At 53.6% G+C, this 42,796-nt stretch carries 37 protein-coding genes; 27 read left to right on the forward strand and 10 right to left on the reverse strand.

Translation table 11 applies throughout. From position 1 onward, the window contains the following. The first annotated feature begins 255 nt into the window (after window positions 1-255). Genes OEL57_RS00800 through OEL57_RS00815 form a run of 4 tightly spaced genes read left to right on the forward strand, consistent with a single transcriptional unit; the run spans window position 256 to window position 6,439 of the window. Window positions 256-3,648: an alpha-amylase family glycosyl hydrolase gene (locus OEL57_RS00800; RefSeq protein WP_300735816.1), complete on the forward strand. Its 3,393-nt coding sequence runs from the start codon at window positions 256-258 to the stop codon at window positions 3,646-3,648. Next, window positions 3,648-4,628, forward strand: coding sequence for a hypothetical protein (locus OEL57_RS00805; RefSeq protein WP_300735818.1), 981 nt, complete (start codon window positions 3,648-3,650; stop codon window positions 4,626-4,628). The genes OEL57_RS00800 and OEL57_RS00805 overlap by 1 nt, the downstream gene beginning before the upstream one ends. Window positions 4,629-4,631: 3 nt before the next feature. After that, window positions 4,632-5,696, forward strand: coding sequence for a tRNA 2-thiouridine(34) synthase MnmA (gene mnmA, locus OEL57_RS00810; RefSeq protein ID WP_300735820.1), 1,065 nt, complete (start codon window positions 4,632-4,634; stop codon window positions 5,694-5,696). Beyond that, entirely contained in the window at window positions 5,690-6,439 is a 750-nt protein-coding gene (locus OEL57_RS00815; protein WP_300735822.1) for a HesA/MoeB/ThiF family protein, read from the forward strand. Before mnmA ends, OEL57_RS00815 begins: the two co-directional genes overlap by 7 nt. Here OEL57_RS00815 and OEL57_RS00820 read toward each other — a convergent pair whose 3' ends face one another. Then, on the reverse strand, window positions 6,440-7,717 hold the full coding sequence (locus OEL57_RS00820) for a sensor domain-containing diguanylate cyclase (RefSeq protein WP_300735824.1): 1,278 nt from the start codon (window positions 7,715-7,717) through the stop codon (window positions 6,440-6,442). 83 nt (window positions 7,718-7,800) lie between these two features. On the opposite strand from OEL57_RS00820, the gene OEL57_RS00825 reads away from it, so the two are divergent. Further along, complete coding sequence (locus tag OEL57_RS00825; RefSeq protein WP_300735826.1) at window positions 7,801-8,928, forward strand: DUF362 domain-containing protein; 1,128 nt, start codon at window positions 7,801-7,803, stop codon at window positions 8,926-8,928. 10 nt (window positions 8,929-8,938) lie between these two features. Here the strand turns inward: OEL57_RS00825 and OEL57_RS00830 are convergent, their stop codons facing one another. Next, window positions 8,939-9,331, reverse strand: a complete 393-nt coding sequence (locus tag OEL57_RS00830; RefSeq protein WP_331489745.1) for a TraR/DksA family transcriptional regulator — start codon at window positions 9,329-9,331, stop codon at window positions 8,939-8,941. A 52-nt stretch (window positions 9,332-9,383) separates the two neighbouring features. Between OEL57_RS00830 and OEL57_RS00835 the strand changes: the two genes are divergently transcribed. The 17 genes from OEL57_RS00835 to aqpZ all read left to right on the forward strand — a co-directional run bounded on the left by OEL57_RS00835 (window position 9,384) and on the right by aqpZ (window position 30,414). Then, window positions 9,384-9,629, forward strand: coding sequence for a hypothetical protein (locus OEL57_RS00835; RefSeq protein ID WP_300735830.1), 246 nt, complete (start codon window positions 9,384-9,386; stop codon window positions 9,627-9,629). A gap of 170 nt (window positions 9,630-9,799) precedes the next feature. Continuing rightward, window positions 9,800-12,550 (forward strand): bifunctional glycoside hydrolase 114/ polysaccharide deacetylase family protein, encoded by a 2,751-nt coding sequence (locus OEL57_RS00840; protein ID WP_300735832.1) that lies wholly within the window; start codon window positions 9,800-9,802, stop codon window positions 12,548-12,550. Next, entirely contained in the window at window positions 12,537-13,415 is an 879-nt protein-coding gene (locus OEL57_RS00845; protein WP_300735834.1) for a hypothetical protein, read from the forward strand. Before OEL57_RS00840 ends, OEL57_RS00845 begins: the two co-directional genes overlap by 14 nt. After that, window positions 13,412-16,240, forward strand: coding sequence for a tetratricopeptide repeat protein (locus tag OEL57_RS00850; RefSeq protein ID WP_300735836.1), 2,829 nt, complete (start codon window positions 13,412-13,414; stop codon window positions 16,238-16,240). The genes OEL57_RS00845 and OEL57_RS00850 overlap by 4 nt, the downstream gene beginning before the upstream one ends. A 26-nt stretch (window positions 16,241-16,266) precedes the next feature. Continuing rightward, window positions 16,267-16,788, forward strand: coding sequence for a penicillin-binding protein activator LpoB (locus tag OEL57_RS00855; RefSeq protein ID WP_300735838.1), 522 nt, complete (start codon window positions 16,267-16,269; stop codon window positions 16,786-16,788). Between the two features lies 1 nt (window position 16,789). Continuing rightward, on the forward strand, window positions 16,790-18,103 hold the full coding sequence (locus tag OEL57_RS00860) for a PelD GGDEF domain-containing protein (RefSeq protein ID WP_300735840.1): 1,314 nt from the start codon (window positions 16,790-16,792) through the stop codon (window positions 18,101-18,103). After that, a complete protein-coding gene (locus OEL57_RS00865; RefSeq protein ID WP_300735842.1) occupies window positions 18,100-19,095 on the forward strand; it encodes a tetratricopeptide repeat protein in 996 nt (331 codons plus the stop codon). The genes OEL57_RS00860 and OEL57_RS00865 overlap by 4 nt, the downstream gene beginning before the upstream one ends. Beyond that, on the forward strand, window positions 19,095-20,609 hold the full coding sequence (gene pelF, locus OEL57_RS00870) for a GT4 family glycosyltransferase PelF (RefSeq protein ID WP_300735844.1): 1,515 nt from the start codon (window positions 19,095-19,097) through the stop codon (window positions 20,607-20,609). Before OEL57_RS00865 ends, pelF begins: the two co-directional genes overlap by 1 nt. Next, window positions 20,610-21,980, forward strand: a complete 1,371-nt coding sequence (gene pelG, locus OEL57_RS00875; protein WP_300735846.1) for an exopolysaccharide Pel transporter PelG — start codon at window positions 20,610-20,612, stop codon at window positions 21,978-21,980. A 154-nt stretch (window positions 21,981-22,134) separates the two neighbouring features. After that, window positions 22,135-23,043 (forward strand): GAF domain-containing protein, encoded by a 909-nt coding sequence (locus tag OEL57_RS00880; RefSeq protein WP_300735848.1) that lies wholly within the window; start codon window positions 22,135-22,137, stop codon window positions 23,041-23,043. 40 nt (window positions 23,044-23,083) lie between these two features. Then, window positions 23,084-24,745: a FecR domain-containing protein gene (locus OEL57_RS00885; RefSeq protein WP_300735850.1), complete on the forward strand. Its 1,662-nt coding sequence runs from the start codon at window positions 23,084-23,086 to the stop codon at window positions 24,743-24,745. A 16-nt stretch (window positions 24,746-24,761) separates the two neighbouring features. Further along, window positions 24,762-26,741 (forward strand): CHASE2 and HATPase_c domain-containing protein, encoded by a 1,980-nt coding sequence (locus tag OEL57_RS00890; protein WP_300735852.1) that lies wholly within the window; start codon window positions 24,762-24,764, stop codon window positions 26,739-26,741. A 159-nt stretch (window positions 26,742-26,900) separates the two neighbouring features. Beyond that, window positions 26,901-27,158, forward strand: coding sequence for a hypothetical protein (locus OEL57_RS00895; protein WP_300735854.1), 258 nt, complete (start codon window positions 26,901-26,903; stop codon window positions 27,156-27,158). Beyond that, window positions 27,159-27,368, forward strand: coding sequence for a hypothetical protein (locus OEL57_RS00900; protein WP_300735856.1), 210 nt, complete (start codon window positions 27,159-27,161; stop codon window positions 27,366-27,368). Window positions 27,369-27,450: 82 nt separating this feature from the next. Beyond that, complete coding sequence (locus OEL57_RS00905; RefSeq protein WP_300735858.1) at window positions 27,451-28,173, forward strand: response regulator transcription factor; 723 nt, start codon at window positions 27,451-27,453, stop codon at window positions 28,171-28,173. A 225-nt stretch (window positions 28,174-28,398) separates the two neighbouring features. Next, a complete protein-coding gene (locus OEL57_RS00910; RefSeq protein ID WP_300735860.1) occupies window positions 28,399-29,655 on the forward strand; it encodes an OmpA family protein in 1,257 nt (418 codons plus the stop codon). 45 nt (window positions 29,656-29,700) lie between these two features. Then, complete coding sequence (aqpZ, locus tag OEL57_RS00915; protein ID WP_300735862.1) at window positions 29,701-30,414, forward strand: aquaporin Z; 714 nt, start codon at window positions 29,701-29,703, stop codon at window positions 30,412-30,414. A gap of 142 nt (window positions 30,415-30,556) precedes the next feature. On the opposite strand, the gene rimO is transcribed toward aqpZ, so the two are convergent. The 8 genes from rimO to gatC are packed head-to-tail and all read right to left on the reverse strand — an operon-like array spanning window position 30,557 to window position 38,336. Beyond that, window positions 30,557-31,876 (reverse strand): 30S ribosomal protein S12 methylthiotransferase RimO, encoded by a 1,320-nt coding sequence (gene rimO, locus OEL57_RS00920; protein ID WP_300735890.1) that lies wholly within the window; start codon window positions 31,874-31,876, stop codon window positions 30,557-30,559. 42 nt (window positions 31,877-31,918) lie between these two features. Then, window positions 31,919-32,404, reverse strand: coding sequence for a YajQ family cyclic di-GMP-binding protein (locus OEL57_RS00925; protein WP_300735864.1), 486 nt, complete (start codon window positions 32,402-32,404; stop codon window positions 31,919-31,921). A gap of 10 nt (window positions 32,405-32,414) precedes the next feature. Further along, window positions 32,415-33,128, reverse strand: coding sequence for a LolA family protein (locus OEL57_RS00930; protein WP_300735866.1), 714 nt, complete (start codon window positions 33,126-33,128; stop codon window positions 32,415-32,417). Between the two features lie 3 nt (window positions 33,129-33,131). Next, window positions 33,132-34,766, reverse strand: coding sequence for a chemotaxis protein CheA (locus tag OEL57_RS00935; protein WP_300735868.1), 1,635 nt, complete (start codon window positions 34,764-34,766; stop codon window positions 33,132-33,134). Between the two features lie 2 nt (window positions 34,767-34,768). After that, a complete protein-coding gene (locus tag OEL57_RS00940; RefSeq protein WP_300735870.1) occupies window positions 34,769-35,134 on the reverse strand; it encodes a response regulator in 366 nt (121 codons plus the stop codon). 17 nt (window positions 35,135-35,151) lie between these two features. Continuing rightward, window positions 35,152-36,579, reverse strand: a complete 1,428-nt coding sequence (gatB, locus tag OEL57_RS00945) for an Asp-tRNA(Asn)/Glu-tRNA(Gln) amidotransferase subunit GatB (protein ID WP_300735872.1) — start codon at window positions 36,577-36,579, stop codon at window positions 35,152-35,154. Beyond that, window positions 36,576-38,033: an Asp-tRNA(Asn)/Glu-tRNA(Gln) amidotransferase subunit GatA gene (gene gatA / locus OEL57_RS00950; RefSeq protein WP_300735875.1), complete on the reverse strand. Its 1,458-nt coding sequence runs from the start codon at window positions 38,031-38,033 to the stop codon at window positions 36,576-36,578. Before gatA ends, gatB begins: the two co-directional genes overlap by 4 nt. 15 nt (window positions 38,034-38,048) lie before the next feature. Further along, complete coding sequence (gatC, locus tag OEL57_RS00955) at window positions 38,049-38,336, reverse strand: Asp-tRNA(Asn)/Glu-tRNA(Gln) amidotransferase subunit GatC (RefSeq protein ID WP_300735877.1); 288 nt, start codon at window positions 38,334-38,336, stop codon at window positions 38,049-38,051. 202 nt (window positions 38,337-38,538) lie between these two features. On the opposite strand from gatC, the gene rplM reads away from it, so the two are divergent. The 5 genes from rplM to OEL57_RS00980 all read left to right on the forward strand — a co-directional run. After that, window positions 38,539-38,967, forward strand: a complete 429-nt coding sequence (gene rplM / locus OEL57_RS00960; protein ID WP_300735879.1) for a 50S ribosomal protein L13 — start codon at window positions 38,539-38,541, stop codon at window positions 38,965-38,967. A gap of 40 nt (window positions 38,968-39,007) precedes the next feature. Beyond that, window positions 39,008-39,400 carry a 30S ribosomal protein S9 gene (gene rpsI, locus OEL57_RS00965; RefSeq protein ID WP_078789373.1) on the forward strand — a complete coding sequence of 131 codons (393 nt, stop codon included), beginning with the start codon at window positions 39,008-39,010 and terminating at the stop codon, window positions 39,398-39,400. Between the two features lie 95 nt (window positions 39,401-39,495). Then, the gene (locus OEL57_RS00970) at window positions 39,496-40,581 is read left to right on the forward strand and encodes an AI-2E family transporter (RefSeq protein WP_300735884.1); all 1,086 of its coding nucleotides are present in this window, start codon (window positions 39,496-39,498) and stop codon (window positions 40,579-40,581) included. Window positions 40,582-40,585: 4 nt separating this feature from the next. Next, a complete protein-coding gene (gene argC, locus OEL57_RS00975; protein WP_300735886.1) occupies window positions 40,586-41,626 on the forward strand; it encodes an N-acetyl-gamma-glutamyl-phosphate reductase in 1,041 nt (346 codons plus the stop codon). After that, on the forward strand, window positions 41,623-42,796 hold a 1,174-nt coding region (locus tag OEL57_RS00980), incomplete at its 3' end, for a YgiQ family radical SAM protein (protein ID WP_300735888.1). The genes argC and OEL57_RS00980, both read left to right, overlap by 4 nt.

Genomic DNA, 42,796 nt, shown 5'->3' on the forward strand with positions numbered 1-42,796 from the left:
GAAGAGACCTCGGTTCTGCTGAATAATATTCGGGACGAATTCAACCCGGTGCCTCGCAAGGCTGGCAAGTCGAAAAAGGGGACGAAAAGCAAAAGCAAAATCAAGAGCAAGAGCAAGAAAAGCAGTACAAAGTCCAGCAAGGCAAAGACACCAGCCAAAAAAAAGTCTCACTAATAGACCGTCGGCGGCCAGTACCTTCTGGCCGCCTTTTTTAGCAGCTGGCAGTACCTACCCATACAGACTCGAGCCGTGACCATGCCTTCATCATCACTGCCGGAATATTTCCCCTTTACGATTCAGCTGACTGGCCGCGCACAGGAACAGTTTGGTGCAGAGGCGTTGCTTTCTCGTCATGGCAGCAGCTACCCTCCCATTCTGTTCTACCGTCGACTGGCTTCCAATATGGCCAGGAGTTCTGCTGTTTCTGTTGCCGCAACCGCAGCACAGCTTAATCTATACGCCTCGCTTTTACGTATCTACCGCCATCTGGTGGATGAGGTGGCTAGGGGGGGGCAGCGGAGCCTGCTGGCTGAAGCGCTGCAGCAGGCTGGATTTGAGCCTGACGGCAAGCAGGTCAGGCTTGCGTTTGATGTCTTTAAAAACCTGTTTCCGGCGGGTTGTGATCTGGCCGTACTGGGAGAGGAGCAACGCGAATATCTGCTGCTGCGTGAGCTGCTGCTGCTTAATCTGGCTGCCCATAACCGGGCCGTTGATCCGTTTCGGGTGCTGCTGGATGATCAGGAGTTGGCGAACAGTACCCGGTATCGTCAGGTGGTTGCCGGGATTGAGCGGGTGCTTGCCAAAGGTCCTGTGGTGCCTGGTATCGGGATGACGCTGGTTGAAGCGTTACATGCGCCGCTTGCAGCAGCTCCGGATTCGCTGGCAGGACAGCTTGGCTATATACGTGAACAGTGGGCAGAAGCATTGCCGCCGGAACTGCTGGAAGAGCTGTTGACCGCCTTTGATATTCTGGATGAGGAACAGCGCCAATGGTCTGATGGCGGTAGCGGCCCTGCTGAAGTACTCCATTTTGGCCTGCCGGGTATTGCTGGTGCAAATGTCGCTTCCGGGGGGGGGGCTGGAAGTATCTACCATGGCGCCGGTCACCATGCCGGTTATGATCAGCCGGAGTATGAAGCCTTTTCTGCCGATGCCGACTGGATGTCAAACGTGGTGATGATGGCCAAGATGACCCATGTCTGGCTGGATCAGCTCTCTAGGACCTACGCTCGTCCCGTTACCCGCCTGGATCAGGTGCCGGATGCCGAGCTTGACCGTCTGGCGGCCTGGGGCTTTACCGGCCTCTGGCTGATCGGCCTCTGGGAACGCTCGTCCGCCTCACAACGGATCAAGCAGTTGTGCGGCAATCCAGAGGCCCATGCCTCGGCCTACTCGTTGTATGACTATACCATCGCAGCAGACCTGGGCGGTGAGCCTGCTTTTCTGAATCTGAAACAGCGGGCCTGGCAGCGTGGTATTCGACTTGCCAGCGACATGGTCCCCAATCATACCGGCCTCTTTTCCCGCTGGGTGCTGGAACATCCCGACTGGTTTGTCCAGACTGACTATGCCCCGTTTCCCACCTACCAGTTTAACGGCGAAGACCTTTCCCCTGATCCGTCTGTCACACTTCAGGTGGAGGATGGTTACTGGAACAAACAGGATGCGGCGGTGGTCTTCAGGATGATCGACCGCCGTGATGGTTGTACCCGCTACATCTACCATGGTAATGACGGCACCAGTATCCCCTGGAATGACACGGCCCAGCTGAACTACCTGATCCCGCAGGTGCGGGAGACCGTCATCCAGACTATCCTGCATGTGGCCCGGCTGACCCCGATCATTCGCTTTGATGCGGCCATGACCCTGGCCAAGAAGCATTACCAGCGGCTCTGGTATCCGCAACGCGGTCTTGGTGGCGGTATCCCTTCACGGGCTGAACATGCCATGGGGCGGGATGAGTTTGATGCTGTCTTTCCGGTGGAGTTCTGGCGTGAAGTGGTGGACCGGATGGCGCAAGAGGCGCCGGATACCCTGCTGCTGGCCGAGGCGTTCTGGATGATGGAAGGCTACTTTGTTCGTACCCTGGGGATGCACCGGGTCTACAACTCTGCCTTCATGAATATGCTCAAGCAGGAAGAGAACGCCAAGTACCGCCAGACCATCAAAAATGTGCTGGAGTTTAATCCTGAGATATTGAAGCGGTTCGTCAATTTCATGAACAACCCTGATGAGAAAACGGCGGTGGAGCAGTTTGGTGCCCAAGGCAAATACTTTGGGGCCTGCGTGCTGCTTTCAACCATGCCGGGTCTGCCGATGTTCGGGCATGGCCAAATTGAGGGATTCCATGAAAAGTACGGCATGGAGTACCGTAAGGCCTATTGGAATGAGGCGGTTGACCAGGGTTTGGTAAAAGGACATGAGCTTTGGATCTTCCCGCTGTTGAAGCGGCGCAAGCTCTTTTCCGGATCCGAGAATTTTGCCCTGTATGATTTTTACTGCCATGATGGCAGTGTTGATGAAAACGTCTTTGCCTACAGTAACCGTTTGGGCGAACAGCGTGCGTTGGTGCTGTACAACAACCGCTATGGTGCAACATCAGGCTGGATCAGGATGGCCACGCCGGTTGCGATAACGGGGAGTGGCGATACAACGGAATTCTACTCCGGTTCCCTGGGGCAGGCCTTGGGAGTACCCGATGATCCTCGCTGTTTTCTTGCCTTTCGAGAGATATCCAGCCAACATGAATACCTGCGTAATGCTGCTGAAATCTGTCAGCATGGGATGTATGCAGAACTTTCAGAGTACGAGTTTCATGTCTTTCTCGATTTCAGAATCCTTGAGGATACACCGGATACACCTTGGGCGGCGTTGTGCGGGTATCTGGCAGGCAGGGGGGTTGCATCACTTGAGGACGAGCGGATTCAGTTGCTCAACCAGCCGTTGATTGGTGCCTTTGGTGAGTGCCTGCAGACACTGCAACAGTCCCGTCTGCTGGAGACGGCGTTACAGAACTACTGTGCAGAGCTGCCACCGGTTGCCACCTCTGAAATAGATCAGCAGGGTCTGATGGTCAGTCTTGCAGCGGCTCACCAGCCGGATGTTTCTGCCAAGTCCTTACGACTGTTGCGCAGGAGCGGCGTGAGCAAGAAACTGCTGCGACTTGATCAGAAGAACCGTCGCCAGGCACTGGCAATACTCATGACCCGCTTCCTGGCGCTGCCGTTGAGTGATGATGCCTTGCGGGAATATGGCCTTGGCCGGCCACTGGCGGCCTTTGTGGCAGGTGATGATATCATTGGATTTCAGGCTCTGGCATGGATAGCTGAACTGTGCGGTGCTGCCGGGCTTGCCTGGGATGTCTGGTCGTCTGCATTACCTGCAGAACGGCTGGTGCAGCTGTTTAACAGTCCTTTGCTGGTTCAATTTTTAATGGTTCATGATGACGGCGGTACGCTCTGGTTTAACAAGGAACGGTTTGAAGAGCTGATCATCTGGCTGGCTCTTCAGGCTGCTTTTGAACAGGCGCAGGGCCAGGATCAGGTGGTGGTTCCGATGACAGAACTGACGGCACTGGCTGCAGCAGCAGGGTATCGTGTCAGATCGTTGCTGAAACTTGCAGAAGGGATTGGGGAGGGAGAGGCGTGATGCGACAACGGTTTTTTCTGCTGTTTTGTGTCTTGCTGATGGCTGGCATTATACCTGCCTATGCCGATGAACCTGCCAAATCCCAACAGACACCGACCTCTGAACGGACTCTCAAGGAATATCTTTTTGGCAGTAAAGAGCTTGGTTGGGCAGATCTTGACTGGGAGACAGATCTTTACTATTCAAACGTTTCGCTGAATATTCCGCTGGATGGATCACCTATCCCCACTGTTGCAGATCAGGGTGAGCTCGAGATCTACAGCAGGTTATGGCTTCACTCGCTGGTCCCTCGCTTTATGTTGGTTGAGGCTTCTGTTATGCCGCTTCCCTTGGCAGGAGTTGCCTTGAAGGAGTATGCAAAGGACTTTTATAACGCAGCAGATATTGGAAAAAACCAAAATGTTATTCAGTGGTTGACGGCTGGTTTTGAGGAGCCGTATGCATTTTCAGTCTTTTTGGGTGATATGGTTAAATTCAGTAAGCCGGGCGAGGAGCGGCTTTCATCGAATAAAGGGTATATGGGCTATCTCTTCAGTTATTCGAACCAACATATTCGTAATAACGTCCTGATTCCTGATCATTCGCTTGAAGCAGAGTGGAAGATGAAGGGGGAGCGTAACTTTAAGGATGAAAAGCTTTCCTGGAGTTTTCGGCTTGGCGCCAAGATGCATGAAAATCCGAACATTGCAAACACCTTCTATGTCGGATTCAGAAGAAGTAACCTTGATTTCAGGGTAAACCCGTTTGAATTTCTGCGTAACAGCAGCTTTGATGTCCGCTGGGATATCGGTGCCAAGCAGGGGGATTTGCTGCGTCAGGAATATGTATTGGGTAAAAAATTTCCGATCAAGTCGTGGGGGGTCGCACTCAAGCTTGATGTTGGTCTGATCTGGGAAGATCCTTCCCGTTACAGCGGTGCCTTGCGGGACATTGATGCGCCGAATTTTACTGTTGTCTTGCGTCCCAATATTCAATTTTAATCCATGCGCCTTCCTGAAACCTCAACACTCATTGCTGTCGCCCTTTCCGGTGGGGTTGATTCTGCGGTTGCGGCGGCCCTGCTGCAACAACAGGGACATCGGCTGGTGGGGATCACCATGAATCTCTTGCCTGATGCAGCAGCGAACAATGCGGCTGAGCAGGTGGCTGAACATCTGCAGATTCCCCTCCATCGGATAGATCTGACGGACGCTTTTGAACAACAGGTAATTGCTCCCTTTGTGACCAGCTACCGTAACGGTGAAACCCCTAATCCCTGTGTGCGTTGCAATCGTCTGGTCAAATTTGGTCTGCTGCTGGACCATGCCCATCAGCTGGGGGCTGGCGCGTTGGCAACCGGCCACTATGCCCGTGTGCTGCGGGATGCTGATGGCAGGGCCCATCTGCATGCTGCAGCTGATCGTCGCAAAGACCAATCCTATTTTCTGGCCACTATCGGTCAAGAGGCGCTGCAGCAGACTCTGTTCCCGTTAGGAGGAATGTCCGGCAAGGATCAGGTGCGTCAGCTGGCCCATGAGTTTGGATTGCCGGTGGCAGCTGCAAAGGATAGCCAGGATGTCTGTTTTTTACCGGACAGCGGATACACCGAATTTTTGGAGAAACGTTCGTCCGTCTCTGCGGCACAAGGTTTGATTGTGCATCGTTCAGGTCGGTTGTTGGGGCGACACAACGGTTTTTGGCGTTACACGGTAGGGCAGCGAAAAGGCCTGGGAATCGCTTGGGCTGAACCGCTGTATGTGCTTGAGATTAGTGCTGTCCGCAATCGTGTGGTGGTGGGGGAACAGCAATACCTCTATGCATCAGGGCTGCTGGCAGACCAGGCGGTCTGGTTTGGGCAGGAACCCGGTATGCCGTTTGAGGCCCACTGCAAGATCCGCTATCGCCACGCACCGGTCCCCTGTCTGGTTGAACCGCAGGACGGGGCCGGGATGCGAGTGTTGTTCCATGAGCCGCAGCGGGCCGTCACTCCGGGGCAAACCGTGGTGATCTATCAGGGGGACGAAGTTTTGGGGGCTGGGCGGATAACCGGGGCAGAACTACCATGCTGACTGCTGAAGAACAGGAACGGTACCGCCGTCATCTGATGTTGCCTGAGGTCGGTCTTGAGGGGCAGGAACGATTGCGGGAAAGCCGGGTGCTGGTTATTGGTGCTGGAGGCCTGGGATCGCCTGCAGCTCTATACCTTGCCGCAGCCGGAGTTGGTACCATCGGTGTTGCTGATGGTGATCGGGTGGAACTGTCAAACCTGCAGCGTCAGATTATCCACGATAGCGAAAGTGTCGGGCAGTCTAAGACCGCTTCAGCAGCCAAACGGCTGCAGGCAATCAATCCGGTGTGCCATGTTGAACAGATTCCGGTCATGCTGGACCAGGCTAATCTGCCCAGCTTGCTGCGGCGGTATGATTTTGTTTTGGATGCCACCGATACCCTGGCTGCAAAGTTCATGATTAACGATATCTGTATCAGCCAGGGAGTTCCTTTTTCACATGGGGGAGTTTTGCGTTTTAGCGGTCAGACCCTGACCGTGCTGCCCGGGGTGTCACCCTGCTATCGCTGTCTGTTTAGTGAGATGCCGCCGGAAGAAGAGCGTGAGGCCTGCGAACAGGATGGTGTCTTTGGTCTGTTACCTGGGGTAATCGGGACATTGCAGGCCGCAGAAGCAGTAAAATATCTACTGGGAATCGGATCGTTGCTGACCGGCCGTCTGTTGACCTTTGATCTGCTGGGGATGCGTTTCAGGGAGGTGCCGGTGCCGCACAATCCTGGCTGTCTGGCATGCGGTAACGGTTAATCAGTTCCTGACGATGGAGTTTAGGTGTTTGCGTTTGCGTTCCGCTTTGTCTTTATACATGAGGCGGTCTGCCACTTTCATGGTCTCCAGCAGTTCATCCGGGTGTGCTGCTGTTGCTGCTCCCAAAGACAGTGAACGGGCAAACTCCCCCAGGCTTCGATCAATTTCACACGCCTTTACCCGCTGGATGGCTGCCATAACGGCGTCATGATCGGTGCGGGAAAGCAGTACGGCAAACTCATCTCCCCCAATCCGGGCAACCACATCACTGGAGCGGAAGGCCGAGAGTAATACTTCTGCCGCTCCTTTAATCAAGCGATCACCTTCATCGTGCCCCAGGGTATCGTTAACTCCCTTCAGGCCATCGATATCAGCCATGACAATACTGACCGGGTATTCCCGACCGGTCTCAAGCCTTTGCAGTTCTGCATCAAAGTAGGCCCGGTTGAACAGGCCGGTCAATGGATCATGGGTGCCCAGATACTGCAGACTTTCTTCATACTGCTTACGTTCAGTGATGTCCTGTGAAACCTTTAAAAAGCCGGTTACCGTATTGTCGACATCCCGTAAGGGGCAGATCTTGACTACTTCCCAATAGATGGAACCATTTTTGCGCTTGTTGGCCAGCTCGCCCTTCCACTCGTTGCCGGCTAAAATGGTTTTCCAGAGATCATTATAGACTTCAGCAGGATTCAGATCTGATTTAAGCAGGCGGGGATTGCGGCCAAGTACTTCTACTGCCTGAAAGCCTGTTAAGCGGCAAAACATGCCGTTGACATATTCAATGGATCCGTTTAACGAAGTGATCATCACCGGCGCAGGTGCCTGTTCAACCGCCTGTGACAACATCTGGATCCGGCTCTCCTGCTGGCGCAGTTTTCGCTTTAAGAGCACATAGTTGCTGCAGGTTTCAATGGCAGTACTTAATTGGGCAAAATCAACCGGCTTCTGGACATACTGGTTGACACCGAGGCTGATGCACTCCAGTAGATACTCGGTGTCGCTGTAGGCGGTCAGCATGATGATCTGACTATCGTGGTCAATTTTCCTGATTTCGCGGGCCATCTCAAGGCCGTTCATCAGTGGCATCATGATGTCAGACATGATAATATCAGGACGTTTTTCCCGATACAGTGCAAGTCCTTCCTGTCCGTTTTCAGCAACGTGCAGTTCTGTTACTATGCGCTGGAGGATGCGTGAGATTTGCTCACGGGTGACCCGCTCATCCTCGACGTAGAGAAGAGAAATGTCGTAATGCTCCATGGTTGCTGATTTCATGGGTACCCCGTGCCCGAAGCAAAGTGCCTGTAAACTGCTGCTGGTAGTGTAGCTGAACTGAAATAAAACGCAAGGGGGCTGTTGTGGATTTGGTGAGCCTGCAGCGCTGTGAGCAGTATGATGAAGCTCTTTTGAATGAGCGGCTTGTTGCACTTTTGCAGCCCATGGGTGGGATCGAGCGGTTTGTCAGTCCGGGACAACGGGTGTTGTTGAAGCCGAATCTACTGGCTGGCAAACCGCCTGAAGCAGCGGTGACCACCCACCCGGCCTTGGTCAAGGCGTTGATAGATCTGCTGCATCAGGCTGGTGCCGAGGTGCTGGTGGGTGACAGCCCTGGCCTTGGCAGTTTTGAGCGGGTTGCGGAAAAGACCGGTATCCGTCACGCAGTTGAGGCAGCCGGAGGACAGTTAATACCGTTTGGTGAGACCCGCAGGGTGGGGACAACGGGGACCTTTCGCCAGCTTGAGTTGGCAACCGCCTATCTAAACGCTGACCTGGTCATTAATCTGCCCAAGCTGAAGACTCATGAGATGATGACTCTGACCTGCGGGGTAAAAAACCTGTACGGTACGGTTGTAGGGGCCGCCAAGGCCGGTTTACACCTGACAGCTGGACACTCAAAAGAGCTGTTCGCCGGGTTGTTACTGGAAATTGCGCTGGCTCGTCCTGTTGCCTTAACAATCGTCGATGCCATTGTGGCGATGGAAGGTGACGGGCCCAATAGCGGTACGCCACGCCAACTCGGGCTGCTGCTCGCCGGAGAGAATATGGTGGCGGTGGATACGGTGGCAGGGCGGCTGGCCGGCATACCTCCCCAACTGCTGTCGGTGGAGCTTGAGGCCCGTCGCAGAGGCCTGTCCGGCACAGAACTTGATCAGATCTCTGTTGTGGGAGATCTTGCGTTGCTGGCTGCCAATCCTCCCTTTGCGCTGCCACAGGGACTTGATGTCCAGTTCGGACTGCCCGTTTTTCTGAAGGGACTGTTGCGAAATCAGCTGGCGCCTGTACCCGTTGCCAATAAAGAACAGTGCACGCTTTGTGGTGTTTGCCGGGATGCCTGTCCACCTGAGGCGATCACCATAACAAAAAACGCCCTGAAGGTTGATTCAGGGCGTTGCATTCGTTGCTGGTGCTGTCGTGAGCTCTGTCCGCAGCATGCCATGGAGGTGCAGCGAAGTCTGCTGTTGCGTCTCTTGGAGCGATTGCGCTAAGCTGTAACCGCTAGTCTTCGTCCTCGCCGCCCACCGGGATCTCCCGATATGCGCGGTCTTCTTCAATACGGCGGGTCTGGGCCTGGAACTTCTCCAGGTCTGATTTGCACTTGACGCAGTGACGGGTAAACGGAAGCACCTTCAGGCGGCCCATCGGGATGTCTTCGTCGCACTCTTCACAGATGCCATACTCACCTTCAGCAATCCGCAACAGTGCCTCATCAATGCTGTGCAGCTTTTCCCGTTCGCGATCATTTAAAAGCAGTCCCAGTTCCCGGTCGCGCTCAGATGATGCCTGATCGTAGATGTCGCCAGTCGGCTCTTCGCCCACTGACGCCTCAGAACCTTTTTTAATGGATCTTTTGATCTCAAGCAAGGTCTGCTCTTTCATATTAAGCAATATCTGCTGAACCTCTTTCCATTTGCCGGTTAGAGGAACAACTGGCGCAGCTGCTGTGGTCGCTGGTGCCGTGCTTTCGACGCTGGCAGGTGTCGCTATTGCTTTTGGCTCAGTCGATTTTTTTGTAGCCGGTTGCGCAGTTGCGGCTTTGCCAGAAGTCTTGGTAGGCGCTGCAGCTTCTTTTTTTGAAGCGGCTATTTTTGCTGTGGTAGTTGTCTTTGGTGTAGAAACGGGCGCAGTGGCTTCCTGCGCGGGCTTTTTTACTGTTTTGGTGGTTGCCATACGTAACGTACTCCATTAATGAGAGTTCTAAAGAGTATAGGCTGCTGCGAAAGGCGGCAATCACTAACAGAAACAGTCGCTGCTGTCAAGAATAAAGCTTGTCAGGATTAATAAGATTATGAATGTTGCGTTTTGTTGATAGTATGGTAAATAATTGTAATATGACAGTTAAGTGGTTTGAGGTGGCTTATGCAGCGTACTTTTATACTGTTTTTGATGACCGTTGTTTTGATAACGCAAGCGATAGCTGCTTCAGCAGCACCGTTCAGTGTTGCTTTTTATTATGCAGAGAAACCGCCGCTTGATGAGTTGCACGCCTTTGATATTGTTGTTGTTGATCCTGATAGTGTCGGTATTCGGCCTGAACAGTATAAAAGTGCGCATAGCGAACTGTTTGCCTATGTCAGCGTTGGCGAGGCTGATCCGCAGCGTCGTTTTTATAAACAGATCCAACCTGAATGGCTGATCGGTGACAATCCGGCATGGAAGAGTAAAATTGTAGATTTGGCCAACCCCGATTGGCGACGTTTTTTTCTTGATCAGGTGGTTGAGCCGCTTTGGGTTGCCGGTTACCGGGGTTTTTTTCTGGATACCCTGGATTCTTTTCTGCTGGTTAAGGACGTGAAAAAGCATCCGGCATTTGAGGCTGGACTTGTGGAGATTATTCGCAGTATCAAACAGCGCCATCCGGAGGCTCGTCTGATTCTGAATCGTGGTTTTGAGGTGCTTGATCGGGTGAAAGATACTGCCTTTGCCGTTGCCGCCGAGTCTGTTTTTCAGCGATTTGATCCAACGAGCGGTGCTTATGGTGAGGTAAAAGAGCATGACCGGCAGTGGCTGCTTGGCAAATTTGCTGAAGTCAGGATGGCTGGTCTGCCGGTGATTGCCATTGATTATGTCGCCCCGAAGGATCGTGAACGTGCCCGGAAGACCGCCGAGCAGATCAAGGCCTTGGGCATCATTCCCTGGGTGACTGATAAGGATCTGGCCTCGTTGGGCGTCGGAGCCGTTGAGGTACTGCCACGGAAGGTGCTGGGGTTATATGATGGACAGAGCGTTAATGACCCCGCCAACTCAGATCTGCATCATCATATTGCGACACCGCTCAATTATCTCGGCTACCAGTTGGAGATGCAGGATCTGCGTAAAATGCTGCCGTCCGGGATATTGGCCGGACGGTATGCCGGTGTAGTGGTCTGGCCCCACAACGAAAATGTTGACGTTAAGAACAACCTCGCCGTATGGGTGCGTCGACAGATTGCCGATGGCGTCAAATTGCTGTTTGTTGATGGATTCGGCATGCCGCCTGAACAGGTGTCAAGTGTGCTGGGACTTGAATATCGTCGGCTGGCACGACGTGGTCTTCCGTCGCTCAAGATTATCCGCCGTACGCAGGATATCGGTTTTGAGGCAGAACCGTCCCTGCAGACAACTGCTTTCGCCCAGTTAAAAATCAAGGAAGGGGAATCGCTGCTGACCCTTACAGCTCAGGGGGGGGAGGAGTATGATGCTGTGGGGATTACCCCGTGGGGCGGCTATGTACAGTATCCCTACGGCGTTATGCAAGTTATGCAGAATCAGGCCCGTTGGGTCGTCAATCCATTCAGTCTGCTCTCAAAATCATTAGGGCTTGAGCAACCGGTTGCGCCGGATCCCACCACAGAGAACGGCGTGCGCCTGCTGTTGGCTCATATTGATGCGGATGGTTTTGAGAGCTATGCAGAGTGGCCCGGCGGTCGCTATGCCGGTGTTGAGATGCGTGAGAAGATCCTTAAACGGTACAAAATTCCCACGGCAGTTTCGGTCATTACCGGGATAGTGGATGAGAATGGGCTGTACCCGGCTCAGGCAGCAGAGCTCCAGAAAGAGTTCCGGGAGACTTTGGCCCTACCGTGGATTGAGGCTGCAACCCATACCTATTCCCATCCGTACTATTGGCAGGACAGTGCAGAGGGCCGCAAGATGTATTCAGAGCGGTACCTTAACATACCCGGCTATACACTTAATTATGAGACAGAGGTGATCGGGTCGGTAAATTTTATCAATAGCCGCCTTCTGCCACCTGGCAAAAAGGTGACTCTGCTGCAATGGTCAGGTGATTGTACGCCGCCTGCTGAGGCGATCAGATTGACCTATGCCGCCGGCATCAGAAACATCAACAGTGGCGATACCGTCATGACGGCATCAAATCCGAGCCTGACCTCCGTTGCGTCATTAGGAGTGGCAAAGGAAGGATGGTTTCAGGTCTTTGCTCCCAATCAGAACGAAAATGTCTACACCAATGACTGGAAAGGGCCATTTTATGGTTTCCGGCGTGTGATTGAGACCTTCAAAATGACCGACGCCCCCCGCAGGCTTAAGCCGGTTAACATCTACTATCATTTCTATTCTGCAAGCAAAATGGCCTCGTTACAGGCATTGCTGGATGTCTACAACTGGGCGATGCAGCAGGAGCTGTTCCCGGTCTATACCTCCGCCTATGCTGATAAAGTGCTTGATTTTAACCGCACGGTAGTGGCCGGTTCAGGCAGGGGGTGGCTGATCAGGAACAAAGGTGATCTGCGGCAACTGCGCCTGCCAGTCACTGCCGGATATCCTGATCTGGCGGCCAGCAGGGGGGTGATCGGGTTTAGCGACCATAACGACCAGCGCTATATACATCTGGCTCCGGGAGGTGAGGCGCTGCTGGTAATGACTTCTCAGCCACCCAGACGAGCCTGGCTGTCTGCTGTTTCCGCCGAGATCAAACATGTTGCCTGGACCTCCAAAGGTATACGGTTGACGACACTCGCCCATGTCGATGGATTCATCCGTTTTGGTGGTGCTGCAGGCTGTAAATTGATGTCCGGTGGCAGGGTTATGGCGGCAAAGCAGGATGCTGGGCAGTTGAAGGCCGCTTTGGGTGCTGGACAACATGAGATGGAACTTGTCTGCAGATAATTATCATAAAACGCGTGAGCGTTTTGCCGGACCATTGGCCATTGGTGGGCTGGTGGCGGCTGGCCTGCTTCTGCTGCTGGTGCTGTACCCGGAAAAAAGTCTCTTGAAGCTACTGGAAAATCCTGAAGTAAGTAGTCCGGCACAACAGCGTTACCTTGAGGCCCTGCTGCATCTGCGTAATGGTGAGACAGAGCTTTTAATCCCGTTGGTGCGCAGTTATCTGGCAGCGGGGTGCACGGAAAAGGCTGCTGCTGCATTAAGCCTCCAAAGGGGGCGGCTTTCTGCAGAACAGTTCAAAACAGTCATGGTGTTACAGTATGAATTGCGTCGTCAGGAACTGGAATGGGTGAGTCTTGATGAGCCTGGCTGGGAGAACGCACAACAGAACTATGCTGCCCAGATAGAGAAGATGCACAAGGCCGGTGCAACGCCACAGGAATTGGCCCGCTATCTGGCAGATGCACGCAGGTTGGGCGATGGAATTACAGTGCAGAAGCTTGAGGCGTTACTGGGTAGCGATGCTGATACTGCATCAGCAGAGGTTGCGGCTGCTATCGCCCTGGGTAAAGGTGATTATCGCGGGGCAGCAGCATTCTGTTTTAAGGGGATGCAGGTTGCACAAGCAGATCAAAAGCGCCGCCTGTTTCTTGCCGGTGTAGGTGCTTTGCAATCAGGTAACCTGGTGCAGGAGGCGTTGGTTGCAGCCGAGATGAATTTGACAAGTGATTTGGCCAAAGATCGTGGCATTTTGAAGTATCTGGTTAAGTTGTCGCTGGCGGCAAACCGTCCTGATAAAGCTCAGTTGTACGTAAGGATAGCTCTGGGTTATTCCTCGGATGTTGATAAGGCGAGGGTTCAACCGTGAAAATATCCTTACCGAATATTGCGCTTGTTGCAGCGGTTGCTGCTCTGGCTGGACAAGGGCAGGCGTTTGCCGAACAACCTGTACAATCTGTGCCAGAAATAAGGGTGGATTTTGAGCAGGATCTTTTTGAACTGGCCCATACGGTTTTTCTGGCAAATGGCAATATCAGGGAGGCTCTGTCTGTAGCTGAACGTGCGGTGAAGGCGCGTCCTGCAGATAAGGTTTGGCGAAAAAAGGCAGCCCAGACGTCGGAATGGGCTGGACGTCCTGAGTTAGCCCTTGAACATTGGTTTTACCTTGCTGAGCATGGTGATAGCGAGGGCGAACAGTCTGTCCTGCGTCTGTCCAGGGCACTGCAGGAATTTCCCTTGCGGATGAAGCTGCTGGAGCAGATGGTTGTTCAACAGGTTGCGACTGTTGAGCTGTTGAAGGAGTATCTGTATGTAGCAGAGGGGATGGGGATGCCGCAGCGGGCCTATGATCTGCTTAAATCAGGGACGATTCGCGGCGTTGATCCTGTCTGGCAACTGAGTGAGCAGGCAAGACTTGCCGAGCAACTGGGGTTGCCTTCAGATGCCATCAGGGCATGGCAGGAACGAGCCAGGCTGAAGCCGCTTGAAGCAAATGAATCTCTTGCGTTGGCATCGCTCTGGTATGGGCAGGGGGGCACGCAGCAGGCATGGCAGGCATTGTTGATGGCGGAGCATACCGCTCCGGCAACAGCCACTGCCTTCTGGCGCACCTATGCCGACCTGGCCTGGACACTCCAGGAAAACGGTGCTTCTATCAAAGCGGCCGAGCTACTGATTAAACATGGAAGCGCCACTGAAGCAGATTATCAGCGACTGCAGGAGCTGTATGGGGAGTCAGACCCGCAAAAGGCTTACGGATATGCTTTGCTGGGGTGGAAACAGCTGCAGCGGCCAGTCTTTTTGTATGCCATGGTTGATACCGGCCTGCGTAGCGGCAAGGGGCGAGAGCTGGCGCTGTTTTTTGAAAAAATGAAGCCGGATGAACGCAATGTTCTCGCCCAAGACGCCCGTGCCTGGATGGCCATTGCCCAGGTCTATCGTGCAACCGCCAATCAGTCTGCCAGCCTTGCTGCTGGAAGAGTTGCTGTCCAATTGGCGCCTTCAGATTCTGAATTGCTTAGTATCTACCTCTGGTTGTTAGTGGATATGAAGCAGGTCGCCGAACTGCGCCCTCTGGTTCGGGATTGGGAAGGACGGGTTGGGGCACTGCCTGAACTGCAGGAACCATTGGCAGCAGCCATGGTGTTGATGGGGGATACGCAGCGGGCTTTGCGTTATTATCGCGTACTGGCCCCGAAACGTCAGGCTGATCCGGCCTGGCTGGCCTCCTTTGGGGATATATTGGAGCAGGCTGGCGATGCAGAGAGTGCCTGGAAGATGCGGCGTAGAGCAATGCTGCTGGTGCAGCGGCAGGCACAAAAAAATCTGGCAGATGATGAGACCAGAAGCCGACTGCTGACCCAAACGCAACTGTTGCTGCATCTTGCTCCCGGCGATGCCCTTTCAAGACGTATCAGGCAGGTGGCTTCAGATAAGCGGGATGATTTTGGTAAGGAGTTAGTCATAGGCTGGGCCATGACCACCGGACAGACCGATCTGGCCCGCCTCTGGTATTGGAGACATTTTGCCCGGACGATTCAGCGGCCAGAATGGGCCCGTCTTGGTCTCGCTCTGGAGGAGAACGATCGTAGTACCATGGCTGACCTGCTGGATGGTAAACTGGAGCAGTTGCCCTACCGTGACGCGGTTGAGGCGGCTCAACGGACAGGTTTTATTCCGTTAGCTCAGGAGCATGCCTGGCAGCGTTTACAGCTGAACCGAGAGGACTATCTGCTGGACACGCAGGTCCGTCAACTTTTTGGTGAGCGTGCAGGGTATGCGGCTGCAGATCTGAAGCTGCAGGACCAATCCGGTGTTGGTATGGTTGCATCACGACTGGCGTTTTCACAGCCGCTTACCAGCCGTTACAGCCTGCTGGCAGAGCTGACAGAACGGCAGTTCAGCCAGCTGAAAAGTGGCGTGCTAAGGAATCTACCGGACCATGACATCGGCGGAAGCTTGACTCTGACTCGTCGGCATGAGCGAGGCCACCTGGCTCTGGCACTGGGAGTGCGGAGCGGCGGTCTGGACAGCTTTGCAACAGGCTCCCTAGAGGGCGAATGGCAACCCTGGCGGGATCTGCAACTGGGGGCCAGGCTTGAACTGAATGCCAGTGCGGATGAAACTGCTGCACTCTCGGTGGCGGGGGTAAGGGATCGGTTGAGAGTGACAGGCACCGCTACCCTGACGCCTAAAGATACAGTCTCCCTTGAACTGGCTGCAGCCCGTTACTATGATCAAGGACGGGGCTATCTTGGGCAGGGGCAGTCAGTCGGCATTGACCTGCGACATCAATTCACACGTGCATGGCCTGATTATGGCATCCGACTCTACGGCGGCTACAGCGGGTATCAGGCTGATGGCGCCGTGGGTGCTAACATCGCCGCGCTGGTGCCTGCTGAGACTGATCCAACCGCATCCTTTTTTGTACCACAGAGCTTTGGGCATCTGGGTTTGGGGGTGTTTTTGGGCCAGACCTGGAAGACAAGCTATACCCGTGACTGGAAGCCGTTTGCCGAGGCTGATATTGACTGGAACAGTAATTCTAATCTTGGCTTCAGCTACGGTCTGGGGCTGGTTGGTCCGGTCTTTGGATTTGATCAGCTGATGTTTGAATTAACGCAAAATAGTGGCCAGTTCGGCACCAGTGATCTGACTACCACTATCGGCATCAGTTACCGCTATTTTTATTAACAACTGGAAGTAAGAAGGAGGAATGCATGAAACGAATACTGCTGATACTTGCCGGGCTCGTGATTTTAGCCGGTTGCTCCACCCTGCATCAGGGAAGTCGTGAGGCTGCGCCGCAGGCTGAGACCTGGGCGGTAATTCCATTTGTAAACAATACCGAAACCCCGTTTGCTGCCGAGCGGGCAGAGGCTATAACCACGGCACTGCTCTATGCCCGTGGTGTGCAGCGGGTAATTACCATGCCCCTTGATCCGGCTGGAGATAGCGAGGCACTGCCTGATCGTGGTTTGAAGCGTCGGGAGGCTGGACTGGCGTGGGCAAAGAAACAGAACGTCCGCTATGCCGTTGCCGGTACTGTTACGGAGTGGCGCTACAAAGTTGGATTGGATGGGGAGCCGGTGGCCGGCATGACACTGCAGTTGATTGATCTGAATGATGGCAAGGTGCTCTGGTCCGGCAGCGCCGGGAAAAGCGGCTGGAGTCGTGAGGCGGTCAGTGCCGTGGCTCAGCAGGTGCTTGAGCAGCTAATCAGCACCATCGCATTACGATAAGATGGTTACGTTTAGCGGCATATCCACACGCTTTCCCAGATTGATTGTCTGGCTTGAAACGTTGGGATTGACTCTGCTGATTCCGTTGGTCGGTACGGTACTGAACCGGGATGATCCTTTTTTTGTGAAGGCGGAATTTCCCTGGCTCTGGCTTGGTTCGCTCCTGGTGGCGTTACGCTATGGCATTGCTCCTGCTTTAAGCTCGGTGTCGCTGGTGATGCTGCTTTGGTTCGGTGCTGTTATCGCGGGTCTGGTCAGTGGCGCCTTTCCATTGCACTTTATGTTGGGGGGGGTCTTGCTGGCATTGCTGGCTGGGCAGTTCAGTACATCATGGTCAACACGGCTTAGACGTTCAGACCAGCTTTCCCGCCATGCTTCGGAGCGGTTTCAACAGCTCTCCCGAGCCTACTTTATGGTCCGTCACTCCCATGACCGGCTTGAACAGAACCTGGTCAGCAGACCGGTTACCCTGCGACAAGCCATGATGGAGCTTCGTCGTCTGCTGGTTGAAAAGGGTGGTGTTATCAGCCCGGAACTGGCAGGCGAGCTGATGGTGATTCTCGCCCACTATTGCTCACTTTCAAGTGCAGCAATCTATGCAGTGCGCCACGGCGTGCCTGATCTGGTGCCTTTGGCGCAGTGTGGTCAGGGGGCTCCCTGTCTGCCTGACGATCTGTTGGTGCGCTCAGCACTTGAGTCCGGTACCACCGCCTATCAGGCCGCCAACCGTCTTGGTGGTAGTCAGCATAGCAGCTATTTGGCGGCAGCCCCGCTTTGCAGCAGTAGTGGTCATTTATTGGGGGTGGTGCTGGTCAGTGATATGCCGTTCATGGCTTTGCACCGTGAAACCCTGCAAATTCTGGGGGTTCTGCTGGCCTATGCAGCTGATCATGTTGAGGCTGCAGCGACAGCAAAAAGCGTGACTACTATTTATCCTGATTGTCCGACTGTTTTTGGCGCAGAACTTATCAAGATGATACGTCTGAAGCGGGATCTGGATATTGTGAGCACCCTGGTGGTGATTAACCTGCCTCCTGGCCCACAACTTGATGAACTTTGCCAGGTGATGGAACGCCAGCAACGGGGGTTGGACCATGGCTGGCGCCGGGATTTAGGCTGGGGAGTGCAGTTTGTAACGTTAATGCCTTTTTCCGGTCCGGCCGCTATGGAGGGGTATCAGGCGCGCCTGAACGAAGTGCTGAAAGGTCAGTTCAAGATAACACTGCAGGGAGCCGGCATATCGCTCAAGTATGCGGTGGTCTCTGCTGATGAACCGGTAGTACAGCTGGCAAACCTGTTGACGGAGGAAGTATGAGTAGTCTGAAGCTGCTCATCTATGCTCTGCTGAGTGAGCAATCAGCCTTGTTGTCCATCTTTGGCTCACAGCCGGTCTGGCAGCGGGTACTCTTCTTTTTGGCTGCTCATCTACTTGCCTCGCTACTCTTTGCCCTGCTGTTAACGGCCAGCTTTCCCAAGCGTTTTATCTCTTCCCGAAAAGGGCTGTTGGGGCTGTTCTTCAGTTTTAATTTTTTTGTGCCTGTGTTTGGCGCACTGGGGACGTTACTATTACTTTTATATTTCAAATGGTTTCTGAAGGAAGAAGAACGTACGGAATTTTCCAATGTGCCGCTGCCACCTTTTTTGGCAGAGTCAGCGGATCTTGGTTCCGGTATGGGGGAGGGGGGGGCCTGGTCCCGTTTACGGACCCTGGATCTACCCCGGGAGCTGCGCCTAAAGGCGTTATTATCAGTAGGAATCAGCAGCGGGCATAACTCCAGTCGTTTGTTGCAGCATGCAACCGGAGACAGTGATGATGAAATCCGGTTATTGGCTTTTAACCTCCATGAACGTCAGGAACAGAAGATACAACAGGCTATTTCAGCAGAGCTTCATGAGCTGAAAACCGCTAAGACCCCTGAGCTTAAGGCCTCGGTCTGCCGTAACCTGGCCTTCTCCTACTGGGAGATGGTCTACAGTGCCCTGGCTCAGGATGATCTGCGGGATTTTTTTGTGGAACAGGCGGCCAAATATGCTGAACAGGCATTACAGCTGGACGCTAAAAATCCTGCTCTGCTTGTTTTAGTAGCACGAATATACCTGCAAAAACGTAATTACAAGTTGGCTTCAGAGACCATTCAGAAGGCGTTGTCGGAAGGTGCTGATCCGCTTAAGGTGCTGCCTTATCAGGCAGAGCTTGCCTTTTATGAGCGAGATTTCAATGCTGTCCGAAGATTGTTACAGCAGGATACAACGATTCGCTTCAGGCCTGGTATCGGGCCGGTGGCTCAGTTCTGGGGTGTTCGCTGATGGCAGATATTTTTCCCAAGGCTAAACAGGTTGATGTGATGCTGCTGCTGGAGGGGACCTTCCCCTATGTCAGTGGTGGCGTGTCCAGCTGGGTTAATCAGATTATCAAGGGGTTTCCCGACCTTGATTTCGGGGCGGTATTTATCGGCAGCAAGGCTGACGAGTATGATGGCTTTAAGTACTCCTTGCCTCCTAACCTGAAACACCTGCAAGTGCATTATTTACACGATGAGCATATCACCCCGACGGTAGTACCCTGTGCCGGAGACCCCCACGGCTTTGAAATCCTGCAGCGGCTGCATGGCTGGTTTGCCAACCCGCATCCTGATGGGTTGCCAGCGGAGCTCAAGCAGGCTTCCTTTTATCTGAAGGCCAAAGGAGGCGTTGATTACTCCCAGTTTTTGTATTCAGATCGGTCCTGGGAGTATATCTGTTCCTTATATCGTGAGCGCTGTACAGATCCTTCATTTGTTGATTATTTTTGGACAGTCCGCAATATGCATGCCCCGATCTGGCAACTGGCTGCCATAGCTGGCAGCTTAATTCCGGCCAGGGTGTATCATACCGTTTCCACCGGCTATGCCGGATTTTTAGGGGGGCTTTTACATCACCATACCGGGCGTTCCCTGATACTCTCAGAGCACGGTATCTACACCAAGGAACGCCGGATCGATATTTTTAACAATGAGTGGATTCAGGATAACCGCAATGCAATGCAGCGTGATCCAACCGAGATCAGCTACTTTCGTGATCTTTGGATCAGGTTTTTTGAAACACTTGGACGTTTCTGCTATGACGCGGCAGGTCAGATCGTATCGCTGTATGAGGGGGTGCGTCAACGTCAGATCAGCGACGGTGCCCTGCCTGAAAAGATCAGTGTCGTACCCAACGGGATTGATGTGGCACGTTTTGCACCACTACGTACAACACGACCGCCCCGGCCCCCTATGGTGCTGGCACTACTGGGGCGGGTGGTGCCGATCAAGGATGTTAAAACCTACATCCGTGCGATCCGTATTCTGGTTAATCATATTCCGGATCTGGAAGGTTGGGTAGTTGGGCCGGATGGTGAAGATCCTGAATATGCGGCAGAGTGCCGTGCCCTGGTTTTGAGTCTGGATCTCGCAGACCGGGTACGTTTTACCGGCTTCATGAATCCGGTGGACCTGTTTCCGCAGATCGGGCTGCTGGTGCTTTCCTCCATCAGTGAAGGCCTTCCTTTGGTGGCTCTGGAAGGGTTTGCTGCCGGAGTGCCATTGGTTTCCACCGATGTCGGTTCCTGTCGTCAGTTGATAGAAGGGGTTGGCGAGCAGGATCAGGCCCTGGGAACGGCTGGCGCTGTCGTGCCGATCAACAACCCCCAGGCCCTTGCTGTTGCCTGTCTTGGCCTGCTGCAGGATCAACAGGCATGGGATCAGGCCAGCCAGGCGGCCATCATCCGGGTTGAAGCCTTCTATACCCAACAACAGATGTTTGCCCGCTACCATGCATTGTATCAGGAGGCGTTGAGCTAAATGGCCGGTATCGGATTTGAATTACGTAAATTGATGAAGGGCGACAGCTATAGCTCATTACTGATGGCCTATGCCTATGCCGGTATCATCAGTTCCGGCCCCTGGATACTTTCTATTATTGCAGTGTTGTTGATCGGCGTTATCTCGCTGCCGGTGGTCATACCGGCGTTGCTGGTCTCCAAGTTTCAGACCGTGGTTACCTATCTGATCGCCTTCAGTCTCATACTGACCGGCCTGGTGCAACTGTCCTTTACCCGCTACTCTGCAGACCGGATCTTTGAAAAGGAACATTACCGGTTGCTCCCCAACCTGAACGGACTGCTACTGGTGGTGATCGCGGTTAGCGGACTTCTTTCCTATCCGATTGGTCTGCTGGCGTTTCCTCAACAAAGCCTGTTTTTCAGGCTGCTGTTTGCTGCAACCTTTGTGGTGCTCTGCTGCGTATGGGTTACCGCTATTCTGCTGTCGGGCTTGAAGGCCTACAAGGCGATACTGGTTAACTTTGCCCTTGGCTATGGTTCTGCCCTGCTACTTGCCTTTTTGCTGCGGCATGGCAATCTGGAAGGACTGTTGCTGGCCTTTCTGGCCGGCCAATTCATCCTGTTGCTGGGGATGTTCTGGGTCGTCTTCCGTGGCTATCCCTCCCGGATATTCATAGAGTTTGATTTTATGGGATCAGGCAGGATGTACCGTTCCCTGATGCTGACCGGTCTGTTCTATAACCTGGGAATCTGGATGGACAAGTTCATCTTCTGGATTCATCCGGTTACCGGATCAAACGTCATCGGTCCTCTCAGGGCTTCGCTGGTCTATGACCTGCCGGTCTTTCTTGCCTACCTGGCAATCATACCGGGCATGGCTGTTTTTCTGGTGCGGATAGAGACCGACTTTGTTGAATACTATGACCGCTTCTATGATGCCGTGCGAGAAGGGGGGTCGCTTTCCTACATCCAGGAGATGAAGGACGAGATGGTGCGGGTGGCCCGGGAAGGTCTGTATGATATTATCAAGATCCAGGCCATTGCCACCATTGTGGTGATTGTGGCCGGGCGTCAGCTACTGCGCTGGGCCGGTATATCTGAAATCCATCTGCCTCTGCTTTCGATTCAGGTGGTGGCAACCGGTTTTCAGGTGGTGCTGCTGGGGCTGCTGAATATCTTTTTCTACCTGGATAAGCGGAATCGGGTGCTGTTGTTGACCGCCCTGTTTACGGTTCTGAACCTGGGGCTTACCCTGCTCTCGATCTGGATGGGTCCGTACTATTATGGCTACGGCTTTGCCCTGGCACTGATTATGACCATTGCAGTGGGTATGGCCCTGCTTGATTATGACCTGGGAAAACTGGAGTATGAGACCTTTATGCTGCAGTAATGAATCTCCCCAGCAAGCCTTGTGAATCTACCCTCTGAGTACTGCCTGTCGTTGCCGGCGATCGAGCTGCTTTGTTATATTTCGTCAGATTTAGTCGCTTGTCCTGTTACTGCCGTTACTTGATAGTGCTAATAAAAATCAGGAAGTTACCTCTATGCGCGAACATCTCGTAGCAACCCTGCAGCATATCCCTTCGGCAGCCATCCTGGTTGATGCTAATGGACAGATACTACAGGCAAATCATGCTGCTGAACTTCTTTTTGGCTATGCATCGGGCAGTTTGGATGGACGACCCCTTGCTGTGTTGATTCCAAAGGACAGGCGGGAACTGCATGATGAACTGCTGTATGACTATTGCAAGAATCCTTCAACCTGCCCCAAAGGGACCGGACTGCAACGTCATGGACTGCGCCAGGACGGCATCATTTTCCCCGTTGATGTTGCGCTTGCTCCGATTCAGTTTGGTGAGGAAGTTCTGTTTTTTGCCACTGTAGTTGACCTTTCTGCCTTCAAACAGACAGAGCTTGAGTTGCGGCAGGTCAATCGGTCTCTGCGCTTTTTAAGTAAGGTGAATCAGCTTGTTGCCCATGCGGATGATGAACAGGATCTTCTGCAGGAGGTCTGTCAGGCTGCTGTGGAGGCAGGAAACTATCGGATGGCCTGGGTCGGCCTTGCAGAGCAACATGCTGATAAAAAAATCCGTCCGGTGGCATTCCATGGCTTCAATAACGGTTTTATTGAAAAGCTGAATATTACATGGGGAGAAAACGGTAACAATATGACTGCCGTGGGAGAAGCCATCAGATCCGGTCAGCCGGTTGTCCGCAACAATATTTTGGGTGACCCCCAGATGTCCCCCTGCAGAGCCGATGCAAAGCAGCGTGGCTATCAATCGGTCATCGCCCTGCCATTAAAAGTACATGATACCGTCTGGGGGGCGTTGGCCCTGTTTGCTCCTGAAAATGCAGCATTTACACCACAGGAATGCAAAGTGCTGTCGGAATTAAGCGATGATTTGTGTTTTGGTATACGGAGCTGCTTTCAGACCAGCCTGCAGGGATAGGCTGACCTGCGATACAGGGACTGTTTGTTGAGGTAGAGCAATGAATAGAATAATCTGCTGGTTTGTGCTGCTTTTAAGCGTGATGTCGCTTCCTCTGTCTGCTGCCGGACAGAATGCAGAGCGGACCGTTGAAATACGTGTCGCCCCCAGAGATACCCTTATCGGGTTATGTCAGAAATACCTTGTTCAGCCTGAAAAATGGCAACAGGTGGCAAAGCTCAATCGTCTTCCAGATTCCAACTACATAGCTCCAGGGCAAAAAATTGTCGTACCGGTTGCTTTGCTGAAAGGGGTGCCGATGGACGGCACCGTCTCCTTTCTGCAAGGAGAGGCGTTCCTGCAGCCAACCGGCAGTTCTGAATGGCGACCGCTGAAATTGCGGGAGATCATCAGGGAGGGGGGCGCGCTTAAAACCGCAGCGAACAGTGCCCTTGAGATCAGTTTTGAAGATGGCACCAGCTTCTTGCTGCGGGAACAGTCATTGTTGACGGTTAAGGCATCAAAGAAGGGGCCTTTGCATCTCCTGCGGGTACTACGACTTGAGGGTGGCAAGATTATTTCCAGGGTAAAGTCTGCCACTGGCAAGGACTCCCGCTTTGAGATCGAGACCCCCTCCGCTCTTGCTGCTGCGCGGGGAACCCATTACCGGGTGGCGGTTGACGGGCAGGGTACTACCCGGGCAGAAATGCTGGAAAGCCGTACTGATCTCTCGGCAATGGGCGCGACCGTTCCTCTCAAGGAAGGGGAAGGGGCGTTTGCCCGTAGTAACGAACCGCCTTCTCCGCCGATCAGGCTGCTTGATCCGCCGGAGCCACAGAATATTGCCGCTGTGTATGGTAATAAATCCAGTACGGTCAGCTTTTCCCAAGTGCAGAACGCGGCACAGTATCGGGTTTTGCTGGCACGGGACCATGAAGGCAAAAACGCTGTCAAAACGGTGGTTATAAAGCCTGATGAAGCCTTTGTGTTTGAGGGGCTTGAAGATGGGAGTTACTATCTGCTGGCAACCAGCATTGGTGAAGAGGGGCTGGAAGGCGCCCCGTCAAAACCCTGTGAGATAAAAGTCAGACGGAAACCGCTGCCGCCGGATATTGTTGCCCCTCTGGACAAGGCGTCCCTGCCTGAAATGCCTCTGAAGTCTCAATGGCATAATGTGCTTGGCGTATCGGTCTACCAGGTTCAGATTGCCACCACCCCTGATTTTTCCGGGCCTCTGATTGAATCCGGCGACCTCAAAAAGACCATCTACCATTCTCGGGAACTGCAGGGCGGTACGCACTATTTACGGGTGAGGTCGTTGGCTGAAGATGGCTATGCCGGGGATTGGTCAGCTGTCCGGGCGGTCTCAATAGTCAAACTTCTACCTCCTTCATTGCGTAAGCCGGACGGTGATGACAATAAACTCTATCTGGAATGGGAACCGATGAAAGGCGCCACCGGGTATCATCTGCAGATCGCCCGTGATGAGGCCTTTGGGTCAATTCTTATTGATCAGACACCGGCTGAATCAAAACTTGTGCTGGAAAATCCGCCGGAGCCTGGAAAATACTACATGCGTGTTGCTGCACGGAATGCCGACCAGGAGACCAGTGCGTTTTCAAAGTCCGGCAGTTTTGAGATCGAGCAATCAAAGTCTTATTTTTTTGAGGCGCTTGGGTTTGTTGGCGGGGTAGGTCTGGCTCTGCTGCTGGTGCTGTTGTAAGGATAGCCGATAGCCCATGCCTACTCATCCGGTTCCGCATAATCTGCGCTTCCTGCTCCTGCTGGCAGCAACGCTTGTCATTCTTCTGTCTGTTGATTATCTGGGAGCATTTGCCGGAGTTGACACCTATTTCTATGACACGTTTTTGCGCCTGAGGGGAACCAGGCCGACCTCCAACAGGATTGTCATTATCGCGGTCGATGCAAAGACACTTGACCGGTTTGGACAATGGCCGATCAAGCGACGCCATTATGCAGAGATGCTTGATCGGCTTGATCTGGCAGCCGTTGTTGGTTTTGATCTGCTGCTGCGGGAGCCGACCGCTGATGACGGCCTGTTGGAGGCAGCAATCAAGCGGCATGGCAGGGTGGTATTGCCGGTGTATGTCGGTGCCGCTGCCCAGTCGATCGGGCCACTTGATCGTTTCTCCTCCGCAGCAACCGGGCATATCCATATTGAACTGGGGGTTGATAATACCGCCAGGGAGCTGTTCCATAGTGTCTACGCTAACGAGCTGTTGCCATCACTGTCGTCCAAAATGTATGAAACAGTCTCTGGACAGCCTTTTCTTCGTCTGTCCCCCCCTGTTCCGACCGCAGGCAGGTTGATTCAGCAGAACCAGCACACAATCAACTACTACGGTACGCCAGGTACTTTTACGCGGATTTCATTGGCTGATCTGCTTGATGGGACTGTTCAGCCGGTCTATTTTAAAGACAAACTGGTGCTGGTCGGGCTGACAGTGCCGGGTATTCTTGATGAAGTATCAACTCCACTCAGTCAAACCAGAAACCGGATGCCCGGTGTTGAAGTGCATGCAAATGCCCTGAACAATCTGCTGGACAAGAGCAGCATACATGAACTGCCGGGATTTCTGCGCGCCTTTGCTGCGCTGCTTACTGCGTTGCTGCTGGCTGTTGTACTGGCAAGACGTGATGAAAAACAGGCGGTTCTGATCTGGGGTCTGAGTCTGTTTTTGGTGTTGCTGACTGCCTTTATCTTGCTTGCCGGTACTCACTGGTGGGTTCCTCCCACATTCTTCCTGGTCGCCTTCAGTGTCATATTTGCTGCGGTCTATCTCTATCGTCTGGACAGCGCAGCCCGAAAGCTTGACCATGAATATGAGATCATGACTGCCCTGCTGGGCCGGGATGCCAATGAAGCCCCTGAACAGGTGGCAGGCAGCGGATTGTTCGGCTTTCTGTCAGAAGGTGGCATCAATGCCAAGATCGGTCGTCAGGTCAGTATGACCAACAAACTGCTGGGGCTGCATAAGCAGCTGGAAAGTGCCCTGAAGACAGAGCGTGAGGCGCTTGATAACCAGATCCGGTTTGTTGAGATGCTTTCCCACGAATACCGCACCCCCTTGGCTATTATCCGGGCCAACCTGGATATTCTTGAAATGAAGGACGAAGATCTGGGTGGCCAGCTGTCAGGCAACTTTTCCAAGATGAAGCGCGCAGTTTCCCGATTGGTTGAGGTGATGGAGACCTCACTGGGGCGGCAACGTCTTGAAGAAGCCAAGGCAGTGCTGCCAGCCAATGAAGAGATTGATCTGACGGCCTTTCTTGATTCTCTACTTGAGGAATCAGGTGAACTCTGGGCCGAACGCAGCTTTGAACGGTATGGCGGTGGCTGTTCAGGATGTTGCGTTCATGGCGACCGGTTGATGCTGAAGACCGCTGTGCTGAACCTGATTGATAATGCGGTAAAATACTCTGCAGTACAGGAACCGGTACGGGTTTTTCTTGAAAAACGGGATGGCCAGGCGATCCTGTCGGTGGTCAATCATGGAGTGCCGGTTGCGCAGGAAGAACTTGAACGGGTATTTGAGAAATTTTACCGTGGCGGCAGCAGTACCAATACCAGAGGGGCCGGATTGGGGCTCTATCTGGTACGCAAAATCATCGAACAACTGGGCGGACAGGTAACCCTTGCAAGCGATCCGGTACAGGTGACCACCACCGCAACAATCAACCTGCCACTCTACCGCTGAATCCATCTTCTTCTCCCCTCCTTATCTTGCTACTGCCGAATGTTTGTCAGATTTCGTTGGAATTGATGGTTTCTGATGGCTTGAGGCTCGTCCGAGCGTCTGTTATCGTAACATCAAACATGAAGGTCCGTCTGAAAACAGACATCAGGCAGGTGTGCCATGACCAAACCGGTCGATGAAAGCATAGATGATAAAAAACAGCCGCGACCAGAAATGCTGCTGGGGCTATCTTTACCTGCAGTGGTAGAATTGTTCGGTGTTCCACTGAAATATCTGTCTGTTGTCGGTTTGGAAATAGTCCTGTTTGGATGCCGTGGCGTATGTCTGGTCTGTACCTTTTCACATGAAGTCTGCGTACAGGCCCGCTATACCGATATACTTGACTTCGGCAACCGTATACGACAGGGAGACTGGTAGATGACACTATTTGAACAACAAAGATTTCTTGAAGGTATAACCCATATCAAAGATGTTGATTTTATGAGTTGGCAGGGTTGGGAGCTGTTAATGTCGTGGGTACGGCAACAGGCCTGGCGGGTTGATTTTTTTGGTGGTGAAAAAATACCGTCCCGGTTGCTTTATCCCAAGTCATTAACCAGTGAGTTAATTGGATATATGGCTGGATAAGCTCTTTTTTTTGGGTCCACAAGTGTGCTAGTTTGCCCCGGTAACACAGGTTGCCGGTGACTACTGGAGGAGATCTACAGGCATGGATGCAGGATTCAAAATTCTCATTGTAGAAGACGATCAGGATCTGCGTGAGAGTATCGTTGAATACCTCAGTATTGCCGGATTTGACGTCACGGCGGTCAAGAGTGCCGCTGAATTTTACCAGGCCGTAGCGCAAGGTGGCTGGAGTGTCGTGGTGGTTGACATCGGCCTGCCTGACCAATCCGGCTTTGTACTGGTTGAATATGTGCGGGCCAACACCGATATGAAGGTGATCATCATGACGGCCCGTGATGCGCTTGATGATCGGGTTAAGGGCTATGACGCCGGAGCAGATCTTTACCTGGTCAAGCCGGTTGATTGTCGTGAACTGGCCGCAGCCATTACCAGTCAGGCACAGCGTCACATCAGTCGCTCCCTTTTCTGCGCTCCGGTTTCGCATAGCCTATCCCCCCCAACAGAACACTGGGAACTTGCCCAAAGCTCCTGGAGCCTGATTGCGCCGGATGGCGCACAGATTCAACTAACCGGCAAGGAACTGCACTTCATTGAGCTGCTGTCGTCAGGTGTGGGCAAGACCATTGCCCGTGAAACGCTCTTATTGAAGCTTTATCAGCGTTATGATGAATATACCAGCCGCTCCCTGGATTCGCTGGTCAGGCGCTTGCGGGTCAAGATTATGTCGGCCACCGCCTGTGTCGTTCCGATTAAGACGGTGCATGCCGTTGGTTACTGTTTTTCCGCTACCCTGCGCTCCGTGTAATTCCCTGCCCCGGCTTCAAGCCACAAAAAATGTGATCCGACCGCTTTGTTAAGGTCTTTTTCTTGTCGGCGCATTCCCCCCGTTGTCAGATATGGTCAGAAAATCTTCGATTTGATGGGTTGTTGTTTGGCCTTACGCTGGTTGATAGTACCCGGTATGGTCGCTATCGACTGTATGGCTACGCGAGAGCTGCTTGCCATCTAAAATCAAGAGGAGTATGAAATCATGCACAAAATGATGAAACATCTAGTACCGTTGGGGCTGTTGCTGGTGGCGTCCAGTGCTTCTGCCGGAATTAGGCAGGGAGAGTTTTCGATTTCGCCGGTGCTTGGCGGCTACTCCTACGAAGGACAGCAACACCTGGATACCAACCTGGTTTTTGGCGGTCGGGCCGGGTATATGCTTACCAAAAACCTTGGGGTTGAAGGGCTGTTTGATTACGTTAACCCTGAACTGACCGGTGGCAAAAAGGATATCAGCATGTATCGCTACGGCGGTGAGTTGCTGTACCACTTTATGCCGGATAACACCTTTGTCCCGTATATTGCAGCCGGATTTGCCGGGCTGAAGTTTGATGGTGCCAATGCCACCTCAAAAAACACCTACGGTGCAGCCGATTACGGTGTTGGTGCAAAATATTTCCTTACCGACCGTTTTGCTCTGCGGGCCGATGTGCGGCACATTATGTACAACCTGAGCGAAACAGTGACCCATAACGTTGAGTACACCGTGGGTGCCTATATTCCGTTTGGAGGCGCTGCTCCGGCAGTCAAGCCGATCGAGGTGGCTCCTGCTCCGGAACCAATCAAGGTGGAAGCTCCCAAACCGTCGGCACCCAAAGCCTTCCTGCATGCGACACCGCAAAATATCACCAGCGGTGAACAGTCCACCCTGCAGTGGAGTTCAAGCAATGCAAAGAACTGCTCCATTCAACCGGCTATCGGTTCTGTTTCTCTGTCAGGTTTTACTACTGTTTCGCCAACAGCGGATGCGGAATATACCCTGACCTGCAAGGGTGAAGGCGGTGAGGCAACCAGTAAAACCGCCGTTGCAGTCAAACCGGTACCGGTTGTGCAACCTGCGCCGCCTGCTCCCGTGGTGGAACAATCGGCTGCCAAGGCGTCTGCTGCCCAGCTTTGCAGCCCCACCGTGCTGAATATCAAATTTGACACCAACAAGACCGCTATCAAACCGGCCTATCAGGATGAGCTGGCTAAACTGGGTACCTTTCTGAAAGATAACCCGGGCGCCAAAGGCAGTATTGAAGGGCATACCGACAGTGTTGGCAACAAAAAGGCCAATATGAAGCTCTCCCAGCGCCGGGCTGATAGCGTTCGCAGCTACATTATCAAAAAATCAGGTATTGATGCCAGCCGGATAACTGCACAAGGCTTTGGCCCCACCAAGCCGATTGCAGATAACAAAACCGCAGCAGGAAAAGCAAAAAACAGACGGATCGAAGCAAACTTCAGCTGCGAATAGCGTTGGTTGAACGCTTGCCGGTATACAGATTGTTGTTAGCCGTGGGTGGCAGCAAAGAGGAAAAATATCATGAAACAGTATGGCGCTGAATTTTTAGGAACATTTTGGCTGGTCCTCGGTGGATGCGGCAGTGCCGTGCTGGCTGCAGCCTTTCCTGGGGTGGGCATCGGTTTGCTCGGGGTTTCCCTGGCCTTCGGGCTGACGGTGTTAACAATGGCCTATGCAATCGGCCACATCTCCGGTTGTCACCTTAATCCGGCAGTATCCATTGGGCTCTGGGCTGGTGACCGGTTTTCGGCAAATAAACTTGTGCCGTATATCGTATCCCAAGTTTTGGGAGGAATTGCCGCAGGTGGTGTGCTCTACATTATTGCCAGTGGCAAGGCAGATTTCAATTTAAGTGCAGGCTTCGCTTCAAACGGCTATGGCATACATTCGCCTGGCGGTTATTCGTTGTTGGCGGCTCTGGTCTGTGAAGTTGTTATGACCATGATGTTCTTACTCATAATTCTCGGTGCAACGGATAAGCGCGCACCTCAAGGCTTCGCTCCTCTGGCTATTGGTTTGGGGCTTACGTTGATTCACTTAATCAGCATCCCGGTTACCAATACATCGGTGAATCCGGCACGTAGCACAGCAGTTGCATTGTTTGCCGGCGACTGGGCACTTGCTCAATTATGGCTCTTCTGGGTTGCTCCGATTGTCGGCGCTCTTATTGGTGCAGTTGTCTATAGATTTATTGGCAAAGCTGAAGATTAAGTGTCAGTAGTAAAGTATTTGCAATACCTGTAGATCGATTTCACTCCTTCCGGGGAATATGCTGAAAAGCAAGAAAGCCCTTGCGACATATGTAGCGAGGGCTTTCTTGTCAAAAATATTTTGATGCGGACGTTAAGCTAATCTACTCCTCCACCATCTCTGCCACCAGATCATAATCCGATGAGTCGGTGATTTTGCAGGCTACAATGTCGCCAATTTCGGCATGGCCGGAGGTGATGTAGACCTGACCATCAATGTCCGGTGCCTGACGGCTGGTGCGCCCCTTCAGCAGCAGTTCGGTTTCTTCACTGTAACCTTCCACAATCACCTGCTCAACCTTGCCCACCATGGCCCGGTTACGTCGGAAGGAAACCCGTGCCTGTGCCTTCATCAGCTTGCGGTGACGTTCCCGCTTGACTCGCTCTGAGACCTGGTCAGGCATCTCAGCTGCCGGGGTACCATCTTCTTTTGAGTAGCAGAAGACCCCCAGCCGATCAAACTGGGCCTTTTCCACAAACTGCAGCAGGTTCAGGAAGTCATCCACCGTCTCGCCGGGGAAGCCGACAATCAGGGAGGTGCGCAGGGTGATGCCCGGTACTTCACTCCGCAGGCGCTCAATCAGATCGCGGACCTGTTGTTCGCTGCTGCGACGCTTCATCTGCCTCAGGACGTTATCGCTGATATGCTGGATCGGAATATCCAGATATTTGCACAGCTTGGGCTCGGTCTTCAGCAGTTCAATCAGCTCATCGGTAATGCCGTCCGGGTAGGCATACAACAGTCTGATCCATTTCAAGTCAGGAATATCTGCCAGACGCCGGATTAGAGCAGCAAGGGTGCTGTTGTCATCCATATCCGTGCCGTAGCGGGTGATGTCCTGGGAAACCAGGATCAGTTCCCGCACCCCACCTTGTACCAGCCGTTCGGCCTCAGCCACCAGGGCATCCATCGGGCGGGAGCGGTACGGACCACGCAGGGTGGGAATTACACAGTAGGTGCAGCAGTTGGAGCAGCCTTCACCAATCTTGAGATAGGCGTACCAGCCCGGTGATGAATTCAACCGTGGGAGATTTTCATCATAGATGTAGTTAGGGTCGCCCACATAGCAGATCTGCCCTGTTTGCGCGGTATGCTCGGCCAGAATCTCAGCCACACGTGGGTAGTCACCGGTGCCGATGAAGATATCCACCTCATTCAGTTCCTTGGCCAGCTCTTCCTGATAACGTTGTGGCAGGCAGCCTGCCACAATCAGGGTCTTGCAGTTGCCGTCATTCTTGCGGTCAGCCAGATCCAGGATGGTGTCAACGCTCTCTTCCCGCGCCTCTTTGATGAAGGAGCAGGTGTTGACAATGATGATGTCAGCCTCTTTCTCGTCCATGGTGATCTCGTAGCCCTGCCGGGACAGGACACCCAGCATTACCTCTGCATCTACCAGGTTTTTTGGGCAACCCAGGCTGACCATACTTACTTTTTGCTTCTTGGACTCACTCACGTATATTCCCCTCTACTCGCGGAAGTTCGTAAACTGCATCTCGACATCAAGGTCTTTGCCTTTCAGCAGCTGAATGGCGTCCTGCAGGTCATCACGGTTTTTACCGGTGACCCGTACCTGATCATCCTGAATCTGGGCCTGGACCTTAAGTTTGCTCTCCTTGATCACGGCGATGATTTCTTTGCCCTTTTCCTTTGAGATCCCCTGCTGAACCGAGATGATCTGGCGTACCATGCCACCTGAGGCCGGTTCAATCTTGCCGTACTGGAGTGCCTTGATGGAGATATTCCGCTTCAGAAACTTGGATTGTAATACATCAATTACGGCCTTCAACTTGTAGTCATCTTCAGAGAGAACCTTGACGCTATCCTTTTCCTGAGTGATCTCGCTCTTGGAACCTTTGAAGTCGTAGCGCTGGCCGATCTCCTTGATGGCCTGGTTAACAGCGTTGTCTACTTCCTGCATATCTACCTTTGATACAATGTCAAATGACGGCATGAACTTCCTCCTACGGTTTGATTATTTCGACGCCTTGCGGCACTTTAAAGCTGAATTTTGCGGCGGAAAGGCCATTGTTGGTCCGTATCCGGCTGTAGCTGATCCGGGTTTCTGTGCCGCTGCCATCAACCACGGTTGAGGTGACCACCGGGAACGGTTCTTTGGCCTTGCCATCAGCCAACATGGCATTGACCGCCTCTTCGTGGATGGTGAGGCGCAGGTGGGACAGGATCGGGGTCGCCTTGCGCGGGGTCAGATCAAGCAGGTAGTTGCCCTGCTTGTCTCGGTTCGGTTTGGCAAAGGCGGCATTGAAGTCCTTTGAGACATTGCCCAGTCCGGTCAGGTAGGCCATGCCGATGCTGTTGCCCCCCTTCATCATTCCTTCTAAAGAAGATACCAGTACCTGTTTGATTTCCGGCTGATAGAACCAGACCTGTTTGCCGTTGGATATGATGCTCTGCTTCGGCACAACATAGTCAAAACGGAACTGGGCTGTGCCCTGTGCCGGACGTCGCAGGGCCAGTTCGCCATGTCCTTTCTGGGGCTTGGGAAAACCGGCCAGGGTGGTGGACTGGCTAAAGCTGGCCTGCAGGTCCTGCAATGAGGCATAACCTTGTTCAAGGGTGGCAATGACCTGTTGCAGGGTGGCTTCGGCAGCCAGGGCTGGGTTGGGGCTGCAACAGAGTAGAGCTGCAAGGATACAGGCGCTGATAAGCTGTTTCATGGTTTAGTTCTCCGTACAAAGTCTGCCGACGCAGGCAGTTGGGTCAATAATAAAGACGATCTGGCCGTTGCCCAGCAGACAGGAGCCGGAAATGCCGCGCAGGTCTGTCAGGGGGTGGCGCAGGGGGCGGGTAAAGATTTCCTGCTGCCCCAGCAAGCGATCCACCAGTAGTCCAATCGGTTGCTTGTTTGATTCAGCCAGTAATATCGGCAGTATCGCGTTGCCTGACAAGGTTTCACGCTGGCGGAAAAAACGGGGCAGGTTGCGAATTGGTATCTCTGCGCCGTCCCGCAGCAGGTACAGCTCGCGTCCTCTCTGGATAATCTCGTTGCGCTGTACCTCGCAGGTGCTGGTAATGGCGCTGACCGGCACTGCCAGCTGGAGCCCACCACAGGTCACCATCAGGGCGTGAATAATGGCGACACTGATCGGCAGCCGCAGGGTGAAGATGGAGCCATGCCCCGGAGTGGAGTCTATGGTCAGGGTGCCGCCAATGGTCTGGATCGCATTTTGGACCACATCCATCCCTACGCCCCGGCCTGAAATGTCGGTTACGGTTGTGGCTGTTGAAAAACCGGGGCTGCAGATCAGCGACAGAATTTCCTGTACTGTCAGGTCGGCAGCCTGTTGTTCATTCAAGAACCCCTGACTAATCGCCTTGGCGCGGATTCGTGCCGGGTCCATGCCACGCCCATCATCCCGAACTGCCAGCAGTACCTGATCAGCCAGGCGGCTGACGCTTAGGGACAGACTGCCGACCGGTGGTTTACCGCAGGCCACCCTCTCTGCCGGTGTCTCAAGCCCGTGGTCAACGGCATTACGCAGTAGATGTACCAGCGGTTCAATGACCTGTTCCAGTACTCCCCGGTCCAGCTCAATCGTATCCCCGTAGATCTGAAAGGTAAGCTCTTTGCCGCTCTTGCGGGCCAGATCCCGTACCATGCGGGGATAGCGCTCGGCAATTGATCCAAACGGCAGCATCCGGGCCTGGAATACCTCGTTCTGGAGTTGTCTGAGCAGGGTTGAAAGCTCTTTTAGCGGCGGTTGAAGTTCATCAGCCTGATTGCGGCTGGTCCAGTCTTCCAGGGTGTGACGTACCGTCAGCAGCTCACCGGAAATAGTGACCAGACGGTCAAGCAACGCGGTGCGGACCCGGGTGGTGGTGTTCTCATCGCTGGCACGGAAAAGAGACTCTGTTGGTTCTGCTGCCGGTTTGGTTTGGCTGGCAGCTGGGTTGAGAGCTGTCAGTGCTGCCTCTTCTACCGATGCTGCATGGTTACGGATTCGGCTGGCCAGATCGTCACTGTCCGGCAGTTCCGCTCCCTGTGACACCAGCGCCACCAACTGCTCCAGAGTGTCAATGGCTGCCAGCATCAGGTCAACCGTGTTACGGGTTGGATTGAAATGGCCATCGCGGATCTGTGCCAGCAGGTCTTCCAGGGCATGGGAAAGGGTGGTGATCGGGTCAAGCTGCATGGTGGCGGCCATCCCCTTCAGGGAGTGGGCATGGCGGAACATCTCGTTGATGCTGTCGGAGTCGGCAATTCCATCTTCACAGCGCATGCTTAATGTGCCGAGAATAGTTAGATGTTCCCGGGATTCGCTGACAAACAGGTCCCGGTAGCGGGAGATATCCATGGCTAGCTGGCTTCCATCTGCCTGAGTACGGCAGCAACGGTTTCCTGGGTAAACGGTTTCTGCAGATAGGCTGCAGCACCGTGCTGCAGCGCCTTTTGGATGGTCTGTTCCTGGGAGATAGAGGAACAGATGATGACTTTTGTTGCCGGTAGGCTGCAGCGGATATCATCCAGTATTTCGATGCCATTGGCATCAGGCAGGATGATATCCAGAAAGATCAGATCAGGCGTGGTGGTGTGCAGGAATCGTTGGGCCTCAAGGGCACTGCCAGCCTCAGCTATTGTGTGATACCCGCAGTCTTCCAGCATGTTGCGTAGGACCGTGCGGATGAACAGGGCATCATCGACAATCATGACGGTTTGAGGCATGGTGTTCTCCAGAGGGACTATCCTGCCAGTTTTTGTTTCAGAAGGTCGTTGACCACCGCCGGATTGGCCTTGCCCTTCATTGCCTTCATGACCTGGCCGACAAAAAAGCCAAAGACCTTGTCTTTGCCGCCCCGATACTCTTCCACCTGTCCCATGTTGGCGGCCATGATCTGGTCTATGGCGGCCTCAATGGCGCCGGTGTCAGAGACCTGGGCCAGGCCTTGCTGCTCAACAATGGCTGCTGCTTCGCCGCCGTTTTTCCAGATCTCTTCAAACACCTTCTTGGCAATAGTACCAGAAATAGTGCCGCCATCAATCAACTTGATCAGGCCAGCCAGTTGGGCAGGGGAGACCGGACTCTCCTCAACGGCAATTCCGTTGTCATTCAGGGCGCGGGTCAGCTCACCCATGATCCAGTTGGCAGCTGATTTGGCATTGTTACAAGCCTGGGCGCATTGTTCAAAATAATCGGCCAGCGGGCGTGATGAGGTCAGCACATCGGCGTCATACTCCGGCAGGCTGTATTCAGTCAGAAAACGGTTGAATTTGGTCTCCGGAAGTTCAGGCAGATCGCTCTTTACCCGGTTTATCCAGTCATCGGAAATTACCACCGGCACCAGGTCCGGGTCCGGGAAGTAACGGTAGTCGTGGGCCTCTTCCTTGCCCCGCATGGAACGGGTGACCCCTTTGTTGGGATCAAACAGACGGGTTTCCTGTACAACCGTGCCGCCATCTTCGATCAGTTCACACTGGCGGGCGATTTCATATTCAATAGCTGCCTTGACAAACTTGAAGGAGTTGACGTTTTTGATCTCGGCCCGGGTGCCGAAGGTGTCGGAACCGACCGGCATAACCGAGATGTTGGCATCACAGCGGAAGGAGCCTTCCTCCATGTTGCCATCGCAGATTCCCAGGTAGGTCACGATCTGGTACAGCTTTTTCAGGTAGGCCACCGCCTCATCGGCAGTGCGCATATCCGGCTCAGAAACTACCTCCAAAAGTGGTGTGCCAGCCCGGTTCAGGTCTACACCGGAACCGCCATCCTGGCCATGCACCAGCTTGCCTGCATCCTCTTCCATATGAATACGGGTGATACCGATCCGCTTGGTCTGATCACCCACTGCAATATCCAGGTGACCGGTCAGGCAGATCGGCAGGTCAAACTGGCTGATCTGATATCCCTTGGGCAGGTCAGGATAGAAGTAGTTCTTACGGGCAAAGATGTTGGTGGGGCTGATGCTGCAGTTGGTGGCCAGGCCGGCCATGATGGCAAACTCCACCACCTTTTGGTTCAGCACCGGCAGGGCGCCGGGCAGGGCCAGGCAGACCGGACAGGTGTTCAGGTTGGGTTCCGCCCCGAAGCGGGTGGAGCAGCCGCAGAATATCTTGCTGTCTGTCTTTAGTTGTACGTGGACCTCAAGTCCGATAACCGGTTGGAATTTCATAGTGTTGCCTTCTTGGTATGCCAGTCGGTGGCTTGTTCAAAATCAAAAGCCGCTCTCAGGATGGTTTCTTCGCCAAAGGGGCGTCCCAGCAGTTGCAGGCCGATCGGCAGGCCGTTGTAGCTTTCGCCGGCCGGAACTGAGATGCCGCAGATACCGGCCAGGTTGACCGGGATGGTGAAGATATCGGACAGGTACATCTGCAACGGGTCGGCGGTCTTTTCGCCGATTTTGAAGGCCGGGGTGGGGGCCACCGGGGTCAGCAGCAGATCAACCGACTTGAATGCGTCAATAAAATCCCGCTGAATCAAGGTGCGTACCTTCTGGGCCTTGATATAGTAGGCATCGTAGTAGCCGGAGGAGAGGGCGTAGGTGCCCAGCATGATTCTGCGCTTGACTTCAGCCCCGAACCCTTCTGAACGGGACTGCATCATCAGATCAATCAGCCCGGAGCTTTCCTTGGCACGGTGGCCAAAACGGACCCCTTCATAGCGGGCCAGGTTGGAGCTGGCTTCGGCAGTGGCGATCAGGTAGTAGGTGGCCACTGCGTAATTGGTGTGGGGCAGCGAGACCTCAACAAACTCTGCCCCAAGCTGACGATAGACCGCAATGGCTTGATCCATGGCCTTTTGGACATCTGGATCAAGTCCGTCTATAAAGTATTCTTTGGGCAGGCCGATCTTAAGCCCTTTAACTCCCTGTTTCAGTGCTGCCCTGTAGTCAGGCACCGGACAGTCCACACTGGTGGAGTCTTTGGGGTCATGTCCGGCAATGGCTTCCAGCAGCAGGGCCGCATCGGTTACATCGCGGGTCATGGGGCCAACCTGGTCCAGTGAGGAGGCATAGGCAATTACGCCGTAACGGGAGACTCGGCCATAGGTGGGCTTAAGCCCCACGCAGCCGCAGTGGGAAGCTGGCTGACGGATGGAGCCGCCGGTGTCGGTGCCCAGGGTGGCCACAGCCTGCTGGGCAGCAATGGCTGCAGCAGAACCGCCGGATGAGCCGCCCGGAATATGCTCTTTGTTCCAAGGGTTGCGGGTCGGGCCAAAGGCACTGTTTTCACAGGATGAGCCCATGGCAAATTCATCCTGGTTCAGTTTGCCCAGCAGTACGGCACCCTGAGACTTCATTCTGGCCCAGGCGGTGGCATCATAGGGGGCGATGAACGTATCCAGCATCTTTGAGGCGCAGGTGGTGCGTACCCCTTCCGTCAGGAAGATGTCCTTCAGCGCCACCGGTATGCCGGTCAGCGGGGCGCAGTCGCCGGTTGCAATCCGCTGGTCTGCTGCTGCTGCATCGGCCAGGGCCTGTTCTTTGGTGACGGTGATAAAGGCATTGATGGATGGGTCGGTGGATGCAATCCTGTTCAAAAAAGAGGTGGTGATCTCAACCGAGGAGACCTGGCGTGCCTGTAACTGGCCCTGCAGGTCATGGATGGTCTGTTCGTAGAGTTCCATAGCTAGTAGTCTCGTTTATTCTATGACCGGGGGCACCCGGAAGTAGGTCTCGTTTTTGTCAGGGGCATTAGCCAGGGCGCGATCATGCCCAATGGACAGTGTGACGCAATCAGGACGGAAGGCGTTCTCCATCGGTACCGCATGGGAGGTGGGACTGATGTCATCAGTATTTAGCTCGTTGAGGGTCTCAACATAGGCCAGAATAGCCTCCATCTGTCCGGTAAAAAGTTGTTTTTCATCATCCCGCAATGAAAGCCGGGCAAGTTTTGCCACATGCTCTATCTCATGCTGATTTATGCTCATGGTTGATTCCTTGCAAAAACGGCGGTAAAAGTTCTGTCTCTGTAGCATAGAACCCCCTTTCCTGGCAACTCCGTTCGGGATGTGGGAGATATTTTTTGCTTGACACTATTTGGGTGGTCACGTATGGTACACCTCTTCGTAAAACTAAGGCGGCGCTACGACCCAGCTCTAAAGCTCGTCGAGACCGTGTGTGAGGTTCGTAATGAGAACAGAAGTTGCTAAAAAAGAAACCGTTAATCACCAGTGGTTTGTGGTTGATGCTGAAAATGTTGTGCTGGGTCGCCTGGCTACCCAGATTGCTAACGTTCTGCGTGGTAAGCACAAAGCTATTTACACCCCCAGCGTAGACACCGGTGATTTTGTTGTGGTGCTGAATGCCGAGAAGATCTCTCTGACCGGTAATAAAGTCGCCGACAAGGTTTATTACAGCCACTCCGGTTTTCCTGGTGGTATCAAATCCACTACCGCTGGTGAGCTGCTGGTTAAAAAGCCTGAAGAACTGCTTCGCAAGGCTGTCAAGGGTATGTTGCCCAAGAACAAGTTGGCACGTCACATGCTGAAGAAGCTGAAAGTGTACAGTGGCAGCAGCCATCCCCACGAGGCACAGCAGCCAGCTCAGCTGTCCCTGTAACCGTACCGATTACACGTTTCATTTTTGAGGAGATAAAGATATGGCAGCAGTCAGCTTCTACGGCACTGGCAAAAGAAAAAGTTCGATAGCTCGCGTTTGGCTCAAGCCCGGCGCAGGTCGTATCGTTGTTAACAACAAGACGCTTGATGAGTACTTTGGTCGTGAAACCTCCAAGATGGTTGTTCGTCAGCCTTTGGAACTGACCGAGAACGTCGGCAAGTTCGATGTGTTTGTCAATGTCTGTGGTGGCGGTGACTCCGGTCAGGCCGGTGCTATCAAGCATGGCATCACCAAGGCGCTGTTGGAGGCTGATCCTGAACAACGTGCAGAGCTGAAGAAAGCCGGTTTCATTACCCGAGATTCACGGGTTAAGGAGCGGAAGAAGTACGGTCGCAAGGCTGCTCGCGCCCGCTTCCAGTTCTCCAAGCGCTAGTCAGGATACTGGTTATACACTGCAAAGTGTGCTACACGGGGGGAGATCCAGACGGATCTTCCCCCTTTTGTATTGCATCTGCCTGAGAGGTCATCATGGACCGTACCCTGCTGAAGACATTGTCTGCCTTTGTCGCTATCCTGCTTGGTATCTACCTGCTGGGCAAGATCCTGTTGCCGTTTTTATCTCCCATTGCCTGGGCCTTGGTCATCGGTATCATAACCTTTCCAGCCTATCGCCGCCTGCTTGGGCTTTTGAAACAGCGGGAAGGGTGGGCAGCAGGATTGATGACCCTGGCGGTCATGCTGATCTTTGTCCTGCCGGTTATCAGCCTGCTCTCGGTACTTGCGCAGGAGGTTGCACAGGTCTATCAGTTTGTAAGCGGTTCTTTGTCCAGCGGTGGTGCTGACAAACTGCTTCAGCAGTGGTCCGCGCAACCACAGCTGGCGCCCTATATGGCAAAATTGAAGACGTTAGCTGGTAGCAGCAGCTTTAATCTGACGGACAGTGTCATGGCAAACTCCAAGGAGGGATTGGCAAAACTGCTTGGCTTTCTGACCTCTATCCTGGCAAACTCGTTCAGTTTTCTAATGGATATGATCTTTATGCTGTTTATTCTGTTTTTTGTCTATCTTGATGGTGAACGGGCACTTGCCTGGTTGTACAGAATGTTGCCTATGGAGAGCGGCCTGCAGGAAACGCTGTCCAGGGTGGTTCGGGATGTGCTGTCCGGTTTTATCTTTGGTACGCTGTTGACCTGTCTGGTGCAGGGTATCCTGGCTGGGGCTGCCTACCTGCTGTTTGACGTTCCTTCCCCGTTACTTCTGGCGGTCTTAACCGCCATTGGTGGTTTGATTCCGGTGGTGGGTACGGCCATTATCTGGCTGCCAGCTGCCCTGTATCTCTACCTGCAGGGGTCTGCAGTTAAGGCTATTGTGTTGATATTGTGGGGATTTCTAGCAGTCGGCATGTCGGATAATGTGGTTAAGCCGATCTTTATGAGTAGCAGGGTAACTCTGCCGATTCTACCGATCATGCTCGGTGCCTTTGGTGGTCTGGCAGCCTTTGGGGTGCTGGGTGCCATCTTTGGCCCGCTGCTTTTGGCTATCCTCTATGAACTGTATGTGATTGAGCCGGTGCCTGTTGTGGCGGCATCGTATATGTCTGAACAGGGAGAATAGTACCATGCTGAACGTTGCCATTGTCGGAGCCAGTGGATATACCGGACTTGAATTGATTCGGTTGCTTGATCGTCACCCTGAGGTGCTGATCAGTTGCGTTACCTCTGAGCAGAGTGCCGGTAAACGGATTTCTGAGATTTTCCCCACGTTGCGTGGCCGTTGCGACCTGATTTTGGAACCATTGGATACGGCAGCTATTACGGCCAAGGCGGATCTGATCTTTACCGCGCTGCCCCACCAGGCCGCCATGAAGGTGGTGCCTGATTTTCTGGCAGCCGGCAAAAAGGTGGTTGATCTCTCGGCTGACTATCGTCTGCATGATCCAGCAGTCTATGGTGCCTGGTATGAACCTCATCTTAATCCCGAATTGCTGCCGGAAGCGGTGTTTGGTCTGCCTGAACTGCGTCGTGATAGCATTAGAAAGGCGCGGTTGGTGGCTAACCCCGGCTGCTATCCCACCAGCGTGATCCTTGGTCTGAAGCCGCTGCTGGAGAACGGTTTGATTGATATAGCCACCATCATTGCCGATTCTAAATCCGGCACCAGTGGAGCCGGCCGCAGCGCCAAGGTGGATTCACTCTACTGTGAGGTCAATGATTCCTTCAAGGCCTACGGTGTTGGCGGTGGCCATCGTCACACCCCTGAGATCGAACAGGAACTGTCTGAACTGGCAGGCAAACCGGTAACCATTACCTTTACACCTCACCTGGTGCCGATGGATCGCGGGATACTTTCCACCATCTATGCCGCCCCCACCCGAACGGTGACGACTGAAGATCTGGTAGCGCTCTATGCTAAAACCTATAAAAATGAGCCGTTTGTGCGGCCACTACCTAAGGGACAGTTTCCTTCCACCGGTTTTGTGCGCGGTTCCAACTTCTGTGATATCGGCATAACCCTGGATAGCCGCGCCAATCGTATTGTGGTGGTCTCGGCCATTGACAATCTGGTTAAAGGAGCATCCGGGCAGGCGATCCAGAACATGAACCTGATTTTCGGTTTTCCAGAAACCAGCGGCCTGGAAGGGCTTGCGATCTTCCCTTGAGCCGCCACCTACCTATAACGTTGGATGAGGCCCGCGGTCGTGGCTGGCACGAGCTGGACATCATCTTGGTGAGTGGTGATGCCTATATTGATCATCCAGCCTTTGGCGTGCCCCTTTTGGGGCGCTGGCTGGAGTCCTATGGGTTCAGGGTTGGTATCATTGCTCAGCCTGATTGGCGATCCAAGGAGCCGTTTATGGCTTTGGGGCGCCCCCGTCTGTTCTTTGGTGTCTCTGCAGGTGCCATGGACTCAATGGTGGCCCATTATACCCCCCGCAAGAAGCTGCGTCATGATGATGCCTACACCCCTGGCGGTAAGTACGGCGCACGTCCTAACCGTGCTGCACTTATCTATACATCGCGTCTCAAGGAGGCGTATCGTGATGTTCCGGTGGTGCTGGGTGGTATAGAGGCCTCATTACGTCGTCTTGCTCACTACGATTACTGGGATGACAAGGTGCGGCGTTCGGTTTTGCTGGATGCCAAGGCAGACCTGCTGGTGTACGGCATGGCAGAACAGTCCTTGCTTGAGCTGGCCAGGCGGATGCAAGCAGGGGAACCGCTTGAACAGATTAGAGACCTGCGCGGGACCGTCTATGCTGCCAAACAACTGCCTGACGGTTGTGTTGAGCTTCCCTCCTTTGAGCAGGTGAATGGTTCAAAAGAGACCTACCTGGAGGCATTTCGTCAGTCTGAGCGTGAACAGAATCCCTATTGTGGCAAGACATTGGTGCAGGCCCATGCTGAACGTTTTGTGGTCTGCAATTCGCCTGCATTACCTCTGACGACCGTAGAACTAGATGCCGTCTATGCCCTGCCATTCAGTCGTGAACCGCATCCATCCTATCGTGAGTTGATTCCTGCCTTTGAGCAGATCAAGACATCGCTGACCAGCCATCGAGGTTGTTATGGGGGCTGCTCCTTTTGTGCCATCAGTTCGCATCAAGGCAAATTTATTCAATCCCGTTCAAGTGGGTCGGTGACTGCAGAACTGCAGACCCTGGTTAAAAAGCCCTGGTTCCGTGGCACAATTAGCGACCTGGGCGGCCCGACCGCCAATATGTACGGTACTGGCTGTGGTGCGCCTGATGCTGGCTATAACTGCCGGAGACCCAGTTGTTTGCATCCCAAGCCCTGTCCAAATCTGAAGGCTGATGATCGTTTGGCAGTAC

Source organism: Trichlorobacter sp., assembly GCF_030247655.1.
Taxonomy (GTDB): Bacteria; Desulfobacterota; Desulfuromonadia; order Geobacterales; family Pseudopelobacteraceae; genus Trichlorobacter.

Bases quoted from the DNA above. Each gene is read 5' to 3' on its own strand.
- OEL57_RS00800 (WP_300735816.1), top strand. From the start codon at position 256: ATGCCTTCATCATCACTGCCGGAATATTTCCCCTTTACGATTCAGCTG.
- OEL57_RS00805 (WP_300735818.1), top strand. From the start codon at position 3,648: ATGCGACAACGGTTTTTTCTGCTGTTTTGTGTCTTGCTGATGGCTGGC.
- mnmA (WP_300735820.1), top strand. From the start codon at position 4,632: ATGCGCCTTCCTGAAACCTCAACACTCATTGCTGTCGCCCTTTCCGGT.
- OEL57_RS00815 (WP_300735822.1), top strand. From the start codon at position 5,690: ATGCTGACTGCTGAAGAACAGGAACGGTACCGCCGTCATCTGATGTTG.
- OEL57_RS00820 (WP_300735824.1), bottom strand. From the start codon at position 7,717: ATGAAATCAGCAACCATGGAGCATTACGACATTTCTCTTCTCTACGTC.
- OEL57_RS00840 (WP_300735832.1), top strand. From the start codon at position 9,800: ATGCAGCGTACTTTTATACTGTTTTTGATGACCGTTGTTTTGATAACG.
- OEL57_RS00855 (WP_300735838.1), top strand. From the start codon at position 16,267: ATGAAACGAATACTGCTGATACTTGCCGGGCTCGTGATTTTAGCCGGT.
- OEL57_RS00860 (WP_300735840.1), top strand. From the start codon at position 16,790: ATGGTTACGTTTAGCGGCATATCCACACGCTTTCCCAGATTGATTGTC.
- OEL57_RS00865 (WP_300735842.1), top strand. From the start codon at position 18,100: ATGAGTAGTCTGAAGCTGCTCATCTATGCTCTGCTGAGTGAGCAATCA.
- pelF (WP_300735844.1), top strand. From the start codon at position 19,095: ATGGCAGATATTTTTCCCAAGGCTAAACAGGTTGATGTGATGCTGCTG.
- pelG (WP_300735846.1), top strand. From the start codon at position 20,610: ATGGCCGGTATCGGATTTGAATTACGTAAATTGATGAAGGGCGACAGC.
- OEL57_RS00880 (WP_300735848.1), top strand. From the start codon at position 22,135: ATGCGCGAACATCTCGTAGCAACCCTGCAGCATATCCCTTCGGCAGCC.
- OEL57_RS00885 (WP_300735850.1), top strand. From the start codon at position 23,084: ATGAATAGAATAATCTGCTGGTTTGTGCTGCTTTTAAGCGTGATGTCG.
- OEL57_RS00890 (WP_300735852.1), top strand. From the start codon at position 24,762: ATGCCTACTCATCCGGTTCCGCATAATCTGCGCTTCCTGCTCCTGCTG.
- OEL57_RS00895 (WP_300735854.1), top strand. From the start codon at position 26,901: ATGACCAAACCGGTCGATGAAAGCATAGATGATAAAAAACAGCCGCGA.
- OEL57_RS00900 (WP_300735856.1), top strand. From the start codon at position 27,159: ATGACACTATTTGAACAACAAAGATTTCTTGAAGGTATAACCCATATC.
- OEL57_RS00905 (WP_300735858.1), top strand. From the start codon at position 27,451: ATGGATGCAGGATTCAAAATTCTCATTGTAGAAGACGATCAGGATCTG.
- OEL57_RS00910 (WP_300735860.1), top strand. From the start codon at position 28,399: ATGCACAAAATGATGAAACATCTAGTACCGTTGGGGCTGTTGCTGGTG.
- rimO (WP_300735890.1), bottom strand. From the start codon at position 31,876: ATGGTCAGCCTGGGTTGCCCAAAAAACCTGGTAGATGCAGAGGTAATG.
- OEL57_RS00925 (WP_300735864.1), bottom strand. From the start codon at position 32,404: ATGCCGTCATTTGACATTGTATCAAAGGTAGATATGCAGGAAGTAGAC.
- OEL57_RS00930 (WP_300735866.1), bottom strand. From the start codon at position 33,128: ATGAAACAGCTTATCAGCGCCTGTATCCTTGCAGCTCTACTCTGTTGC.
- OEL57_RS00935 (WP_300735868.1), bottom strand. From the start codon at position 34,766: ATGGATATCTCCCGCTACCGGGACCTGTTTGTCAGCGAATCCCGGGAA.
- OEL57_RS00940 (WP_300735870.1), bottom strand. From the start codon at position 35,134: ATGCCTCAAACCGTCATGATTGTCGATGATGCCCTGTTCATCCGCACG.
- gatB (WP_300735872.1), bottom strand. From the start codon at position 36,579: ATGAAATTCCAACCGGTTATCGGACTTGAGGTCCACGTACAACTAAAG.
- gatA (WP_300735875.1), bottom strand. From the start codon at position 38,033: ATGGAACTCTACGAACAGACCATCCATGACCTGCAGGGCCAGTTACAG.
- gatC (WP_300735877.1), bottom strand. From the start codon at position 38,336: ATGAGCATAAATCAGCATGAGATAGAGCATGTGGCAAAACTTGCCCGG.
- rplM (WP_300735879.1), top strand. From the start codon at position 38,539: ATGAGAACAGAAGTTGCTAAAAAAGAAACCGTTAATCACCAGTGGTTT.
- rpsI (WP_078789373.1), top strand. From the start codon at position 39,008: ATGGCAGCAGTCAGCTTCTACGGCACTGGCAAAAGAAAAAGTTCGATA.
- OEL57_RS00970 (WP_300735884.1), top strand. From the start codon at position 39,496: ATGGACCGTACCCTGCTGAAGACATTGTCTGCCTTTGTCGCTATCCTG.
- argC (WP_300735886.1), top strand. From the start codon at position 40,586: ATGCTGAACGTTGCCATTGTCGGAGCCAGTGGATATACCGGACTTGAA.